A 56,732-nucleotide genomic window follows, 5' to 3' on the forward strand; every position below is an offset into this window, starting at 1 on the left:
GGTCCGCCGGGACCGTGCGCCCGTCGGAGAGTTCCAGCGCGCCGACCGTCCCGTCCGGGCCGGGGGACAGCGCGCTGGTGGCCACCCCGAGGTACGTGGTGACGCCCAGTTCCTCGACGTAGCGCCGGAGCATCGCCCCGCCCGCCTCGTCCACCTGCACCGGCATGAGCCGGGGCGCGAACTCGACCACGCTGGTGTCCAGGCCGAGCAGGCGCAGCGCGTTCGCCGCCTCCAGGCCGAGCAGCCCGCCCCCGATCACCGCCCCGGTGCGCCGGCCCTCGGCGTGCGCCCGGATCGCCGCCAGGTCGTCCAGCGTCCGGTAGACGAACACCCCCGGCAGGTCCGTGCCGCCGATCGGGGGCACGAACGCCGACGAGCCGGTGGCCAGCACCAGCGCGTCGTACGGGTGCTCGCCGGTCGCGGTCCGCACCACCCGCCGCGCCCGGTCGACGGCCAGCGCCGGCTCGCCCAGCCGCAGCTCCACCCCGTCGTCGGGGGTGTGCAGGTTCAGCTCCCCGGCGCTCACCCCGTCGAAGAAGGCCGAGAGCCGCACCCGGTCGTACGCCGGCCGCCGCTCCTCGGCGAGCACCGTGACCCGCCAGCATCCCTCCTGGTCGCGGGCCCGCAACGCCTCGACGAAGCGCTGCCCCACCATGCCGTTGCCGACGACCACCAGCCTGCCGCTCATCCCGCCACCTCCAGACGGTCCATCCCCGCACTCCGTTCCTGCTGCCCCGCCACCGGATCCACCTCGGCGAGCCAGCCGGCGATCCCGGCCACCGCGTCCCGGCAGCCGCCACAGCCGGTGGCGGCCCGGGTCGCCGCGGACAGGTCCGCGACGGTCCGGGCGCCGGCGCGCCAGCACGCCACCAGCGCGCCCTTGCTCACGTCGTTGCACTGGCACACCGTGGCCGCGTCCGGCATCAGCGCCGGGGACGCGGCGGGGGTGGCCGGTGCGGCGCCGAACGCCCGCCCGAGCAGCAGCGAGCGCCGGTCCGCCGGCACCGGTGCACCCCGGTCGAAGAGCTGCACCACGGTGCCGACCGCCGGGTTGTCGCCGAGCAGGATCGCCCCGGTCAGCCGCTCGTCGCGGATCCGCAGCCGGGCGTACGTGCCGCGGGCCGGGTCGGCGAAGGTCAGCTCCTCGACCGGCCCGCCCCCGTCCGGGGCGCCCGCGGCGTCACCCATCGCGGCCAGGTCGATCCCGGCCGCCTTGAGCCGCGTCACCACCGGCCGCGGCCGGTACCGGACCAGCGGGTCGTCGCCGGTCAGCACGTCGGCCACCACCCGGGCCTGCGCCCAGGCCGGGGCGACCAGCCCGGTCAGGGTCCCGTCGTGCTGGGCGCAGTCGCCGATGGCGGAGATCCGCCGGTCGCTGGTGCGCAGCCGGTCGTCCACCACCACGCCACGGTCGACGGCCAGCCCGGCGGCGGCGGCCAGCGCGGTGTCCGGGCGTACGCCGCAGGACAGGACCAGCAGGTCGGCCGCGAGCGGGTCGCCGTCGCCGAGGTCGAGGCGGACCCCGTGGGCGTCGGCGGCCACCCCGGTCGCCGTGACCCCCAGCCGGGTGCGTACGCCGAGCTCCGCGAGGGTGCCGGCGAGGACCGCGCCGGCCGGCTCGTCGAGCTGCCGTTCCATCAGGTGCCCGACCGGGTGGACCACGGTCACGTCGAGGCCCCGGGCGGCGAGCCCGCGGGCCGCCTCCAGCCCGAGCAGCCCGCCGCCGAGCACCAGCGCGCGGCGGGCGCCCCGGGCGGCGGCGAGGATCCGCCGGCAGTCGTCCAGGGTGCGGAACGGAACCACCCGGTCGGGGAGCGGGTCGAGCCCGGGCAGCGGCGGCACGAGGGCCCGGCTGCCGGTGGCGAGCACCAGGTGGTCGTAGCCGTGCCGGTCGCCGTCGGCGGTGCGTACTTCGCGGGCGGCCCGGTCGACGGCGGTGACCGCGGCACCGGTGCGCACGTCCGCGCCGTGCCCGGCGACCTCGACCAGCTCCAGGTCCGGCTCGTCGATCTTCCCGGCGAGCAGGGTGGAGAGCAGGATCCGGTTGTACGCCCGGTGCGGCTCCGCCCCGAGCACGGTGACCTTCCGATCCCCGCCCCGTGCGTGCAGTTCGGCGGCGAGGCGGGCGCCCGCCATGCCGTATCCCACGATCACGATGCGCTCGGTCATGCCTTCTCCACCCGGACGGCGCAGATCTTGAACTCGGGCATCCCGGAGACCGGGTCGACGGCGTCGTTGGTCACCGAGTTGGCCCGCGCCGCGCCGGGCCAGTGGAACGGCGCGAAGACGGTGTCGGGCCGGATGGCCGCGCTGAGCCGGGCCGGCGCGCGCAGCTCGCCCCGGCGGGAGACCACCCGGACCTCCTCGCCGTCGGCCACGCCGAGCCGGCCGGCCAGGTCGGGGTGCAGCTCCACGAAGCCGCCGGGGGCGGCCCGGCGCAGCGCGGCGACCCGCCGGGTCTGCGCGCCGGACTGGTAGTGGGCGAGTACCCGGCCGGTGGTGAGGTGCAGCGGGTAGTCGGCGCAGACCGGCTCGGCGGCCGGCCGGTGGGTCACCGCGCGGAACCGGGCCCGGCCGTCCGGGGTGGGGAACCGGTCGGCGAAGAGGCGGGGGGTGTCCGGCCCGTCCTCGTCCGGGCAGGGCCAGAAGACGCCGGTGTCGGCGTCGATCCGGTCCCAGCTGACCCCGGCGTAGTCGGCCGGCCCGCCGGCCGAGGCGCGGCGCAGCTCGGCGAAGACCGCCGAGGGGTCGGTGGGGAACCCGCCGGGCGCGCCGAGCCGGGCCGCCAGCCCGGCGAGGACGGCCAGGTCGGTGCGGACGCCGGGCGGGGGCTCGCGCAGCGCGCGGCGGCGCAGCACCCGGCCCTCCAGGTTGGTCATGGTGCCGTCCTCCTCGGCCCACTGGGCGACGGGCAGCACCACGTCGGCCAGCTCGGCGGTCTCCGAGCGGAGGAAATCGGCCACCACCAGCAGGTCCAGGTCGCGCAGCCGGGACTCGACCCGGGCCGCGCGGGGCGCCGACACCACCGGGTTGGAACCGAAGACCAGCAGCGCCCGGGGGCCGTGCGTGGTGCCGAGCGAGTCGAGGAGCTGATAGGCCGGTACGCCCGGCCCGGGTAGCGCCGCGGGGTCGACGCCCCACACCCCGGCCACGTGCTCCCGGGCCGCCGGGTCGTCGATCCGCCGGTAGCCGGGGAGCTGGTCGGCCTTCTGTCCGTGCTCCCGGCCGCCCTGCCCGTTGCCCTGCCCGGTGAGGCAGCCGTACCCGGAGCCGGGGCGGCCGGGCAGGCCCAGGGCGAGCGCCAGGTTGATGAACGCGGTGACCGTGTCGACGCCCTTGGCGTGCTGCTCGGCGCCCCGGGCGGTGAGGATGACCGCACGGTCCACGGTGGCCAGGGCCCGGGCGGTCGCCTCCAGGTCGGCCACCGGCACCCCGGAGAGGCGCTCCGCCTCGGCCGGCCAGCAGCCCGCCACGGTCCGCCGGACCTCGTCGAAGCCGGTGGTCCGGTCGGCCACGTACGCCCGGTCGAGCCAGCCCTCGGTGAGCGCGACGTGCAGCAGCGCGTTGGCCACGGCCAGGTCGGTGCCGGGCAGCGGTTGCAGGTGCAGGTCGGCCTGGCGGGCGGTGGCGGTGTGCCGGGGGTCGACCACGATGAGCCGGCCGCCCCGCTCGCGCTGGTCGGCGAGGTGGCGCATGAGCGGCGGCATGGTCTCGGCCGGGTTGGCGCCGACCAGCAGCAGGGTGTCCGCACGGGCCAGGTCGGCGAGGGGGAAGGGGAGCCCCCGGTCGACGCCGAAGGCGCGCAGGCCGGCCGCCGCGGCCGAGGACATGCACCAGCGTCCGTTGTAGTCGATGTGCCGGGTGCCCAGCGCCACCCGGGCGAACTTGCCGAGCGCGTACGCCTTCTCGTTGGTCAGCCCGCCGCCGCCGAACACCGCGACGGCGTCCCGCCCGTGCCGCTCCTGGATCGCCCGCAGCCCGCCCGCGACGCGGTCGAGCGCCTCGTCCCAGCTCGCCGGGCGCAGCTCAGCGCCGGGCCGGTCGCGCAGCAGCGGGGTGGTCAGCCGGTCCGGATGGTCGAGCAGCTCGGCGGCGGTCCAGCCCTTCTGGCACAGGCCGCCGCGGTTGGTGGGGAAGTCGCGGGGCACGACCTCGACGCGTCCGGCGGTCTCGCGCAGCAGCATGCCGCACTGGAGCGCGCAGTAGGGGCAGTGCGTGGCGGCCTCCCGAGGCCGTACCCCCGGTTGCGTCGCCAGGCGTGCACCGTCTGTCATGTCGGGAAAGCGTGCCGGCGAGCGGTTTCCGCTCCGGGTCCCTTCTGTTTCGGTCCTGTCAAGAGCACCTCACACCGCACGGGAGTGACGGGCCGGTCGGCAGGACCTACAATGTGGGACAGATATCTCGAATAATGGGAGACGCGATGAGTGTGGCGGACGCGTTCGACGCGGTGGCGGGCAGCTACGACGCGGCCCGGCGCCGCCTGGTCCCGTGCTTCGATTCCTTCTACGGCACCGCCGTCGAGGTGGCCGCGCCGCCGCTGCGGGCGGCGCTCGCCGCGGGACGTACCCCCGAGGTGCTGGACCTGGGCGCGGGCACCGGCCTGCTCTCGCTGCTGCTGACCGCGGCGGTCCCGGGCGTCCGGCTGACCCTGGTCGACGCGGCGCCCGGCATGCTCGCGGTGGCCACCGGCCACCTGGCCGCCCGCGGGGTGCCGCACCGCACGGTGCTCGCCGACCTGGCCGACCCGCTGCCCGCCGGCCGCTACGACGCGGTGGTCTCCGCGCTGGCCATCCACCACCTGGACGACGACGGCAAGCGCGCGCTCTACCGCCGGGCGGCCGAGGCGCTGGCGCCGGGCGGCGTCTTCGTCAACGCCGAGCAGGTGGCCGGCCCGACCCCGGGCCTGGACCGGCGCTACGACGAGGTGTGGACGGCCCGGATCACCGAGTTGGGCTCGGACGCCGCGGAGATCGCCGGGGCCCGGGAGCGGATGCGGCACGACCGGCCGGCGCCGGTGGCCGACCAGTGCCGCTGGCTCGCCGAGGCCGGCCTGGTCGACGTGGACTGCTTCTTCAAGGAGTGGCGGTTCGCGGTGTTCGGCGGCCGCCGTCCCTGAGCGTGGCCGGCTGTCCGGTTCCCCGACGGGTGCGAGCGGGGATGACTGGCGGTCATACCGCTGGGTAATCTTTCCGGCATGACCGCCAAGGTGACACTGTCCTTCTCCGACGAGACGATCGAGGAGGCGCGCCGGTTCGCCAAGCGGGAAGGGCTCTCCCTCTCCGCCTGGATGGACCAGGCCGCCCGGGAGAAGGCGCTGCGCGAGGTCTTCACCGCGCACGCCGAGGCGGTCGCCCGTGCCGGCCTCGACCTGGAGTCCGCCGCCCTGGCCGACGCCCAGGAGGTCGCGCTGGTCGACGACGCGCTGTTCGGGGGCGGGCACCCGCGTGTTGCGTAGGGGAGAGATCTGGCGCATCTCCGGCGCCCGGGAACGGCTCGGCCTCGTCATCAGCTCCGACGTCTACAACTCCACCGCCGTGCCGATCGTCATCGTGGTCGAGGTGGTCGACGAGTCACTGCTGCGCGACTCGCCCCTGGCGGTGCGGATGGGTGGCTACGTGGTGATGCCCGACCGGCTCTCCTCGCCCATGAAGAAGTGGTTCACCGAGTGCGTGGACGTGGCCGACACCGAGACCATGCAGCGGGTCGGTCGCGCGCTGCGCATCCTCCAGGAGATCTGAGCCGCTTCACCGCCGCCCTCCGGCCGACGTGCGATCTCCGTTTCCGGACCGACCCGCGACGGGCACGGCCGGGAAACCGCGCGTTCCTAGCGTCCCCCTCGTCACCGACGAGGAGGAGTCGCCGTGAGCACGCTCGCTTCCCCCACCGCCCTGGCCCCGGCCGCCGCCGGCCGCCCGGGACCGATCACCGAATGGCGCCCGGAGGATCCGCGGTTCTGGGCCACGACCGGCGCGCCCGTCGCCCGCCGCAACCTGTACGTCTCGATCTTCGCCGAGCACGTCGGCTTCTCCGTGTGGAGTCTCTGGTCGGTGATGGTGCTCTTCCTGGGCCCCGGGTACGGCATCGACCCGGCCGGGAAGTTCCTGCTCACCGCCGTGCCGGCCGCGCTGGGGGCGGTGCTGCGGCTGCCGTACACCCTGGCGGTGGCCCGGTTCGGCGGCCGGAACTGGACCGTCGTGAGCGCGCTGCTGCTGCTCGTGCCGGCGGCGCCCATGGCGGTGCTGATCGAGCCCGGCGTGTCGTACGCCACCCTCATGGTGCTGGCCTGCCTGACCGGCGTCGGCGGCGGCAACTTCGCCTCCTCCATGGCGAACATCAACCTGTTCTTCCCGGAGCGGCTCAAGGGCCGGGCGCTCGGGCTCAACGCCGGTGGCGGGAACCTGGGCGTACCGGCCGTGCAGCTCGTCGGCCTGGCGGTGCTGGCCACGGCCGGCGCCGCGTACCCCCGGCTGGTGACGGCGGTCTACCTGCCGCTGATCGTGCTCGCGGCGCTGCTCGCCGCGCGCCGGCTGGACAACCTCCCCGGGGCGCGCAACGAGCCCGGCGCGCTGCGCGCCGCGGCCCGCGACCCGCACACCTGGGTGATGTCCCTGCTCTACATCGGCACCTTCGGCTCGTTCATCGGCTTCGGTTTCGCCTTCGGTCAGGTCCTCCAGCTCCAGTTCCACGACCGGTTCCCGACCCCGGTCGACGCCGCCTGGCTGACCTTCCTCGGGCCGCTGATCGGCTCGCTGGTCCGGCCGTTCGGCGGCCAGCTCGCCGACCGGCTCGGCGGGGCCCGCGTCACCTTCGGCAACTTCGTGGCCATGGCCGCCGGCGCCGGCCTGGTGCTGTACGCCGCCCGGGACCGGTCCTTCCCGCTCTACCTGGCCGGGTTCCTGGCGCTCTTCGTCTTCTCCGGCATCGGCAACGGGTCGACGTACAAGATGATCCCGGCGATCTTCCGGGCCCGGGCCGCCGCCGAGGCGGAGCTGACCGGGGACCGGGAGGCGGCCGACCGGCGGGCCCGGCGGCTCTCCGGGGCGCTGATCGGCATCGCCGGGGCGGTCGGCGCCTCGGGCGGGGTGCTGGTGAACGTGGCGTTCCGGCAGTCGTTCCTGGCCTCCGGCACCGCCGACGCCGCCTACCTGGCCTTCCTCGGCTGGTACGCCCTCTGCTTCCTGGTGACCTGGGCGGTGTACCTGCGGCCGGGGCCGCGTAAACTGTCCGGCGTGTGACCTCCGCCATGGGGAAAGGCGCAGGCCACGCGGGGCGACACCCCGTTTTGACCTGCCGCCGCACGGCCGGGTATCGTTGCCTGCTGTTGTACGACATTCTTAGGCGTGCCGCATCAGGTACGCTTGGTCGTTCGTGCGCGCTGGTCCGGCCGGGAAGCCCTGGTCACCTCGGCGCGCGACCCCAGACCGACGACGAGACAAGGTAGACCTGTGCGTACGTACAGCCCGAAGCCGGGTGAGATCGAGCGTCAGTGGCACGTCATCGACGCCTCTGATGTCGTGCTGGGCCGCCTCGCGACCCACGCCGCCACGCTGCTGCGTGGCAAGCACAAGCCGACTTTCGCGCCGCACGTCGACACGGGCGACTTCGTCGTCATCGTGAACGCGGGCAAGGTCGCGCTGACCGGCAACAAGCGGCAGACCAAGATCGCTTACCGCCACTCCGGCTACCCGGGTGGTCTGAAGCAGGTCGGCTACGACGAGCTGCTGACCAAGCGGCCCGAGCGGGCCATCGAGCTGGCCGTCAAGGGCATGCTTCCGCACAACAAGCTGGGCCGCCAGATTCTCAAGAAGCTGAAGGTCTACGCCGGTGCCGAGCACCCGCACGGCGCGCAGCAGCCGATGCCGTTCGAGATCAAGCAGATCGCGCAGTGAGCGCGGGCGAAGGAAGCAGCATGACCGACATCACCGCCACCGAGGTCGCCCCCGAGGCCACCGAGGCGCCGGCGCCCGTCGCGCGCGCGCCTCGTGGCGACCGCCCGATCCAGACCGTGGGTCGGCGCAAGGAAGCCATCGTCCGGGTCCGCATCGTTCCGGGCAGCGGCAAGATCACCTGCAACGGCCGCGACCTCGAGGCCTACTTCCCGAGCAAGGTGCACCAGCAGCTCATCAAGGACCCGCTGGTCACCGCCGAGAAGCCCGAGGCGTTCGACGTGATCGCCAACCTGCGGGGCGGCGGCACCACCGGCCAGGCCGGCGCGCTGCGGCTCGCCATCGCCCGGGCGCTGATCGTCAGCGAGCCCGACGACCGCCCGGCCCTCAAGAAGGCCGGCTTCCTGACCCGTGACGCCCGGGTCAAGGAGAGCAAGAAGTACGGCCTCAAGAAGGCCCGTAAGGCTCCCCAGTACTCGAAGCGCTGATCACCAACAGCGCCTTGTACTTCTGACGGACGGCCGGGTCCGCCTCCCACTCCGGGAGGTGGCCCGGCCGTTCCGCTTTCTCCTCTCATCGGCAGTTCCATCGGAGGTTGGCGGGTATGGGCCGGTTGTTCGGCACGGACGGCGTACGCGGGCGGGCGAACGCGGATCTCACCCCGGAGTTGGCGCTGGCGGTGGCGGTGGCCGCCGCCCACACGCTGGCCGAGACCGACAAGAGCCATCCGCCGCTCGCCGTGGTGGGCCGGGACACCCGGGCCAGCGGCGAGATGCTGGAGGCCGCCGTGGTCGCCGGGCTGACCAGCGCCGGCGCCAACGTGGTCCGGGTCGGCGTGCTGCCCACCCCCGCGGTGGCGTTCCTGACCGCCGAGGCCAAGGCCGACCTGGGCGTCATGCTCTCCGCCTCGCACAACCCCATGCCGGACAACGGCATCAAGCTCTTCGCCGCCGGCGGGCACAAGCTGCCCGACGAGATCGAGATGCGGATCGAGGCCGCCGTCGAGGCGAACGCCACCACCGCCTGGGAACGCCCGATCGGCGCCGGGGTCGGCCGGGTGCACGACCTGCTCGACGGCGCCGACCACTACGTCCAGCACCTGGTCGGCACCGTGCCGCACCGGCTGGACGGGATCAAGGTCGTGGTCGACTGCGCCAACGGCGCGGCCGCCGAGGTCGCCCCGGTGGCGTACCAGGAGGCCGGCGCCGAGGTGATCGCCATCTACGCCGAGCCGGACGGCCTGAACATCAACGACGAGTGCGGCTCCAACCACATCGAGGCGCTGCGCGCCGCCGTGGTCGAACACGGCGCGAACCTCGGCATCGCCCACGATGGCGACGCCGACCGCTGCGTCGCGGTCACCGCCGACGGCGAGGAGGTCGACGGCGACCAGCTCATGGCGATCCTCGCGCTGGCCATGCGGGAGGCCGGCGAGCTGACCCAGGACACCCTGGTCGCCACCGTGATGAGCAACCTCGGCCTGCGGCTGGCCATGTCCGCGCAGGGCATCCGGCTGGTCGAGACCAAGGTCGGCGACCGGTACGTGCTGGAGGAGCTGCGCGCCTCCGGCCTGGCGCTCGGCGGCGAGCAGAGTGGACACATCGTGATGCCGGCGTACGCGACCACCGGCGACGGCGTGCTCACCGGCCTGCACCTCATGTCGCGGATGGCCGCCACCGGCAGGTCCCTCGCGGACCTGGCCGGCGTGGTCACCAAGCTGCCCCAGGTGCTGATCAACGTGCCGGTCGGCGACCGCACCGTCGGCGCCGCCGCGCCGGCCGTCCGCGCCGAGGTGGACCGGGCCGAGGCCGAGCTGGGCGAGACCGGCCGCGTGCTGCTCCGCCCGTCGGGCACCGAGCCGCTGGTCCGCGTCATGGTCGAGGCGGCCACCGAGTCGACCGCCCGATCGGTGGCCGAGCGCATCGCCGAGCAGGTCCGCACCGCCAGCCCGGTCGCCTGAGCCGGCTACCCCGCAGGCGCGTACTGCTGCTCGTCGTCGGGTCGATGCTCACTCCTCGGCCAGCAGCCGCGCGGTAGGCAGGCGGCGCAGCAGCGCGGCCGGGACGAGTGCCGCCAGACAGGTGACAAGCACTCCGGCCAGCGCCACGGCGGCGGCCACCGCCACCAGCGCCGCCGGCAGGTCGCCGACCAGCCAGGCCGCTCCGCCGAGCCCGAGGCCGGCGCCGGTGACCGCGCCGAGCGCGCCGAGCGCGAAGCCCTCGTAGCCGACCAGGCGGCCGAGCATCCCGTCGGTCCAGCCGGTGGCCTGGAGGGTGGCCAGCTCGGCGGCGCGGTCGCGGATGTTCAGGTAGAGCACGTCGGCCACGGCGGCGGACCCGAGCAGGACGGTGGCCACCGCGGCGAGGACGTCCGCACCGCGCACGCTCAGCGACACCGTGTCGCCGAGCAGGCTGCCGACGACGGCACCGCGGAAGGCGTGGGCGACGGCGGCGACCAGGGTCAGCGCGGCCACCCCGATGGCCAGTGCGCCGGCACCGAGCAACGTGCGCCCGGGAGTGCGAGCCAGGTTGACGAGGGCCAGCCCGGCGATCGTCCGGGCCCGACGGGAGCGCAGGGCGTGGGCCACGGGCGGGCGCAACGCGGCGGCGGGGTGGGCGCGCGCGGCCCGCAGCGCGGGTGCCAGCCCCGCCGCCAACGCGAGCAGCAGGGCCACCGGTACGGCGACCAGGGCGCGCCGCCAGTCGACGTCGATGCCGAGGGCGGTGCCGAGCGGGATCGCGAGGCCGACGGCGAGCAACCCGGCGCCGACGCCCAGGGCGGCGACCTCACCGAGGACGAGTGCGCCGATGCGGCGGGCGGGCCAGCCGAGGCAGGCCAGCACGGCAAGCTCGGGGCGGCGGTCCCGGACCGCGGCCGAGACGGCGTTGCCGAGGAAGAGTACGCAGACCACCAGCACCAGCAGGAAGAGGACGGCGCTCTTCCGATCCACCGCTCTGGTGATCACCGTGGCGACGCCGAGGGCCGACCAGTTCTCGGTCAGCCGCAGGTCAGGGCGGCCGACGGCACCCGCGGGCAGCTCCACGGTCTGCGGCGCCGGGGAGGAGCCGAGGGTGATGTCCACGTCGAGGCCGGTGGTGGTGGCGATCCGTTCGGCGATCAGCCGGACCTGCTCGGCGGAGCGTTCGCTGTATCCGTCGACGTCGGCCACCCGGACCCGAATCGCGCTGATCGGCGCGGTGAGCTGTGGACTGCTGCCGCCCTTGAGCAGCTCCGGCACCGCGGCGAGGGTGGTCAGCAGCAGCGGCGGGGCGGAGAGGTAGCCGGCGGGATTGCCGCTCGGCTCCAGCGGCGACCCGCCCAGCGCGGCACGGCTGCGGTCGTCGGCGCCGGTGGCCCGGGGCGGCTCGTACGTCTCCAGCGGCACCTTGCCCACATCGCTGAACCCGGTCAGCTTCTCCGGGTCGAAGAGGCCCACGGACCGCCAGTCGCGCGCGGTGGTCAGGGACCGCCCGGACGGCGGCAGACCGAGCGCGCCCAGCGGCCGGAACGGGGTGTCCTCGGTGAGCCAGGGACGCGGTGTCGCGATCGCCAGGTCGGTCCCGACGTACACCTTGGAGTTCGGGGCCGCCGGCCGGGCGCGGAGGCTGCCGTCCGGCATCTGGTCGTAACTCGTCTGGCCGGGCTGGACCACGCGGGCGAGCTGACCCGCGCAGCATTCCTCGGCGACGGTGAGCTGGGCCCGGTAGGCGCCCGCCACCTCCTGCTTCGACCCGCCCGCGGGGACGGTCGGCGCGCCGCGCAACACCCGGGCCAGGTCGTACGGCTCGACGTCGCCGATGCTGCCGGGCGGGACGATGCGGTGCCAGGTGCTGCGTACCGTGCCGTCCAGGTAGGGCCGGGCGCTGACCAGCACGGGCAGGGTGTGCCATGTCGTGCCCGACGTTCGCCTCGTCCGGAGGGTGTCGGCGGCGGTGAGTGGCCGGCCCCCCACGACCGCGCTGGACAGGCCGACCAACCGCTGCTCGGCGTCCGGGTCGACGGCCGCGAGCAGGAACGGCACCGTGACCCTCGGCCGGACGATGAGCCGATCCGACTCTCGGGCCGGCGGCGAACCGGGAGCGCGGCTCTCGAATCGCCCGTCGGGCAGCAGCCGGAACGCCTCGATCGACCAGGTCTGCCGGTCGGTGAGGGTGTTCATCGACGGAGCGAGATACCAGCGCGCGTCGCAGATGGGCGCGCTCCGTCCGCGTGACAGGACCTCCCGGGGCACGTCGCCACAGAGTAGGGAGTCGTAGCGCCGGCCGTCGCTGTACGGGATGGCGTCGGCCCGGAACCCGACGTCGTTGCGCGGATAGAGGAGCGGATGTGTGGTGACGTACACGTAGATCGGCTCCGCGACGACGTGGCTCAAGCCGCGTTCGGCGAGGAACGTGCGGTCGACCCGGATCACCTGGCGGTCCAGCGAGCGGTCGACGGCGTCGGTGAGGTCGAGCGGCAGCTCGACCTGGGTGGTGGAGTGCCCGAGCATGGCGATCGGAGCGGCGACGTCCACCCCCTCGACGGCCTTGACCTGGTCGTACTGGGCGGTGGTGATGCCGCCGTAGCTGCCGGAGAGGTAGTTGGGCCGGACCAGGCCGCGCTCCGCCTCCAGCGGGGTGCGCGTCCCCTTCGGACGGACCAGGATGTCGTAGGCGGCGCGGGTGTTCCGTTCGACGGTGCCGGTTACGGCGAGCCGGGAGGTGGTGGTGGCGCCGGTGAGGACGACGAAGCCGGTGGTGGCCACCAGTACGCCGACCAGCAGCGCCACCGACCGTCCCGCACGGCCACGAAGCTGCCCCCAGATGACGTGGAACATGTCGCGCCTCCCCCTGTGCTCACTCACACCGGCTGACCTCAGCGCGGTCCGCCTCACCGCGTCCGGCGCCGCCCGACGGCGGCGCGGTCAGAGCCGCAGCCGGGTGGCGCGGTCGAAGGTGTCGGCCGGGTCCTCCCCGTCGGTGAGGTCGATGTCCTCCACGACCTGCCCGTCGCCGAGGCGGACCAGGCGGTCGCACCGGGCGGCCACGGCCTGTTCGTGAGTGGCGAGCAGGATCGTCATGCCGTGCCGGTCGCGCAGGTCGAGCAGCAGGTCGAGGATCTGGGCGCCGGTGGTCGAGTCGAGGTTGCCGGTCGGCTCGTCGGCCAGCAGCAGCCGGGGCGCGCCCATCAGCGCCCGGGCGATCGCCACCCGCTGCTGCTGGCCGCCGGAGAGCTGGGCCGGCAGCGCCCGTTCCCGGCCGGCGAGCCCCACCGCGTCCAGCAGCTCCCGGGCGCGGACCGCGTGGTCGGCGCGGCCCCGGCGGGGCAGCACCGGCGCGATCACGTTGTCCAGCACGGTCAGCGCCGGCAGCAGGTGGTAGCGCTGGAAGACGAAACCGACCCGCTGGCGGTACCGGGCCAGCGCGGCCCGGCGCAGCCCGGTGACCTCCACGTCGTCCACCGTCACCGTGCCCCGGTCCGCCTGCTCGATCGCACCGATGAGGTGCAGCAGCGTGGACTTGCCGGAACCGCTCGGCCCGGTCAGCGCCACCACCGATCCCGGCGCGATCTCCAGCGACACGTCGTCGACGGCGGTGAGCCGCTCGGTGCCGCTGCGGAACTGCCGGACCAGCCCGGCGGTGCGTACCGTACTGCCCGTCGTCGCATCCATGGTCACTCCTCTGCCAGCAATCGTGCGGTGGGAAGGCGGCGCAGCAGCGCGGCCGGGACGAGCGCCGCCAGGCAGGTGGCCAGCACTCCGGCCAGCGCCACGGCGGCGGCCACCGCCACCAGCGCCGCCGGCAGGTCGCCGACCAGCCAGGCCGCCCCGCCGAGCCCGAGGGCGGCCCCGGTGACCGCGCCGAGCGCGCCGAGCGCGAAGCCCTCGTAACCGATCAGGCGACCCAACGCGGCGTCGGTCCAGCCGGTGGCGCGCAAGGTGGCCAGCTCGGCGGCGCGGTCCCGGATGTTCAGGTAGAGGACGTCGGCGACCGCCGCCGCACCGAGCAGGACCGTGGCCACGGCCGCCAGGGTGTCCGCGCCGCGTACGCCGAGCGACACGGTGTCGCCGAGCAGGCTGCCCACGATGGCGCCGCGGAAGGCGTACGCGGCCGCGGCCACCAGCGTCAGAGCGGCCACACCGATGGCCAGCGCACCCGCGCCGAGCACTGTGCGACCGGGGGTGCGGACCAGGTTCACCAGGGCCAGGCCGGGCAGGGTGCGCGGTCGGCGTACCCACCGCGCGGTGGCCACGGGCGGGCGGAGCGCGGCGGCCGGGTGGGCGCGCGCCGCCCGCAGCGCCGGCGCCAGGCCGGCGGCCAGCGCGAGCAGCAGCGCCACCGGTACGGCGAGCGACGCCCGCCGCCAGTCGACGCCGATGCCCAGGGCGGCCCCGAGCGGAACGGCGAGCCCGAGCGACAGCAGCCCGGCGGCGAGGCCGAGCAGGGCGACCTCGCCGAGGATGAGTGCCCCGATCCGGCGGGCCGGCCACCCGAGGCAGGCCAGCACCGCCAGTTCGGCGCGGCGGTCCCGGACGGCGGCGGAGACGGCGTTGCCGAGGAAGAGCACACAGACCACCAGCACCAGCAGGAAGAGCACGGCGCTCTTGCGGTCCACCGCCTGGACGATGGTCGAGGCGACACCCAGCGCCGACCAGTTCTCGGTCAGCCGCAGGTCGGGGCGGCCGAACGCGCCGCCCGGCAGCTCCACGGTCTGCGGGGCGGCGGACGAGCCCAGCGTGATGTCGACGTCCAGGCCGGTCGCCCGGTTGATCTGCTCGGCGATCAACCGGACCCGCTCCGCGGCCTGCTCGCTGTATCCGTCCACACCGGCGACCCGCACCCGGATCGCGCTGATCGGCGCGCTGCGTTGCGGGCTGTTGCCGCCCTCCAGCAGCTTCGGCACGCTGGCGAGGTTGACCAGCACCAGCGGCGGCACCGACAGGTAGCCGGCCGGATTGCCGCTCGGTTCGAGGGGCCGCCGGCCGAGCGCGGTGCGGCTGGGGTCGTCCGCGCCCTCGGCGCGCGGCGCCTCGTACGTCTCCAGGGGGACCGCGCCCAGGTCGCTGAAGCCGGTCAGTTTCTCCGGGTCGAACACCCCGACGGCCTGCCACTGGTGGTACTGGGTGGCCGCGCCACCCTCCTTGCCGGCGACGGCCCGGACCGGCCGGAAGCCGGTGTCCTCGGCCAGCCAGGGCCGGGGCAGGAAGTTGAAGGTGAACTGATTGCCGTACACCTCGGGGTTCGCGGGCGGCACCGGGTCCGCGCGCAGGGTGCCGTCAGGCAGCTCGCGGTATGTCACCGGCCCCGCCTGGATGACCCGCTGGAGCTGGCCATGGCAGCAGGCGTCCTCGGCGACCCCCTTCGTGAGCTGGGCGCGGTAGGCGGTGTCCGCGTCGACCTCGGCGGAGCCGGCCGGGATCCCGGTGGCGCGGCCCAGGGTCTGCTCGAGTTCGATCGCCGGCACGGTGGCCGGCCGGGCCGTGGGCAGCCGGGTGAACCGGGCACGCACCGTGCTGTCGAAGAAGAGACGGTTGGTGACGAGCGCCGGTGCGGTACGGGTGAGCAGGGTGCCGCCACGGCGCTCGGCCACCGGCTCGCCGGCCCGGACCGGCCGTCCGCTGACCACCGCGGCGTCCAGTCCGACGAGCTGGTTCTCGGCGACCGGGTCGATGGCGGCGACCAGCAACGGCACGGTCAGCTGGTAGGTGAGCACCAGGCGGTCGGTGGTGGTGGGGGCGCTGCTCGGTGTGAGCAGGCCGTTGGCCGCTTCGAACCGGCCGTCCGGCAGCAGCCGCACCGAGTCCAGGCTCCACACCTCCCGCTCGGAGAGGGTGGCCGGACTGGCCTGCAGCCCGCCGAACATCGGATCGCAGATCGGGCGGCTCGCTCCGCCCGGGAGCACCTCCCGCGGGACGGGCCCGCACACGCTGTCCCACGCGTACGACCGGCCGTCGGTGTACGGCGTCGCCTGCTCGGCCAGGTCGCTGTCGAAGCGGGGGTAGATGAGGCGGTGCTTCGTCACGTACACGTAGCGCGGCTTGGCCGGCGCGGTGGAGAGGCCGCGTTCGGCGACGAAGGCGGGGTCGATGCGGATCACCTGCCGGTCCAGGCTCCGGTCGACGGCGTCGGTGAGGTCGAACGACATGGGCACCGGTGCGGTGGAGTGGCCCAGCATCGCGATGGGCGCCGCCACGTCGACGCCGCTCACCGCCTTGACCTGCGCGTACTGGGCCGTGGTGATGCCACCGAAGAGGCCGGAGAGGTAGTTGGGGCGGACCAGCCGCCGCTCGACCTCCAGCGGGGTGCGCGTCCCCTTCGGGCGGACCAGGATCTGGTACGCCGCCCCGGTGTTCCGCTCGACGGTGCCGGTGACGTCCAGTCGGGAGGTCGTGGTGGCCCCGGTCAGGACGGTGAAGCCGGTGGTCGCCACCAGCACGCCGGCGAGCAGCGCCACCGACCGTCCCGCACGGCCACGAAGCTGCCCCCAGATGACGTGGAACATTCGCGCCTCCCCGTGTGCTGACTCACACTGTGCGCGATACATTGTGACAATGCAAGGCCCCTCCGGGGTGCCTGTCCGGAACCGGATCGGAGGAGACGGTGGCGATCCAGCACGCGGTCCTGGCCCTGCTCGCCCGCGGCCCCAGCTACGGCTACGAGCTCAAGGGCGCCTTCGAGGGGGCGGTCGGCCCGCAGTGGGGCCCGCTCAACATCGGGCACCTCTACCAGATCCTCGACCGGCTGTCGCGGGACGGCCTGGTGGTCGCCGAGCGGCACGCCCAGCCGGTGAAGCCCGACCGGGTGGTCTACGAGATAACCCAGGCCGGCCGGACCGAGCTGGACCGCTGGCTCGCCGAACCCAGCCCGCGCAGCGGCGGCTTCCGGGACGACTTCTTCCTGAAGGTCACCGCCGCCGCCCGGTCCGGCGAGGCCACCACCGTCCGCACCGTGCTGACCAACCAGCGCGGTCACCTCATGCGGGAGCTGCGCAACCTCGACGGGTTGCGCCGCAGTTCCGAGGACCCGGTGGTCCGGCTGCTGCTCTCCGCCGCCGCCCGGCACGTCGAGGCGGACCTCGCCTTCGTCGACGACGCCGAGTCGGCGCTGCTCGCCGACGGGGGTGCCGTGCTCCGGGCGCTGGCGGCCGGCCGGCCGGCCCCGGCGGCGCCGGCAGCGGAAGACGGCCCGGCACGGTCCGCCGGCTGACCCTTCGAGGTCAGCGGGAGGCGACCCGGCGGAGGAACCGGTCGGCCAGGTCGAGGATCCGGTCGGGGCCCAGCTCCAGCGCCGGGCCGGCCACGGTCACCTCGGTCAGCGCCAGGCCGGGCACCTCGGTGTCCCGCCAGCCGCCGGCGAACCACGCCTTCTCCTCCTCGGCCAGCGCGAGGTTGGCGGCGTCCAGCGCTTCGGCCGGATGCGGCAGCCAGAGCCGGAACTGGTGGGTGTGCGGCGGGGCCGGGTGGACCCGCGCGCCCGGCAGGGTGGCCAGTGCCTCGGCCACCACCTTCGCGTGCGCCACGTAGCCGGCCAGCCGCGGCAGCTCCCCCTCCAGCCCGGCGAGCGCGGCGAGGGCCGCCGGCCACTGCTGGAACAGGGTGCCGCCGTAACGGTGCCGCCAGACACGGGCGTACCGGACCAGCTCGGCGTCGCCGGCCAGCGCCGCGCCGGAGTGGCCACCCAGGGACTTGTAGAACGAGACGTACGTGCTGTCCGCCAGGCCCGCGACCTCGGCCGCCGGATGCCCGAGGTGGACGGTGGACTCCCAGAGCCGGGCCCCGTCCAGGTGCACCCGGGCGCCCCGCTCCCGGGCCGCGCCGATCACCGCCATCAGCTCGTCCCAGCTCGGCAGCACGAACCCGGCGTCCCGCAGCGGAAGCTCCAGGAAGAGCGTGCCGATCGGCTCGTCGAGCGCGGCCACCTCCTCGGCCGTCGGGTTGCGCGGCGCCGCCGTGGTCCGCACCGCCCGCAGGCCACCGAGCACCGCGTACGCGTCGCGCTCGTGCACCAGCGGGTGGCTGAGCGGGTGCAGGCCGACGGCGTCCCGGCCGGTCAGCTCGGCGCCGTAGCGCATCGCCACCTGCTGGGCCATCGTGCCGGTGGGGAAGAAGGCCGCCGCCTCCACGCCCAGCAGCTCGGCGACCCGCCGTTCGAGCTGCTCCACCGCCCCGCCCTCGCCGTAGAAGTCGGGCAGCAGGTCGTCGGGGACCGCCGCCCCGAGGACCGCGAGCTGCTCCCGCACCGAGGCCGGCCGGACACCGGACAGCACGGTGTCGCAGTCGCGCTGGGCGGCGAGGCGGCGCATCCGCTCGGCGTACGCGTCGGTCATGTGTCCTCCTTGAGCCGGCGCAGCCGGGTGACCGCCTCGGTGAGCACCTCGGGCCGCTTGCAGAACGCGAACCGGACCAGCCGCCGGCCGGCCTCCGCGTCGTCGTAGAAGACCTGGGTCGGCACCGCCACCACGCTGCAGCGTTCCGGCAGCGAGCGGCAGAACTCCACCCCGTCCCACCCGCCGAGCGGGGTGACGTCGGCCGTGACGAAGTACGTCCCCTCCGGCGCGAGCACCCCGAACCCGGCGTCGGTGAGCCCGGCGACGAGCTGGTCCCGCCGCCGCTGCATCCCGTCCCGGAAGTCGGCGAAGTACGCGTCCGGCAGGCCGAGCGCGACCGCCACGGCCGGCTGCAGCGGCCCGGCGTTGACGAAGGTGAGGAACTGCTTCACCCGCAGCACGGCGGCGACCAGCGGCGCCGGGCCGTTCACCCAGCCGACCTTCCAGCCGGTGCACGAGAACGTCTTGCCCGCCGACGAGATGCGCAACGTCCGCTCGCGCATGCCGGGGAGCGTCGCCAGCGGCACGTGCGGGGCGGCGGCGTCGGTGAAGACCAGATGCTCGTAGACCTCGTCGGTGACGGCGTACGCGCCGTGCTCCTGGCACAGCTCGGCGACCAGGGCCAGCTCGTCGGCGGTGAACACCTTGCCGGTCGGGTTGTGCGGGGTGTTCAGCAGCACCAGCCGGGTGCGCGGCCCGAACGCGGCGCGCAGCTCCGCCGGGTCGAACGCGTACCGGCCGTCGGCGGCGGGACGCAGCGTCACCGGGCGGCGGACCGCGCCGGCCAGGGCGATCGAGGCCGCGTACGAGTCGTAGTAGGGCTCGAAGCAGACCACCTCGTCACCCGGCTCGCAGAGGGCGAGGATGCTCGCCGCGATCGCCTCGGTGGCGCCCGCCGTCACCACGATCTCGCCGTCCGGGTCGTACTCCAGGCCCCAGAAGCGGCGCTGGTGGGCCGCGACGGCCGCGCGCAGCGCCGGAATGCCCGGGCCGGGCGGGTACTGGTTGTGGCCGGAGCGCAGCGCCTCGGCGGCCGCGGCGAGCATCTCCGGCGGGCCGTCGGTGTCGGGGAAGCCCTGCCCGAGGTTGACCGCGCCGGTGCGCACGGCCAGCGCGGACATCTCGGCGAAGATGGTGGTGCCGAACGGCCGCATCCGGGCCACCAGCGGATCGGTCGTCGTCACGCCGGCCAGCCTACGGGCCGGCGCCGACGCCGCAAGACCGCCCGCGCCCGGCCGCGTCACCAGCCGAAGCAGGTCGCGCCGTACTCGCCGGAGTCCTGCGAGACGACCTTCCCGTCGATGGTGATCCGGCAGCTCGCCTCGCCCGAGTCGGTGGGCGACGCGATGATCTGCACCCGTTCCCGGTCGTTCGCGGTGAACGCCAGCCGCCACGGCGACCGCACCCCGTCGACCTGGAGGAAGGCGGCGTTGGCGTCGTAGAACTGCACGTCGACGGTGCCGGCGCCGGTCGCCTCGTACACCACGGTGAACCGCCCGCGCCCGCCGGACGGGGTGGTGGCGGGGATCGGCGGCGCGCCCTCCGTGGGGTCCCCGGCGAGGCCGCCGTCCGGCTCGTCGAACTCCGGGTCGTAGGGCTGGCCGGAGGTGGCCGAGTCGTCGACGAAGCTGCCGAGCACGCCGAGACCGACGCAGCCGCAGAAGGCGAGCACCAGGGCGACGACCACGGTCACCACGACGGCGACGACCCACCCGCCCGTCGACCGGCGCGGCACCGACGCGGGGTACGCGTACGGCGGCGGGTAGCCGGCCGGCGGCCATCCCGGTCCGGGAGCGCCGCCGGGCCAGGGCGGCGCGGGCGGGCCGGCCGGGTACCCCGGCGGGGTGGCCGGGCGCGGCGTGCCACCCGGGACGCTCTGAGCGGAGTGCGGTGCCGCTCCCGGGGCGGCCCATCCCGCCGGGCCTGGCGGCGCGCCCGGGCTCGTCCAACCGGTCGGACCGGGTGCTGCCGCCGGGTCCGTGCCCGGGCCGGGCGGCGGGGGCGTGCCGGGGGCGCCCGGGGTGGCGGATCCGTGCTGCGGCCACGGGCCCGGCGGAGCGGATCCGGGCGGGGCCCACGGGCTGGGGGTCCAGGGCGTGGGGGTCCAGGGGGCGGGTGGCGCCCAGGGCTGCGGGGCGGCGAGCGGGTCCGGCGGGGTCCAGGTGGTGGGTTCCGGAGCGGTCGGGTCGCTGGGGCCGCCGTTCCCCGGGTCCGGGGTGGGGGTCGTCTCGGACATCGTTCAGCTCGCAGGGGACGGCGCGGACGACCGCGGGACGGGCGGGTCGGAGGCGTCGCCCCGACCGGGGCCCTCAATGTACGGCCCGCCGACCAGCCGGCGCGTCCCCCCGTGCGCGCCGGTCCCGCCGGAACCCGTCCTCCGTCGATGGGTCGCCCCGCCCCGGCGTGGCCACACCCGGATGCGAGGTTTGTCCGATCCTCGCCATCCGCACACCTGTTCGCTCAAATTCAGTGATCGTTTACCCGACTTCCGAGCACACGTGGTGAGCGAAACTGGGTTAGGCTGCGGACCATGTGTGGAATCGTGGGTTACGCCGGTGCGCGCCCGGCGCTCGGCATCGTGCTGGACGGACTGCGGCGGCTGGAGTACCGCGGCTACGACTCGGCGGGCGTCGCCGTCGTCTGCGACGACGAGCTGCTGATCGAGAAGAAGGCCGGCAAGCTGGCGAACCTGGAGAAGGTTCTCGCCGAGCGCGCCGCCTCCGACCCCGAGTCCTGCGCCGCCAGCCCGATCGGCATCGGCGACGGCACGACCAGCATCGGCCACACCCGGTGGGCCACCCACGGCGGCCCGACCGACCGCAACGCCCACCCGCACCTCTCCCCGGACAGCCGGGTCGCCGTGATCCACAACGGCATCATCGAGAACTTCGCGAAGCTCCGCGCCGAGCTGGAGGCTGACGGCGTCGAGTTCACCAGCGACACCGACACCGAGTGCGCCGCGCACCTGCTCGCCCGTTCCCTGGCCGACCTGCGGTCGGCCGGCGAGGTCGACAGCCCCCAGCTGCTCGCCTCCGCCATGCGGCTGGTCTGCCAGCGGCTGGAGGGCGCCTTCACGCTGCTCGCGGTCGACGCCGGGATCCCCGGCGCGGTGGTCGGCGCCCGGCGCAACTCGCCCCTCGTGGTCGGCCGCGGTGACGGCGAGAACTACCTGGCCAGCGACGTGGCCGCGTTCATCGAGCACACCCGCGACGCGGTCGAGCTGGGCCAGGACCAGATCGTCCTGATCACGCCCGAGAGCATCGAGATCACCGACTTCGCCGGCCAGCCCGCCACCGGCAAGGACTTCCACATCGACTGGGACTCGTCGGCCGCCGAGAAGGGTGGCTACGACTGGTTCATGCTCAAGGAGATCGAGGAGCAGCCGCAGGCGATCGCCGACACGCTGCTCGGCCGGCTCACCGAGAGCGGCGAGATCGCCCTCGACGAGGTCCGCCTCAGCGAGCAGGACCTGCGCGACGTCGACAAGATCTTCATCGTGGCCTGCGGCACCGCCTACCACGCCGGTCTCGTCGCCAAGTACGCCATCGAGCACTGGACCCGGATCCCCTGCGAGGTGGAGCTGGCCAGCGAGTTCCGCTACCGCGACCCGGTGCTGGACCGGTCCACCCTGATCGTGGTGATCTCGCAGTCCGGCGAGACCATGGACACCCTCATGGCGCTGCGCCACGCCAAGGATCAGAAGGCCCGGGTGCTGGCCATCTGCAACACCAACGGCTCGACCATCCCGCGCGAGTCCGACGCCGTGCTCTACACGCACGGCGGCCCGGAGATCGCGGTCGCCTCCACCAAGGCCTTCCTCACCCAGGTCGTCGCCTGCTACCTGATCGGCCTGCACCTGGCCCAGGTGCGCGGGATCAAGTTCGCCGACGAGGTGGGCGCGGTGGTGGCCCAGCTCCAGGAGATGCCGGGCAAGCTGCGCGAGCTGCTCGACCGCATCGAGCCGGTCCGCGAGCTGGCCCGCGACCTGAAGTCGGAGCCGACCGTGCTGTTCATCGGCCGGCACGTCGGCTACCCGGTGGCCCTCGAAGGGGCGTTGAAGCTCAAGGAGCTGGCGTACATGCACGCCGAGGGCTTCGCCGCCGGCGAGCTGAAGCACGGCCCGATCGCGCTCATCGACAAGGGCACTCCGGTCATCTGCATCGTGCCGTCGCCGGTCGGCCGGGGCATGCTGCACGACAAGGTCGTCTCCAACATCCAGGAGGTGCGCGCCCGCGGCGCCCGCACCATCGTGATCGCCGAGGAGGGCGACGAGGCGGTGGTCCGCTACGCCGACCACCTGATCTACGTGCCGCGCACGCCGACGCTGCTGGCGCCGCTGGTGACCACGGTGCCGCTCCAGGTGCTCGCCGCCGAGATCGCCGCCGCCCGCGGGCACGACGTCGACCAGCCCCGGAACCTGGCCAAGTCGGTCACCGTCGAGTAGTCGACCCGGTCGCGGCCCCGGTGCGGTCACCGGCCCAGCACGATCCGGGCCATCCCGTCCAGCGCGGGGTTGCCGGGATCCCAGTAGCCGGCGTGCCCGTGGGGCCCGCTCGGGAAGCGCCGGCCCCCGAAGCCGGGAGAGCTCGGGTCCGCGCCGAACCAGAGCCGGTCGTCGTGCGGATCGAGCAGCGCGGCCGCCGGGCCGAGCGGCGTGCCGGCCAGCACCGCCCGGCGGGCCAGCTCGTCGGGCGGCCGGGCCAGCCGGATCACGTCGTCCGGCGCGGTGGCGGCCCAGACCTGGCCGGGCGGCATCCGCAGCTCGGCCGCCCGGTCGACGCCCACCCCGGGAGAGCCCACGAAGACCAGGGCGTCGGCGCTCAGCCCGTGGTCCCGGGCCGCGGTGCCGACCACCACCGAGCCGTAGCTGTGCCCCAGCACGGTCTGCCGGGCCGGCGGCCCCTCGTGCGAGGCGCGCAGCCCCTCCTGGAACCGGTGCAGGGCCGGCCCGGCGTCCTCGGCCTGCCGCCCGCGCGCCGCCTCGGGCAGGAAATCCGGCGCGTCGTAGTCCAGCCAGAGCACGGCCGCCGCCTCCGTGCCCGGCTCGACCGCCGCGCACCGGTCCAGCACCCGGGCGGCCCGGCCCAGCTCGCCCGGTGCGTCGGCGAGGTCCGCGGTCATCCCCGGCACGTAGGTCAGCACGGCGCCGGCCCGGTCCGGGTTGCCGAGCGCCACCACCGCCCGCCCGTCGCCGGCCGGGTCCAACCCCAGGAGGTACGCCCGCGGCGCCCCGGGCGCGGCCAGCCGCTCGCCGAGCCCGTCGAGGCCGCGCAGCGCCGCCTCCACGGCGGCGAGCCGGGCCAACCGGGCCAGTTCGAGGGGCCCGGCCGGCCGCGGACGCAGCAGCCCGGCGCGCCGCCGCGCCAGCTCGGCCCGGACGCCGGGCCAGCAGCAGCCGGTTGGCCTGGTCGCGGGCCGCCCCGGGCACCCCGTCGAGCCGGCCGACCCGGTCCGGCTCGCGGCTGACCAGCCACCGGCGCTCCGCCGGGGTGAGGCCGGCCCACCACCGGCCCACCTCGACCGGCCCGGCCCCGGGCGGTGGTCGCCAGGCCGGCGGGACGCTCACCCAGCCGGTCACCGCCGCCGTCGCCAGCTCCGCCAGGCGGCCTGCGGCCTCCCGGTCCGCCGCACCGGCCAGCGCCAGCGCGGCCCGGATCTCGGCGCCCACCTGCGCCACCGCCGGGCCGGCCAGCCAGGCGGGCCGGGCGCGCGCCGGGTCCGGCCGCACCGCACCGGCCCGGTCCACCAGCAGGTTGCCGGCGTCGGCGTGCGCCACGGCGGCGCCGAGCCGGGCCTTGGCCGCGGCCACCCGGGCGGCGAACTCGGCGAGCACCTGGTCGACCTCGACGAGCGCGGGCAGCACGTCGGTCAGCGCCGTGCGCAGCTCGCCGATCCGCCCCTGCGCGGTGGCCGAGGCCGCGCCCGACCAGCCCGGACGCAGTGCGCCGATCCGGGCGTCCAGCCCCTCGGCGCGGCGCCCGACCGGGCCGGTGAGCCCCCGCCAGGCCGCTCCGGCGGCGGCCCAGGCTCCCGGGTCGGCCCGCCAGAGCTGCGCGTAGCCGACCGGCGGCACGTCGGCCGCCCGCTCGCCCAGCCGGTCCGGTGGATGCCCTCGTCGGGCCGGGCGGAAGCCGGCGGCCGCGCTCACCGGGGGAGCCCGGCCAGACGGCGGGCGGCCCGCTCGTCCACCGCCTCGTAGCCCTCGGCGGCGGCCCGGACCGCCTCGGCGGTGGCCGCCACCCGCGCGGCGAGCGACCCGCACCAGCGCTGCACCGCCGCCTCCAGCTCGGCCAGCGTCGCCCCGGCCCGCCAGCCGTCGGCCGGCACCACGAGCCCCGGCTCGGTGGCCGGACCGCGGGCCAGCCGGTAGGCGTCGTCGGCCAGCTCCCGGGCCACCCCGCGCAACAGCTCCGGCTCGACGCTGAACGGCTCATCGCCCATCGGTGACCTCCCTGCGACCCGGCGGACGGACAGCGGGGACGCTACGGCCCGGCGGACCACCCACGCCGGCCCTGTGGACAACGGGCGGTGGGGCGTACGCCGGGTTTTCCACAGGGGTCGTCCACGGCGGATCCGCGGCCCGGAGCGCCGGTAGGGTGAGGTCCGTGATCGTGGCAGTCGGCATCGACGTCGTGCTGGTGGACCGGTTCGCCCGGTCCCTGGCGCGCACGCCGTCGCTCGGCGACCGGCTCTTCACCGAGGCCGAGCGCCACACCGGCTCCGGCGCCCCGCGCTCGCCGGAGTCCTTGGCCGCCCGGTTCGCGGCCAAGGAGGCGGTGGCCAAGGCGCTCGGCGCGCCGGCCGGGCTCAACTGGCACGACTGTGAGGTCGCCTCCGACCCGGACGGCCGCCCCTGGCTGACCGTGTCCGGCACGGTGGCCGCCGCCGCGGCCGAACGTGGGATCAACCGCTGGCACCTGTCGCTGTCGCACGACGGCGGGATCGCGTCGGCCATGGTGGTGGCGGAACAGTGAGCCGACCCGGCGGGCCGGTCGGCCGGTCCGGGACGAACGGGACGAACGGACGGGACGGGGTGGCATGAGACCGGTGTGGCGGGTCGCGGACGTACGCGCGGCGGAGGCGGGCCTGATGGCCACCCTGCCGCCCGGGGCGCTCATGCAGCGGGCCGCCGCCGGGCTGGCCCGCCGCTGCGCGCTGCTGCTCGGCGAGCGGGGCGGTGTCTACGGCGCCCGGGTGCTGCTGCTGGTCGGCTCCGGCGACAACGGTGGCGACGCCCTCTACGCGGGCGCGCACCTGGCCCGCCGGGGCGCCGCGGTCGCCGCCCTGCTGCTCACCCCCGGCCGGGCGCACGGGGAGGGGCTGGCCGCGCTGCGGGCCGCCGGCGGGAACGTCGTCGACCGGCCGCCGGCCGTGGTGGACCTGGTGCTCGACGGGATCGTCGGGATCGGCGGCACCGGCGGGCTCCGGGAGACCGCCGACCAGCTGGCCGCGAGCCTCGCGGAGCGGATCGGGCGGGACGGCACGCGGGCCACGGTGGTCGCGGTGGACGTGCCGAGCGGCGTCGCGGTGGACACCGGGCATGTGCCGCCGACGGCCTCCGGCCGGCCCTGCGCGGTGCGTGCCGACGTGACGGTCACCTTCGGCGCGCTCAAGCCGGCCCTGGTGGTCGGCCCGGCCGCGCCGCTCGCCGGGCACGTCGAGCTGGTCGACATCGGGCTGACGCCCTGGCTGCGCGGCACCCCGGCGCTGCGCGTCACCGAGTGGTCCGACCTGGTCGACTGGTGGCCCCGGCTCGGCCCGTCCTCGGAGAAGTACAGCCGGGGCGTGGTCGGGGTGGCGACCGGCTCGGCCACCTACCCCGGCGCCGCGGTGCTCTCGGTGAGCGGCGCCCTCTCCGGCCCCACCGGCATGGTCCGCTACGCGGGCGGCGCCCGCGCGGAGGTGCTGCACCAGCACCCGTCGGTGATCGCCACCGAGCGGGTCGCCGACGCCGGCCGGGTGCAGGCCTGGATCTGCGGCTCGGGGCTGGGCACCGGCGAGGCGTCCGCCGCCGAGCTGCGCGCGGTGCTCGCCGCGCCGGTGCCGGTGGTGCTCGACGCCGACGCGCTCACCCTGCTGGTCGACGGCAAGCTGGCGGACCGGCTGCGCGGGCGGGACGCGCCGATCGTGGTGACCCCGCACGACCGCGAGTACGCCCGGCTGTGCGGCGAGACCCCGGGAGCGGACCGGGTCGGGGCGGCGCTCCGGCTGGCCGCCTGGATGAACGCGGTGGTGCTGCTCAAGGGCGACCGCACGATCATCGGCACCCCCGACGGCCGGGCCTACGTCAACCCGACCGGCACCCCGGTGCTCGCCACCGGGGGCACCGGCGACGTGCTGGCCGGGCTGCTCGGCTCGCTGCTCGCCACCGGGCTGGCCCCGGAGCGGGCGGCCGCCGCGGCGGCGTACCTGCACGGGCTGGCCGGCCGGGAGGCGGCGCGCGGCGGCCCGGTGACCGCACCCGACGTGGCGACCGCGCTGCGCCCGGTGCTGGCCCGCCTGCCCTGACACGGCGGCGGCCGACAGGCCGGCCGCGCGGCTCGCGGCCACGGTGATCACCCGCGGAAGTAGGCTGGGGGCATGTGGCAGTCGGAGGTGCGCGTCGACCTGGACGCGATCCGGGAGAACGTGGCCCGGCTCAAGTCGGGCACCAGCGCCGAGCTGATGGCGGTGGTCAAGGGCGACGGCTACGGCCACGGCATGGTGCCGGCGGCCCGCGCGTCGCTCGACGCCGGGGCGGACTGGCTCGGCGTGTGCACCCTCGACGAGGCGCTCCTGCTGCGCCAGGAGGGGATCACCGCGCCCGTGCTGGCCTGGCTGCTCGACCCGGGGCTGCCGCTGCACGACGGGGTCGCGGTCGGTGTCGACCTGGGCTGCGCCAGCCTCACCCAGCTCGACGAGATGATCGAGGCGGGCCGGCGGGCGGGCCGCCCGGCCCGGCTGCACCTCAAGATCGACACGGGGCTCGCCCGGGGCGGCGCCACCGTGGCCGACTGGCCGGCGCTGCTGGAGGCCGCCGCGAAGGCCCAGGCCGACGGCCTGGTCGAGGTGGTCGGGGTGTGGAGCCACTTCGTGTACGCGGACTCGCCCGGCCACCCCACCACGGACCGGCAGTTGGCGGTGTTCCACGAGGGGCTGGAGATGGTGGAGCGGGCCGGGTTGCGCCCCCGCTACCGGCACCTGGCCAACTCGGCGGCCACCCTGACCCGCCCGGACACCCACTTCGATCTGGTCCGTCCCGGCCTGGCCGTCTACGGTCTCTCCCCGATCGAGGGCGAGCGGTTCGGCCTGCGCCCGGCGATGACCGCCCGGGCCCGGGTGATGCTGACCAAGCGGGTCCCGGCCGGCACCGGCGTCTCGTACGGCCACATCTACCGGACCGAGCAGGAGGCGAACCTGGCGGTCGTCCCGCTCGGCTACGCCGACGGGGTGCCCCGGCACGCCTCGAACACCGGGCCGGTGCAGCTCGGCGGCAAGCGGCGGACCATCTCCGGGCGGGTCTGCATGGACCAGTTCGTCGTCGACTGCGGCGAGGACGAGGTGGCCGCCGGGGACGTGGCGACCCTCTTCGGCAGCGGCGCGGACGGCGAGCCCACCGCCGACGACTGGGCCGAGGCGGTCGGCACCATCAACTACGAGATCGTGACCCGGTTCGGGGGCGTCCGGGTGCCCCGCGTCTACGACGGCGAGCGCCCGTGAGCGCGAGGAGTGAGCCGGGGTTGCGAGCCCCGCAGTCGCGAGCCGAGGTGGCACGGTGAGCCAGCGGTTCCGGATTCCCCGGCCGCGTTCCGCTGCCGGCCGGGTCGCCGGGGTGGTCGGCGCGGCGCTCGGGGTGGCCGCCGCCGGGCTCGCCGCCGGGGTGGTGAGCGAGCGGGTCCTGATCCGCCGCCTCAAGTCCGACCCCGCGGATCCCTACGCCGACGAGGTCTTCGGCGACCTGCGCCACGACGCGGCGTACGCGCTGGAGATGCCGGACGGCACCGACATCCACGTGGAGGTGGTCGAGCCGACCCGCCCGGTCGCCGGGCACCCGACCGTGGTGCTCGTGCACGGTTTCTGCCTGGACATGGGCACGTTCCACTTCCAGCGCAAGCTGCTCGCCGCGCGCGGCGACTACCGGGTCGTCGCCTACGACCAGCCCGGGCACGGCCGCTCCGGGAAGCTGGAGGGCGGCGACTACGACCTGGCCGCGCTGGGCCACACCCTGCGCCGGGTGATCGACGAGGTGGCCCCGGAGGGGCCGCTGGTGCTGATCGGCCACTCGATGGGCGGCATGACGATCATGGCGCTGGCCGAGCTCTACCCGGAGCTGTTCGGCGACCGGGTGGTCGGCACGGTGCTGATGGCCACCTCGGGCGGGCTGCTCGCGGAGACCAAGCTGGTGGCGCCCGCGCTGCTCGGCCGGGTCGGTGCACCGGTGATCTACATGATGAGCAACGCCACCCGGTACGGCGCACCGGTGATCGACAAGGCCCGCAAGTCGACCTCCAACGTCGCCTGGCTGCTCACCCGCAGGTACGGCTTCGGCACGGCGAAGCCCAGCCCGGCCCTGGTGTCGTACGTCGAGACGATGAACTCCCGCACGTCGGCCGACACGGTCACCCGCTACCTGCGCACCCTGGCCACCCACTCCCGGTTCCCGGCGCTGGCCGCGCTGGCCGGCACGCCGGTGCTGGTGATCGTGGGGGACAAGGACATGATCACGCCGGTGACCCACTCCGAGGAGATCGTGCGGCGGCTGCCGCACGCCGAGTTCGTGAAGATCCATGACAGCGGGCACGTGGTGATGCTGGAGCACGCCGACCAGGTGAACGCGGCGCTGGAAAGGTTCCTGGAGTCGCTGTGAGCGCGAGGAGTGAGCCGGGGTTGCGAGCCCCGCAGTCGCGAGCCGAGGTGGCGTTGTGAGCGCGAGGAGTGAGCCGGGGTTGCGAGCCCCGCAGTCGCGAGCCGAGGTGCCACGGTGAGCGTGGTGCTGGAGTTGAAGACGGTCGACGACACCCACGAGTTCGGCCGCCGGCTGGCCGGTGTGCTGCGCGCCGGTGACCTGCTGCTGCTCAGCGGGCCGCTGGGCGCCGGCAAGACGGCGCTGACCCAGGGCATCGGCGCCGGCCTCGGGGTGCGCGGTGACATCACCTCGCCGACCTTCGTGATCGCCCGGGTGCACCGGCCGGATCCGGCCCGGGGCGGCCGGGTGAGCCTGGTGCACGCCGACGCGTACCGGCTGGGGGAGTCGGCCGACCCGCGCGCCGAGATCGACGACCTGGACCTGGACGCCTCGGTGGACGAGGCGGTCACCGTGGTGGAGTGGGGCGAGGGGATGGTCGAGCAGCTGGTCGACGCCCACCTGCGGGTGCGCATCGACCGCCGGGACGACGACACCCGGGTGGTGACGCTGGAGCCGGTCGGTGGCGACTGGGCGCGGCGCCTGGCCACCCTGGACTGACCCCCTGTCGTACCCGCTGCCTACAGTGCCGGGGACCGATCCGACGCGGTGAAAGGCTGCCGATGCCCGACGACGCTCCTACCCTCGATCTGCTGGCGCTCCTCCCGGACGCCTGGCGGGCGGCGCTCACCCCGCACCTCGACCCGGCCCGCACCGCCGCGCTGGCCGAGTTCGTCGGCGGGGAATACGCGACCCGCACGGTCTTCCCGCCGGTCGAGGACCTGTTCTCCGCCTACCGGCTGTGCGGGCCGGCGGAGACCCGGGTGCTGATCCTGGGGCAGGACCCCTACCACAAGGCGGGGCAGGCGCACGGGCTGAGCTTCAGCGTGCGCGAGGGGGTGGCGGTGCCGCCGTCGCTGCGCAACGTCTTCAAGGAGCTGGGCGAGGACCTGGGTGTGCCGAAGCCGGCCGGCGGCAACCTGAGCGGCTGGGCGGCGCAGGGCGTGCTGCTGCTCAACGCGGTGCTCACCGTCCGGCAGGCCACCCCGGGCTCGCACGCCAACCGGGGCTGGGAGGAGTTCACCGACGCCACCATCCGGGCCCTCGACGCGCTCGACCGCCGGGTGGTCTTCCTGCTCTGGGGCAGCTACGCGCGCAAGAAGGCCGCCCTGGTCACCAACCCGCACCACGTGGTGCTGGAGGCCGGCCACCCGAGCCCGATGAACCCGCGCGGCTTCCTGGGCAGCCGCCCGTTCAGCGCCGCCAACAAGGCGCTCGCCGACGCCGGCCTGCCCACCGTCGACTGGGAGCGCACCGCCGGCTGACCCCGTGCTCAGCGGCCGGTTGCCGCGTCGCCGGTCCGCGCCCGGAGCGCCTCGGGAGCGGGGTCGCGAGGCGGGAGGGGCGTCACCGCCGGTAACCGGGGCGGCGACTAGGCTGGCATACCGTGCTCGTACTCGTGGTGGACTCCTCGACGCCCGCGGTGACCGCGGCGCTGGTCGAGGTCTCGGCGGACGGCGTCGCGGCCCGCGCGCAGCGGTGCACGGTCGACGCCCGGGCGCACGGCGAGCTGCTCGCCCCGCAGGTCGACGCGGTGCTGGCGGACGTCGACGCCCGCCCCGCCGACCTGGCCGCGATCGTCGCCGGGCTCGGTCCGGGGCCGTTCACCGGCCTGCGGGTCGGCCTGGTCACCGCCGCCACGATGGGCCAGGTGCTCGGCATCCCCACGTACGGGGTGTGCTCGCTGGACGGGATCGGCCACCCGGCGGCGGCCGGCGAGCCGGTCCTGGCGGCCAGCGACGCCCGCCGCCGGGAGGTCTACTGGGCCGTCTACGACGGCGCCGGCCAGCGCATCGCCGGGCCGAACGTGGACACCCCGGCGGTCGCCGCGGAGCGGGCCCGGGGTCTGGCCGTCACGGTGGCCGTCGGTGACGGCGCCCACCGGTACGCCGACGTCCTCGGCCTGCCGGTCCGGGAGGAGCCGCGCTACCCGGACGCCCTGGCGCTGGCCCGCCTGGCCGCCGAGCGGATCCGCGCGGGCGCACCCGGCGAGCCGCTCACCCCGCTCTACCTGCGCCGCCCGGACGCGGTGGCGGCCACCGGCCACAAGCCGGTCCTGCAATGAGCCAGGTGCGTCTGGGCCGGTTCCGCTGGTGGCACGTCGAGGAGGTGCTGCCCCTGGAGGCGGACCTGTTCGGCGCCGAGCGGTGGTCCCCGGCGATGTTCTGGAACGAGCTGGCCAGCGGCCATCACTACCTGGTCGCCACCGACGACGACGGCACGGTGCTCGGCTACGCCGGGCTGATGGTGGCTCCGCCCGACGAGGCCTGGGTGCAGAACATCGCGGTCCGCCGGGACGCGCAGCGCCGGGGGATCGGCCGGCTGCTGCTGGAGGCGTTGCTCGCCGAGGCGGCCCGGCGCGGGGTGCGCAGCACGCTGCTGGAGGTCGCCGCCGACAACGCCCCCGCCCAGCGGCTCTACGCGATGTACGGCTTCGAGCCGATCGGCGTGCGCCGCGGCTACTACCAACCGAGCAACACCGACGCGCTGGTCATGCAGCGCAACGAGGACTGACGCGCATGGCAGACGAACCACTGATCCTCGGCATCGAGACGTCCTGCGACGAGACCGGGGTGGGCATCGTCCGCGGGCACACCCTGCTCGCGGACGCGCTCGCCTCCAGCGTCGAGGAGCACGCCCGGTTCGGCGGCGTGGTGCCCGAGGTGGCCAGCCGCGCCCACCTGGAGGCCATCGTGCCGACCATGGACCGGGCGTTGCGCGAGGCCGGGGTGACGATCGCCGACATCGACGCGATCGCCGTGACCTCCGGGCCGGGCCTGGCCGGCGCGCTGCTCGTCGGGGTCGCCGCCGCCAAGGGGTACGCGGTGGCTGCCGAGAAGCCGGTGTACGGGGTGAACCACCTGGCCGCGCACGTGGCCGTGGACACCCTGGAGCACGGCCCGCTGCCCGAGCCGGCCATCGCCCTGCTGGTCTCCGGCGGGCACTCCTCGCTGCTGCGCGTCGACGACCTGGCCCGCGAGGTCACCCCGCTCGGCGCGACCATCGACGACGCGGCCGGCGAGGCGTTCGACAAGGTGGCCCGGCTGCTCGGGCTGCCCTTCCCCGGCGGCCCGTTCATCGACCGGGAGGCGCGGGCCGGCGATCCGGCGGCGATCGCCTTCCCGCGCGGGCTGACCGCGCCCAAGGACCTGGCCGGGCACCGCTTCGACTTCTCCTTCTCGGGCCTGAAGACGGCGGTGGCCCGCTGGGTGGAGGCCCGGCAGCGGGCCGGCGAGCCGGTGCCGGTGGCCGACGTGGCCGCGTCCTTCCAGGAGGCGGTGTGCGACGTGCTGGTCGGCAAGGCGCTGGATGCCTGCCGGAGCAGCGGCATCGACACGCTGGTGATCGGCGGCGGGGTGGCCGCCAACTCGCGGCTGCGGGCGATGGCCGAGCACCGGGCGGCGAAGCACGGCGTCCGGGTGCGTACGCCCCGGCCGAAGCTCTGCACCGACAACGGCGCCATGGTGGCCGCGCTCGGCTCGCACCTGGTCGCCGCGGGCGTCGCCCCGAGCCGGCTGGACCTGCCCGCCGACTCCGCCATGCCGCTGACCGTGGTCAGTGTCTGAGGCCGGGGAGGGGACCGACGTGATCGTCCGGATGTGGGAGGCGAAGGCCGAGCCGTACGGGTTCGCCGACCTGATCACCTGGGTGTGCGAGACCGCGCTGCCCGAGTTCGAGCACGAACCGCTGCACCTGTCGAGCGAGGTGTTCTCCTCGACCGACCACCGCGTGGTGGTGATCTCGAAGTGGCGGAGCAGCCCGCGGGAGCTGCCCGAGCCACCCATGCGGTTGGTCGCCCGGCCGCCGCACAGCTGGGACTTCACGCAGGTCGATCGCTGACCCGGAGCCGGCACGGCCGGCGGAAACTGGTTGGCGTCCGCCCCGGTCCGGCACCTAGCGTCGGGTGGTCATGCGCTTCTCACCGGCCGGCGATCCCGGCACTCCCGACGCCCGGTCCGCCACCCGTTACCTGGTCTGGCTCGCCGGTCGGCACCCCGTGTACTTCGGCGCCGCCATCACCCTCGGTGTCGTCTGGATGCTCGCCCAGGCGCTGATGCCGGCCGCCGTCGGCCGGGCCGTCGACGCGGGCCTCGCCCACCGCGACCCGGACGCCCTGCTCCGCTGGGGCCTGGTCCTCCTCGGGCTGGGCGTCGTCCAGGCGACCGCCGGCATCCTGCGGCACCGCTGCGCCGTGCACAACTGGCTCGGCGCCGCGTACCGGACCGTGCAGGTCACCGTGGACGCCACCAACCGGCTCGGCGCCGCGCTGCCCCGCCGGGTCGCCGCGGGCGAGGTGGTGAGCATCGGCACGGCCGACATCGAGCACATCGGCAGCGCCATCGACATCACTGCCCGGGGCACCGGCGCGGTGGTCGCCATCGCCACCGTGGCGGTGATCCTGCTCACCGCCTCCCTGCCGCTCGGCCTCGTGGTGGTGCTCGGCGTGCCGCTGCTCATGGCGCTGGTGGCGCTGCTCATCCGGCCGCTGCACCGGCAGCAGGCGGCGTACCGGGAGTCAACCGGTGAGCTGACCGCGCGGGCCGGCGACATCGTGTCCGGGCTGCGGGTGCTGCGCGGGGTGGGCGGTGAGCCGGTGCTGGGCGCCCGCTACCGGGAGCAGTCCCAGACGCTGCGGGCCGACGGCCTGCGGGTGGCCCGGGTGGAGTCGCTCATCCAGGCCGCGCAGATCCTGCTGCCCGGCGTCTTCGTGGTGCTGGTGACCTGGCTCGGGGCCCGGTTCGCGCTGCGCGGCGAGATCAGCGCCGGCCAGCTGGTCTCCTTCTACGGCTACACGGCGTTCCTGGTCAGCCCGCTGCGCAACCTCACCGAGGCGGCCGACAAGCTGACCCGAGGGCACGTCGCGGCCCGCCGGGTGGTGCGGCTGCTCCGCCTCGCACCGGAGTTCACCGACCCGGCCCGCCCGGTGCCGGTGCCCGAGGGGCCGGGCGAGCTGGTGGACGTGCGCTCCGGGCTGGTGCTGCGGCCGGGCCGGCTCACCGCGCTGGCCGGCACCGCGCCCGAGGACGCGGCCGAGATCGCCGACCGGCTGGGCCGGTACGCCGACGGAGACGTGACGCTGCACGGCGTACCGCTGCGGGACGTGGCGCTGGCGACGGTGCGTGAGCGGATCCTGGTGGCCGACAACGACGCGCAGCTGTTCAGCGGCGCCCTCCGCGCGGAGCTGGACCCGCACGACCGGGCGGATCGCCCCGCCATCGAGGCGGCGCTGGTCGCGGCGAGCGCCACCGACATCGTCGAGGCGCTGCCCGGCGGCCTGGACAGCCCGGTCGCCGAGCGCGGCCGGGAATTCTCCGGCGGGCAGCGGCAGCGGCTGCGGCTGGCCCGGGCACTGGTCGCCGACCCGGAGACGCTGGTGCTGGTCGAGCCGACCAGCGCGGTGGACGCGCACACCGAGGCGCGGATCGCCGACCGGCTGGCCGCCGCCCGGCGCGGGCGGACGACGCTGGTCTGCACGACCAGCCCGCTGGTGCTCGGCCGCGCCGAGCACGTGGTGTTCGTGGAGGACGGCAAGGTGGTCGCCGAGGGTCGCCACGACGAGCTGCTCGCCGCCGAGCCCCGGTACCGGGCCGCGGTGAGCCGGGAGGAGGACCGGTGAGCAACGCCCTGCCCGTCGCCGACGCGCAGCAGGTCCGCCGGTACGCGCGGGAGCTGGTCCGCCGGCACCCGCGCGGCCTGGCCACCGCGCTCGGCCTGCACGCGCTCGCCGCGGCCGCCGGCCTGGTCGCGCCCCGGCTCCTCGGCGACCTGGTCGAGGGGATCTCGCGCGGGGTCGGGGCGGTCACCGTGGACCGGGTGGCCCTGGCCATCGCCGGCTTCGTGGTCGCCCAGTCGGTGCTGGTCCGCTTCGCCCACCTGGCCTCGGCCCGGCTCGGGGAGCGGGTCCTCGCCGAGCTGCGCGAGGAGTTCGTCGACCGGGTGCTCGCCCTGCCGCTGTCCACCGTGGAGCGGGCCGGCACGGGCGACCTGCTCACCCGCACCTCCCGGGATGTCGCCGCGCTCTCCCGGACGGTCCGGTTCGCCGCGCCGGAGACACTGATCTCGGCGCTCACCGTGCTGCTGATCCTCGGCGCGCTGGTGCTGACCGGCCCGCTGCTGGTGCTGCCCTGCCTGCTCGCCGTGCCGATGCTGGTCGCCGGCACCCGCTGGTACCTGCGCCGGGCACCGGCCGGCTACCTGCGGGAGAACGCCGCGTACTCCGACATCACCGACGGGATCAGCGAGACGGTCGAGGGGGCGCGGACCACCGAGGCGCTGCGCCAGCAGGCCCGCCGTCGCGCCCGGTCCGACGCCGACATCCGCCGGTCGTACGCGGCCGAGTACTACACGCTGCGCCTGCGGACGGTCTTCTTCCCGGTCGCCGAGATCGGCTACCTGCTGCCGGTGGTCGGCACCCTGCTGCTCGGCGGCTGGTTCTACCTGGAGGGCTGGGCCAGCCTCGGCCAGGTCACCGCGGCCACCCTCTACGCCCAGCAGCTGGTGGACCCGGTCGACCGGCTGCTGTCGTGGCTGGACGAGTTCCAGGTCGGCGGCGCCTCGCTGGCCCGGCTGCTCGGCGTGGCCGGCGAGCCGGCGGACGCCGCCGCCCCGGGGCCCGACCGGCGGCCGGTCTCCGACGACGGGCGGCTCGCCGCCCACGACGTCCGGTACGCGTACCGCGCCGGCCACGACGTGCTGCACGGGGTGACCCTGGTGCCCCGGCCGGGGGAGAAGCTGGCCATGGTCGGCCCGTCCGGCGCGGGGAAGTCCACGCTGGGCCGGCTGCTGGCCGGGGTGCACGAGCCGCGCGCCGGCAGCGTGACCGTGGACGGCCGGCCACTGTCCGGGCTGCCCCTGGCCGAGCTGCGCACCCACGTCGCGCTGGTCAGCCAGGAGCACCACGTCTTCATCGGCACCCTCGCCGACAACGTGGCGATGGTCCGCCCGGACGCCGGCCTCGCCGAGGTGCGCGCGGCGCTCGCCGCGGTCGACGCGCGGGACTGGGCGGAGGCGCTGCCGGACGGGCTCGACACCCGGGTCGGCGCGGGCGGGCATCCGCTCTCGCCGGCGCAGGCGCAGCAGGTCGCGCTGGCGCGGCTGGTGCTCGCCGACCCGCACACCCTGGTGTTGGACGAGGCCACCTCGCTGATCGACCCGCGGGCGGCCCGGGCGCTGGAACGTTCGCTGGCCGCCGTGCTCCAGGGCCGGACCGTCATCGCCATCGCGCACCGGCTCTTCTCCGCCCACGACGCGGACCGGGTGGCGGTGGTCGAGGACGGCCGGATCACCGAGCTGGGTTCGCACGACGAGCTGGTCGCGGCCGGTGGCTCGTACGCCGCCCTGTGGCGGTCCTGGCACGGCTGAGCGAAAGGCCCCACCGGGCACACCGGTGGGGCCTTGAGCGTGCCGCGCGGTCAGGAGCGGCGGAGCAGCCGCCAGGTCGCGTACCCGCCGGTGGCCAGGGCCAGCAGGAAGACGGCCCACACCACGGTGGTGCTGACCTGGATCCCGCCGCCGCTGCCGACGTTGGCGCCGGCCGCGGCGATCAGCGAGTCGCTCTGCGCCGGGGGCATCGCGGGCGGCGGGAGCTGCTGCCAGCGGACCAGCCCGGTGCTCTCCAGCATCAGCATGTGGTTGGTGACGAAGGTGTTCGTCTGGTCGGCGAGCTTGCGCACGATCGGGTCCCGGGTGCTGGCCCGGACCGCCCCGATCACCGGGAAGATGTTGCCGTGCGCGACCCGCAGCCGGGTCACGAAGATCTGGTCGAACTGGGCGCCGGTGGCGTTCTGCATCTCGGTCAGCCAGCCCTGCTGCTGGGTGGTCGGGGTGGTCGGCAGGGTGGCGCCCAGCTTGTTCGCGGCCTCGACCACGAGCTGGTCGAGGACGCCGTGCTGGCGTGCGATCTCCGCGCCGATCTCCCGTACCCGCTTCGACTGGCCCTTCTCGGCGGCCATCTGCCCGGCCGGCATCTCCCAGAGCCCGGCCAGCCGTACCCCGTTGAGCAGCGTCATGTCGGCGGCGTTGAGCTGTACGACAGGGTTGGGCGCGGCCTGTGCCGCGCCGGGAAGAACGCCGATCCCCGCGGTGAGCGCGACGAGCAGCAGGATCACCCGGTGCGCCAGCCGGCGGCGTGCGGATTCCAGCGGTGCCATGGTGGGGGTGCCTCCTCGGTCCGGACCGGTACGCGGATGTCGCGGGCGGGCCGCACCCGCCGGCCGCCCGTCCGCACACTGGTACGGATCACGAGCCCGATCAGTTCAGCCGACGTCGAGCGGGTCGGCGAGGAGGCGTTCGAAGGCCAGCTCGGCGGCGCCGATCAGCGCCGCGTCGTCACCGAGCTTCGGGGTGCGCAGCCGCACGTGTTCCAGGCAGGCGGGCAGCCCGTTGGAGTTGAGCCGGCTGCGCACCTGGGCGGCGGCGGCCAGGTAGAGGTCGCGCATGGTGCCGCCGAAGATGACCATCTCCGGGTTGAAGATGTTGACCAGGTTGGCCACGCCGAAGCCGAGCCAGTCGCCGGCCTGCCGCACGGCGGTCTGGGCCCGCGCGTCGCCCCGGTCGGCGGCGTCGAAGACCGCCAGCAGCGCCTCCCGGCCCCGGGCGTCGGAGCGGCCGGCGGCGCGGAGCAGCCCGTGCTCGCCGATCTCGGTCTCCCAGCAGCCGCGCCGCCCGCAGTCGCACCGCATCCCGTCGCGGACCACCACCATGTGGCCGACCTCGCCGCTGTAGCCGCCGTGCCCGGTGAGCCGCCGGCCGCCGGCGATGATGCCGGCGCCGACGCCGACGTCCCCGTAGAGGTAGATGACGTTGTCGCAGCCGGCGGCAACGCCGCGGGCGTGCTCGGCGAAGGCGGCCACGTCGGCCACGTTGCCCACCGTGATGGGCACGTCGACACCCAGCTCGGCGGCGAGCGCCGCGCCGAGCGGCTCGTCCACCCAGCCGGTGGTCGGGCTGAGCCGGACCAGCCCGTCCTCGCGGCGGACCATGCCGCAGACCGCCACGCCGGCCCCGACGCAGATGGAGTCGGGCGGCACCGCCCGGTGCATCTCCCGGACCGCGTCGGCCAGCAGCGGCGCGGCGTCCCCGGCGACCAGGTTCCGCGGCCGGTCGAGTTCCCGGCGGTCGAGCACCTCACCGCCGAGCCCGACCCGCGCGACGCGCAGCCGGTCCACCTCGACGCTGTACGCGTACGCGTAGACCCGGGCCGACTCGGGCCGGACGACCAGCGAGGGTCGTCCGGCCCGGCCGGTCTCCTTCGGCGTCCCCTCGCTGACCAGACCGGCGCCGGCCAGGTCGGCGGTCAGCGCGCCGATGGTGCTGCGGTTGAGGCCGAGCGCGGTGGTCAGCTCCGCGCGGCTGGTGGCGCCCCGGACGTGCACGTACCGGAGCAGTGCGCCCAGGTTCTGCCGACGGATCTCGTCCTGGCTCGGTCCCGCACGCATCGCCACCGTCATGTTCCGTGCCGGGTTCAGCGGGTGCCGGTCGCGGCGGCCCGCCGGCGGGACAGCGCGTCGATGGTGGCGGCGGCGAGCAGGACCACGCCGGTGACCACGTACTTCACGCCCGAGCTGTAGCCCATCAGTCCCATACCGTTGTCGATGACCGCGACCACCGCGCCGCCGAGCACGGCGTCGAGGATGCGGCCCTTGCCGCCGAAGAGGCTGGTGCCGCCGATCACCGCCGCGCCGACGGCGTAGAGCAGTACGTTACTGCCACCGGTGTTGGGGTCCACCGAGTTGGCCCGGCTGGCCGCCACGATGCCGCCGATCGCCGCCATCGTCGAGCAGATGACGAAGACGGAGGTGCGGATCCGGTCGACGTTGATGCCGGCCCGGCGGGCGGCCTCGGCGTTGCCGCCGACCGCGTAGACGTGCCGGCCGTAGCTGGTGCGCTGGAGCACGAAGGTCCAGAGGACCAGCAGCAGCGCGATGATCGGTACCACGATCGGCACGCCCTTGAGCGAGACGACCAGGACGTTGCGGCTGCGCTCCAGGTTCAGCACGTAGACCGCGGCGCCGAGGATGACCGCGAGGCCGGCGATCCGGGCGGCCACCACCGCGATCGGGTCGGTGAGCAGGCCACGGGCGGCCCGGTTGCGGTGCCGCAGCAGCTGCACGGCCGCGTACCCGGCGAGGGCCACCGCGGCCAGCGCCCAGCCGATCGCGGGGCTGAGATTGCGGTTCGCGATGGCGAGGATGGTGTCGTCCCGCACCGAGATGTTGGAGCCCTCCTTCATGAGCATCAGCACGATGCCCTGGAAGGCCAGGAAGCCGGCCAGAGTGACCACGAAGGACGGGATGCCGACCTTCGCCACCAGCAGGCCGAGCACGGTACCGATCACCACGCCGGTGACGACGGCGGCGAGCATCGCCACGTACCACGGATAGCCGCGCTCGGTGACGGCGTTGGCCAGGATGGCCGCGCAGACGCCGCTGGCGAAGCCGGCGGAGAGGTCGATCTCGCCGAGCAGCAGGACGAAGATCAGGCCCATCGCGATCAGGGTGGTCGCCGCGCCCTGGGTGAACAGGTTGGCGAAGTTGCCGGCCGTGAAGAACGACGGGCGGGCGATCGAGAAGCCGACCGCGAGCGCGAGCAGCATGAACACCGCGGGCAGCGCGCCGATGTCGCCACCGCGTACCCGGCGCCAGTAGTTGCTGAGGTGGGTGCCGAGGGTGGGCGCCGGCGTGACCGCGGCGGGGCCTTCCCTCTTGACGGCGGTGGTGGTCATCGGACGGCTCCTGGAGTCGTGTCGGCGGGCGCGGCGCCGGTGCCGTTGCTGCCCGAATCGGCGAGGCCGAGGTTGCCGGAGCGACCGGCGGTGATCAGCTCGACCACCTGGGCGTGCGTGATGTCGCTGGTCTTCACCTGGGCGACCATCTGGCCGAGGTAGAGCGCGGCGATGCGGTCGGAGACCGCGAAGACGTCGTTCATGTTGTGCGAGATGAGCACCACGGCCAGGCCGTTGTCGGCGAGCCGGCGGACCAGCTCCAGCACCTGCGCGGTCTGGGCGACGCCGAGGGCGGCGGTGGGCTCGTCCAGGATGACCAGCTTGCTGTTCCAGAGCACGGCCTTGGCGATGGCAACGGTCTGCCGCTGCCCGCCGGAGAGGCTGGACACGTGCTGGCGCAGCGACTTGACGGTCCGCACGCTCAGCCCGGCCAGGGTCTCGGCGGCCATCTGCTCCATGGTCGGCTCGTCGAGCACGATGCCGCTGCGCTTCTCGCGGCCGAGGAACATGTTCTGCACGATGTCGAGGTTGTCGCAGAGCGCGAGGTCCTGGTAGACGACCTCGATGCCCAGCGCTGCGGCGTCGCGCGGGCTGTTGATGCTCACCGGCCGGCCGTCGAAGCGGAACTCCCCGCCGTCGGTGGGGTAGATGCCGCTGATGCACTTGACCAGGGTCGACTTGCCGGCGCCGTTGTCGCCGACCAGCGCGGTCACCTCGCCTGGGTACGCGGTGAAGGCCACATCGCGCAGCACCTGGACGGGACCGAAGCTCTTGTCGATCCCGCGTAGCTCCAGCAGGGGGGTTGCGGACACGGGGTTCTCCTTCGGAGGCGGAGGGGAGGTCTCGGATCCCGTCCGGCGCCGCCTGGTGCGGGGGTTGAGGTCAGCTGATGCCGGCGTCGGTGCAGAGCTTGGCGAAGGTGCCGGTGCAGAGCTCGTCCTTGGTGACGTAGCCGTCCGCCACGACGTCCTTCACGTTGTCCTTGTAGATCGCCTTGGGCTCCAGCAGCACGGACGGGACGTCCCGTCCGCCCTCCGGGTCCTTGACCGTCTGGCCGGTGTCCTTCTTCTGGCCCTTGGCCAGCCCGATGGCCAGCTCGGCGGCGGCGTCCGCCTCCTTCTTGACCGCCTTGTAGACCGTCATGCACTGGTCGCCCACGAGGATGTTCTGCAGGCCCTCCTTGGTGGCGTCCTGACCGGTCACCGGGACCTTGCCGTTGAGCTTGTTCTTCTTCAGCACCGAGATGGCCGCGTTGCCGAGGCCGTCGTTGGCGGCCAGCACCCCGTCGATCTTGCCGCGGGCCTTGGTGAACTGCTGCTCGAAGATCGTCGCGGCCTGCGCGTTGTCCCAGGCGGGCACGGAGTCATCGGCGACCTTGGTGTATTCCTTCGAGTCGAACTTCGGCTTGAGCACCGAGTCGTACCCGTTCTTGAACAGGGTCGCGTTGTTGTCGGTCGGCGAGCCGTTGAGGTAGGCGATCGACGGGTTCTTGACGCCCTTGTCGGTCAGGCACTTGCTCAGGCCCTCGCCCTGGAGCTTGCCGACCGCCTCGTTGTCGAAGCTGACGTAGTACTGGGCCGAGCCGCCCAGGGTCAGCCGGTCGTAGTCGATGGTGGCGACGCCCTGCGACTTGGCCTTGTCGAGCACGGCCTTGCCGGTGCCGGAGTCCAGGTTGACGATCATCAGCACGTTGACGCCGTTGGTGATCATCTGGTCGGCGATGGTCTGGAAGGCGTTCTTGTCGTTCTGGGCGTTCTGGATGTCCGACTCGACACCGGCCGCGTCGAACGCTTCCTTGAGGTACTTGCGGTCGGCGCCCTCCCAGCGGGCGGAGGACTTGCTGTCGGGGAGGATCACGCCGATCTTCGGCTTCTTGTCGGTCGAGCCGCCGGCCTGGTCGGAACCGCCGTTGTCACCGCAGGCGGCCATGCTGCCGGTCGCGAGAAGACCGACGGCCGCGAAGGTGAGGAAGCCCTTGCGCATATGCATGGGTCCTTTCGGGGGTTGGGGGAGTTGTGTCGGTGTTTTGTTGTGCCCGGCAACGTATTCCTCCCCTGAGGAGGCGCGCAAGGGAGCCGAGGTCAGAAGTTTGTTGGCGGCAGTAACAATTCAGCAACGCCAGTGACACCCCGCCGTCACCCGCCGAGAGCGCTCCCTCGGGGTGGCGTGCGGAAACGCTCCCAGGACGGCGCTCAGCGGGCGGCGATCGGCGCCGTGACGGCGCCGGTCAGCGCGACCAGGTCGGCCGGGGCGAGCTGGAGCTGCAGGCCGCGGCGCCCCGCCGAGACGTAGACCGTCGGATGCTCCAGCGCCGAGGCGTCGACGACAGTGGGCAGCCGCTTGCGCTGGCCGAGCGGGCTGATCCCGCCGCGGACGTATCCGGTGGCGCGCTCGGCCACCGTCCGGTCCGCCATGGCCGCCCGCTTCCCGCCGGCCGCGGCGGCGAGGGCCTTGAGGTCCAGCTCGCCGGTGACCGGCACGACCGCCACGGTCAGCCTGCCGTCGACCTCGGTGACCAGCGACTTGAACACCCGGGCCGGGGGCACCCCGAGGGCCGCCGCGACCAGGGCGCCGTAGTTCGGCGCGTCCGGCGAGACGTCGTACGGGTGGGCGCTGTGTGCGATCTTCCGCCTGGTCAGCAGTGCCGTCGCCGGAGTGCCCTGTCCCGCCATGAGCGACAAGCTAACCCGGCTCCCGCCCGGTGGGCGAGCCGGAATCACCGGCCGGGAGGAGGGCGACCGGTTGCTCCGGCCGTGCGCCGCGCCGCAGGGGCGCTCGTCAGGCCGACGCGGCCGACCGCCCGCTGCGGTCGCCGGGCCTCGTGTCGTGCCCGGGTCGGCGGGTCAGCACCCGGGGGCCGGCCTCGGTGATCGCGACGGTGTGCTCGGAGTGGGCCGTGCGCGAGCCGTCGGCGGACCGGATCGTCCAGCCGTCCCCGTCGAACCTGATCTTGTCGGTGCCCCGGCAGAACCACGGCTCGATCGCGATGGTCAGGCCGGGCCTGAGCCGCATGCCCCGGCCCGGGCGGCCGCTGTTGGGCACGTGCGGGGCCTCGTGCATGGTGCGGCCGATGCCGTGCCCGCCGAACTCGTTGTTCACCCGGTAGCCGTAGCGGCGGGCCACCTCGCCGATGGCGGCGGAGACGTCGCCGAGCTGACTGCCCACCCGCGCGGCGTCGATCCCGGCCTCCAGCGCGACCTCGGTGGCCTCGATCAGCTTCAGGTCCTCCGGTGCGGGGGTGCCGACGACGACGGACAGTGCGGAGTCGGCGACCCAGCCGTCGATCCCGACCGCCATGTCGATGCTCAGCAGGTCACCGTCGCGCAGGACGTAGGGGTGCGGCAGGCCGTGCAGCACGGCGTCGTTGACCGAGAGGCACAGGACGTTGCGGAACGGGCCGCGGCCGAACGACGGTGTGTAGTCCCAGTAGCAGGACTCCGCGCCACGTTCCCTGATCCGGCGGCGGGCGTGGTGTTCGAGGTCCATCAGGTTGACCCCGACGGCGGCGGCCGCACGCAACTCCGCCAGCAGCTCGCCGACGAACTGGCCGGTCTCGGCCATCCGGTCGATCTCCTCGGCCGACTTCAGTTCGATCACGATCAACCCTTCCCTCCGGTGCGGTATATTTATACCAGGCCGGCCGGGGCGCCCGCCGGGTCGGCTTCGCCGATCCGCGAAGGCGGATATCCTGCTGACATGGTTCGCCCACCGCTCACGCCGGAACAGATCGCCGCGGGGCAACGTCTCGGGGCGGCGCTCCGGGTCGCGCGAGGTGGCCGCAGCCTCGTCGAGGTGGCCCTGGCTGCCGGCATCTCGCCGGAGACGCTGCGCAAGATCGAGGTGGGTCGCCTTCCGGCACCCGCGTTCGGCACCGTGGTCTGCCTCAGCGAGGTCCTCGACATCGCGCTCAGCGACCTGGCCGAGGTGTGGCTGGCCGACCTGCGCGTCCGCGAAGCGTCCTGACCCCGCAGCGAGTTCCGCTCAGCCGAGCGCCGGGCGGCAGAGCAGCACGGTCGGCGCGCCGGCCACCCGGGTCAGCACCAGGCTCGCCGCCGCGTCGCCGGCCAGCTTCAGATCCCGGCGCAGCTTCTCCGGCTCCAGCGCGGAGCCGCGCTTGAGGATCTCCACCCGGCCGACCCGGCGCTCCCGGAGCAGGGCGCGCAGCCGCTTCAGCGAGAACGGCAGGACGTCGGTGACCTCCAGGCAGCGGGCGAACGGCGTCGGCCGGGCCTCGTCGCCGTACAGGTAGGCGATGCTCGGGTCGGCCAGCGTCGCGTCGAGGTCGCCGGCCAGCTCGGCGACCAGGTGCGCGCGCACCACCGCCGGGTCCGGGTCGTAGAGGAAGCGGCGGGGCCTGTCCACCGGCGCCTCGGCGTCGCCGCTGCCGGTGAGCTGGTGGGCGTCGAGGTGTCCCGGCCTCTCCCGGAGCACGGTGGCGCGGCGGGGCACCCCGGCCAGCGCGCCGCACCAGAGCGCCGCCTCGACCAGGTCGCCGTCGACGCTCACCCATTCCGCCTCGGCGCCCGCCGGGATCAGCGCGTGGTCCAACCCCGGGGCCACCTTCACCACCGTGCGCGGGACCCGCTCGGCCAGGCCCGTGACGAAGTCCCAGGGCGGCGAGTAGGCGTTCGGGTCGAAGATCCGCCGGCCGGTGCCGGCCTTCCGGCGGGCCGGGTCGCAGAAGACCCCGTCGACCCGGCTCACGTCGAACGCGGTGGCGTCCCCACACTCCACGGTGAACCGGTCGGCCAGCCCGGCCGCCTCGGCGTTCGCGGCGGCCATCGCGGCGGTCACCGGGTCGGCCTCCACGCCGTACACTCGGATGCCGGCGCGGGCCGCGGCGAGTGCGTCCGCGCCGAGGCCGCACCCCAGGTCGGCAAGCGTGGCCACGCCCGCGGTGCGCAGGCGTTCCGCCCGGCGCCGCGCCACGACACCCCGGGTGGCCTGCTCCAGGCCCGCGCGGGTGAGGAACATGCCGCGTGCCGCCGGGCCGAACTTGCCCACCGCGCGCCGGCGCAGCTCGGCCTGGGTCAGCGCCGCCGCCGCGAGCCCGGCCGGCACCCCGGCGGTGCGGAGCGCCGCCGCCGCCGTCAGCGGGTCGCCGCCGGCCACCCGCGCCGCCGCGTCGAGCGCGGCCGACCCCTCGGGGGTACGCAGGGCGGCGAACTGTTCCAGGTCCACCCGGGCATTCTCCCGGCCAGGTCCGGACGGCCGACCCGGACCCCTGGCGCGCCCCGTCGTCGGCCCCGGTTCGCCCGGGGGCCGGCGACACGAGGCGCGGCTCGTTGGCACTCTCCTTGACGGAGTGCTAGCCGAGGAATAACCTGCGATTAGCACTCTCACCCTGAGGGTGCCAACGCCCGGGCCCTGGTGTCCGGGGGTTGAGCGCCAGGCGGACCGGCACCCGCGACGACGGCCCCGCCCGGTGGCATGTGGCAGATTGACGCTGGTCGGCGTGCCGACCGGCAACGACACCAAGTACCCCAGGAGGGTATGCCCGTGACTACCGCGACCAAGGTTGCGATCAAGCCGCTCGAGGACCGCATCGTGGTCCAGGCGAACGAGGCCGAGACCACCACCGCCTCGGGCATCGTGATCCCCGACACCGCCAAGGAGAAGCCGCAGGAGGGCACCGTCCTCGCTGTCGGCCCGGGCCGGATCGACGACAAGGGCAACCGCGTGCCGATCGACGTCAAGGTCGGCGACACCGTCCTCTACTCGAAGTACGGCGGCACCGAGGTCAAGTACGCCGGCGAGGAGTACCTGGTGCTCTCCGCCCGCGACGTCCTCGCGGTCATCGAGAAGTAAGCAACCGATCAGTGTCGTTGCCCCGGTCCGGCTCGCCGGGCCGGGGCAGCGTCGCTTCGAAGGGATACAGATGGCGAAGATCCTGAGCTTCTCGGACGACGCCCGGCACCTGCTGGAGCACGGTGTCAACGCCCTCGCGGACGCGGTCAAGGTCACTCTCGGCCCGCGCGGGCGCAACGTCGTCCTGGACAAGAAGTTTGGTGCCCCCACGATCACCAACGACGGCGTGACCATCGCCAAGGAGATCGAGCTCACCAACCCCTACGAGAACCTCGGCGCGCAGCTGGTCAAGGAGGTGGCGACCAAGACCAACGACGTCGCCGGCGACGGGACCACCACCGCGACCGTGCTGGCCCAGGCCATGGTCCGCGAGGGCCTGCGCAACGTGGCCGCCGGCACCAACCCGATCGGCATCAAGCGGGGCATCGACGCGGCGGCCGCCAAGGTCTCCGAGGCGCTGCTCGGCCGGGCCGTCGAGGTGGCCGACAAGGAGTCGATCGCGCACGTCGCGACCATCTCCGCGCAGGACTCCACCATCGGCGAGCTGATCGCCGAGGCGATGGAGCGGGTCGGCCGCGACGGTGTCATCACCGTCGAGGAGGGCTCCGCCCTCAGCACGGAGCTGGAGGTCACCGAGGGTCTCCAGTTCGACAAGGGCTTCATCTCGCCGAACTTCGTCACCGACGTGGAGGGACAGGAGGCGGTCCTCGAGGATCCGTACATCCTGATCACCACGCAGAAGATCTCGGCGATCGAGGAGCTGCTGCCGCTGCTGGAGAAGGTCCTCCAGAACAACAAGCCGCTGCTCATCATCGCCGAGGACGTCGAGGGCCAGGCCCTGTCCACGCTGGTGGTCAACGCGATCCGCAAGACCATCAAGGTCTGCGCCGTGAAGGCCCCCGGCTTCGGCGACCGCCGCAAGGCGATGCTCCAGGACATGGCGATCCTGACCGGCGCCGAGCTGGTCGCCCCGGAGCTGGGCTACAAGCTCGACCAGGTCGGCCTGGAGGTGCTCGGCACCGCCCGCCGCGTCGTGGTCGACAAGGAGAACACCACGGTCGTCGACGGTGGCGGCCAGACCGCCGAGGTCGCCGACCGGGTCGCCCAGATCCGCAAGGAGATCGAGGCCTCGGACTCCGAGTGGGACCGGGAGAAGCTTGCCGAGCGGCTGGCGAAGCTCTCCGGCGGCATCGCGGTGATCAAGGTCGGCGCGGCCACCGAGGTCGAGATGAAGGAGCGCAAGCACCGCATCGAGGACGCCATCGCCGCGACCAAGGCCGCGGTCGAGGAGGGCACGGTCCCGGGTGGCGGCGCCGCCCTGGCCCAGATCCTGCCGGTGCTCGACGACGACCTGGGCTTCACCGGCGACGAGAAGGTCGGCGTCTCGGTCGTGCGCAAGGCGCTGGTCGAGCCGCTGCGCTGGATCGCCCAGAACGCCGGCCAAGACGGCTACGTGGTGGTGCAGAAGGTTGCCGCCAAGGAGTGGGGCAACGGCCTCGACGCCGCCACCGGCGAGTACGTCGACCTGGTCAAGTCCGGCATCCTCGACCCGGTGAAGGTGACCCGCAACGCGGTCACCAACGCCGCGTCGATCGCCGGCCTGCTGCTCACCACCGAGAGCCTCGTGGTGGAGAAGCCGGAGAAGGCCGAGCCGGCCGACGCCGGTCACGGCCACGGCCACGGGCACGGCCACCAGCACGGCCCGGGCTTCTGATCCCGAGCCGTACGGCCTGACGTCAGGGCACACCGCCACCCGGCGGTGTGCCCTGACCCGTATCTGCTTACGGAATGCTGACGAGGTTGGCGGTCGGCCGCTCCGACCGACGACACTGGTCGCCGTGAGCAACATGTCGCGCGGTCAGGCCGCGCTGGCCGGGGTCACCGCCGCGGCCGTCGCGATCGGCGTGGCCGAACCTGTGGCCGTCCTCACCGGCCCCCGGTCCGCCCCGATCATCGCGGTCGGCGGGCTGGTCGTCGACGTGGTGCCGGAGCCGCTCAAGCAGTTCGCCATCGCGGTCTTCGGCCGGTACGACAAGATCGCTCTTCTGGTCGGCACGGCGGTGCTGCTGGCCGCGATCGCGGCGCTGATCGGCGTACTGGCGGCCCGGCGGCTCCGGATCGGCCTGGCCGGCATCGCGGCGTTCGCCGCCCTCGGGGTGGCCGCCGCGCTGACCCGGGCCGGCGCGGACGCCTTCGACGCGCTGCCCTCCCTGGTCGGCGGACTGCTGGGGGCGGTGACGCTCTGGGCCTTCGTGGCAGGTCCGCTGGGAGCGGGCGCCGGGCCACGGACGGCGCCGGCCACGCCGGAGCCAGGGCCGGCCGGAGCCACGCCGTCCACGTTCATGCCGTCCGCGCCCACCCCGCCGCCGGCCGTGGCCGCGCTCGCGCGGGACGAGACTCCGGCCGGGTGGGAACCGCTCGACGGCGGCGACCACGAGTCGCGCCGCCGGTTCCTGCGCGGCGTCGGACTGCTGGCCGGCACGGCGGCGGTCGCCGGGCTCGGCGGGCACTGGCTGGCCGGGCGGCGGGGCGTCTCGGCGGCCCGCGAGGCGGTGCGGCTGCCCGCCCCGGCGGCGCCCGCCCCGCCGGTGCCGGCCGGCGCCGAGCTGTCGGTGAGCCGGCTCGCCCCCTTCGTCACCCCGAACCGGGAGTTCTACCGGATCGACACCGCCCTGGTGGTGCCGCAGGTCGACCCGGCCACCTGGCGGCTGCGCATCCACGGCCGGGTGCGGAAACCGATCGAGCTGAGTTTCGACGACCTGCTCGCCCGCCCGATGGTCGAGCGCTTCGTCACCCTGGCCTGCGTCTCCAACGAGGTGGGCGGCGACCTCATCGGCAACGCCCGCTGGCTGGGCGTGCCGATCAAGGAGCTGCTGGACGAGGTCGAGCCGGAGGAGGGGGCGGACCAGGTGGTCGGCCGCTCGGTCGACGGCTGGACCTGCGGCACCCCCACGGCGGTCCTGCGGGACGGGCGGGACGCGCTGCTCGCGGTCGGGATGAACGGCGAGCCGTTGCCGGTCGAGCACGGCTTCCCGGTGCGGATGGTGGTGCCCGGCCTCTACGGGTACGTCTCGGCCTGCAAGTGGGTGACCGAGCTGGAGCTGACCAGCTTCGCGGACTTCGACGCGTACTGGGTGCCGCGTGGGTGGTCGGCGCAGGGGCCGATCAGGACGCAGTCCCGGATCGACACGCCGCGCCCGCGCAACCGGCTCACCGCCGGCCCCGTCACGGTGGCCGGCGTGGCCTGGGCGCAGCACCGGGGCATCCGTACGGTCGAGGTACGCGTCGACGGCGGTCCCTGGCAGGAGGCGACCTTGGCCCCGACGGTCTCGGTGGACACCTGGGTGCAGTGGTCGTGGCGCTGGGACGCCACCCCGGGGGACCACACCCTCCAGGTCCGCGCCACGGACTCCACCGGGGAGACGCAGCCCGAGCAGCGGCGCCCGGTCGCGCTCGACGGCGCCACCGGCTGGCACACCGTGAAGGTCACCGTCGGCTGACCCGGACGCCATGCCGGCAATCCGGACATCATGGACTGATCCCCGCTAATCTCGTTCGGTGGAGTCGGGGCAGGGGCGCAGGCGCTCACTGATCCACGGCTATGGCGCGGCCCGGCGGGCGAGCTGGCTGGAACTCTTCTTCGACCTGGTCTTCGTGGTCGCGGTGTTCCGGCTCGGCCAGCTTCTGGTGAACGACCCGTCGGCGCGCGGAGTGCTGGTCTTCGCCGGTCTGCTCGGCGCGATCTGGTGGCTGTGGTTCAGCTACTCCTATTTCGCCGACCTCTTCGACGACGACCGCCCACCGAGCCGGCTGGTGCAGATGACCGCCATGCTGGGGGTGCTGGCGCTGTCCGCCTCCCTTCCCGGCGCGAGCGCCGCGGACGCGGACCGCTTCGCGGTCACCTACGGGCTGCTACTGGTGCTGCTCGCCGCCTCGTACGGCGTCGTGGGGTGGATCGACGTCGAGGCCCGGGACTTCTGCGGGTGGAACGCCGGCGGCTTCCTGGTGGCCGCCGCGCTCTGGTCCGGCTCGCTGCTGGCGCCCGCACCGGCTCGTTACGGGATCTGGGGCGTCGCGCTGGCCCTCAACGCCGCGATGTCCGGGCCTCTGGCGTACGCCCTCGCGAGCCGGGCGCCCACTCAGAAGTCACACATGCCGGAACGCTTCGGCCTGTTCACCATCGTCGTGCTCGGGGAGGCGGTCCTGGCGGTCGCGAACGGCATCGACGCCAGCGGCTGGCGACCGGTGTCGGTGGCGATCGGGGTCGCCGGGTTCGTCATCGCGTGCGGGGTGTGGTGGGTGTACTTCCTCGCCACCTACGACCGCGAGGCGGGCAACCGGGTGCTGCGCGCCGGACGGCAGGCGATCGTGCGCAGCTACCTCTACGCCTACGGGCACCTCGTGGTCTACGCGGCCATCGTGACCGCGGGGGTCGCCGTCGAACTGGCCGCGGAGGCGGCGGCCGGTCACGGCCCCGGAGCGGTGGTGGCCGGTCGGCTGCTGGGCGGCAGTCAGGTCGCGATGATGGCCGGTTGCGTCGTCATCTACCGCGGTATCAGCCTGTCGGTCAGCCGTCCGGTGGGGCTGGTGCAGGGCGGGCTGGCCCTGGTGGCGCTGGTGGTCGCGCTGGCGGGGCTGCCGCCGCTGGTGGCGGTCCTCCTCGGCGCGGCGGCCTGGGTGGTGCTGGCGGTCGTCGAGCAGTGGTCCGCGTCGGGCCGGCGGCGGTGACCGCCGGGTGGGGTGGTGCGCGTCGGGTGGACGGGCCGCGGCCCGCTCTCCCGCGAGTGCGGGGGAGCGGACCGCGGCACGGCGACCGGACGGGCTCAGACGGCGATACGGCCACCGTCGACCGGCAGGACCGCGCCGTGCACGAAGCTGGCCCGGTCGCCGGCCAGGAAGGCGACCGCCTCGGCGATCTCCTCGGCCGAGCCGGGACGCCCGGCGGGGGACATGGTCGCCAGCTGGTCGAGGTCCTCGCCCATGCCGGCGGTGCCCTCGGTCCGGGTCGGGCCGGGGCTGACCGCGTTCACCCGGACCCCCTGCGGTCCGTACTCCGCCGCCCAGGACTTGGTGAGCAGCACGAGGGCGGCCTTGCTCGCCCCGTACAGGCTCATCCCCGCCATGCCGAACTCGGCGACCATGGTCGTCAGGTTGATGACGGCCCCGTGGCCCCGCTTCGCCATCTCCGGCGCCAGTTCGGCGACCAGGAAGTACGGCACCTTCACGTTCAGCGCGAACACCGCGTCGAAGGTCTGCTCGGTCGTCTGCTCGGTGGGCCCGAACGGGTAGATGCCCGCGTTGTTGACGAGGATGTCGACCTGACCGGCCAGCTCCCGGGCCCGGGCGGCGAGTTCCCGGGCCGACGCCTCGTCACGCAGGTCGACCGCCACGAAGTCCGCCCGTCCGCCGCTCGCCCGGATTTCCCGGACCACCTGGTCGCCGCGCTCGGCGTCCCGACCGGAGATCACCACGTGCGCGCCGAGCCTGGCCAGCGCCCGGGCGGCCGCCCGGCCGATACCGCTGTTGCCGCCGGTCACCAGCGCCGACCTGCCCTGCAGTTCCGTGCTCATGCTTCACCCACTCCTGTTCCGCAACTCTGCGGCTCTGGTCGGGCCTGTCCCGACCAGTGGGTGCAAGTCGGTGGGCGGCGGGGATTTTCCCCAGCGGCTGATCGAGGAACTTATGGCCGCCATAAGCGGCCGCGGGCTACTCCGGCCCGCGCAGCTCCAGGGCGGCGACCAGTTGGCCGAGGTCGCGGCGGTGGGAACTGGCCGGCCACACCGCCCAGGTGCGCCGGACCAGGGGATGCCCGACCAGCGGCGCCCAGGTGACCGAGTCCGGAAGCGGCTGTGGCCAGCGGGGCGGCGCGAGCGCGAAGGCCGTACCGGCGGCCACGGCGGCGAGCTTGACCTCGGCGATCAGTTCCTGTCCCTCCGGTGCGGCGGGCCCGAGATCCAGGCCGTGGCTGCGCAGGATCGCGGTGAGCTCGTCGTACCAGGCGGGGCTCCCGGAGCGGGGGAAGCCGATCCAGTCCAGTCCGGCGAGCGCGTCCAGCCGGATCCCGTCCGGCCCGGCGATCGCGGCGGCCTGAGCGGTGGCCAGCAGGACGCCCAGCCGTTCCTCGACGACCGGCACGGCGTCCAGGTCGGGGCCGATCGGGTGTTCCCGCACCAGCCCCACGTCGAGCTCGCCGGCGCGCAGCGCGGCGAACTGTGCCGCGGTGGACAGGTGGCGGACCTGGACGCGGGTGTCCGGACAGGCCACGGCCAGCTCGGCGAGCGGTCGGGTCAGCAGGTCGGCGGGGAGTTCCAGCGGGATACCGAGCCGGAGCGCGCCGCCGCCGGTCGCGCCGTGCCGGTTGACCGCGGCCACGGCCTGGTCGTACCGCGCGAGCACCGCCCGAGCCTCGGTCAGCAACGTCATGCCGGCCTCGGTGGCCCGCACGCCGGTGCTGCCGCGGACCAGCAGCGGCACCCCGAGCTGCCGCTCCAGCCCGTTCATGGTCTGGGTCAGCGCCGGCTGGCTCAGGTGCAGCCGGCGAGCGGCCGCCGACAGGCTGCCCTCCTCGACGACCATCACGAACGCCCGCATCTCCCGCAGTTCCACCGGCCCATCCCACCACGCGCACCGGTGCCCTCGGCCGGGGAAGCCGGTCGTCGCGCGGTCTCGGCGGACCGGGTACGAACGCCGACGCCGCGCCCGGGGCGGGCGCGGCGTCGGATGGTCTCTGCGGATCCGGTCAGGCGACCTTGCGCTGGTCCGGGACGGCGGACTTGTGCGGCCGGCCGAGGCGGGCCTCCAGCCGGGCGACGTCCACCCGGGACTGCCGGCGGTCGGCCAGGTCCTCCCAGCCGAGGGCCAGCAGCCGCAGCCGCTCCGACTCGCTGAAGCCGCCCCACACGCCGTAGGGCTCGCGGACCGAGAGGGCGTGCGCGGCGCATTCGGCCCGGACCGGGCAGGCGCGGCAGACGGCCTTGGCGCCGGACTCGCGGCGCAGCCGCGACGAGCCGCGCTCGCCGTCCGGGTGGAAGAACTGCGCGCTGTCCCGCCCACGGCAGGCACCGAGCCGCTGCCAGTCCCAGAGGTCGACAATGGGTCCGGGCAGCCTGCGTACGTTCGACATCAGCACCCCTCCTCCCGCGCGGCACCGCGGAGAATCATCGTGGCCAGCTCCCACCGGTGCGGTGGTCCGCGCGGGACACCGTTTCCGGAGTGACCCCTCGGTACCCGGGCTTTCCCGCCCTCACACATCTGTGATCGAAAACCTCGGACACTTGGCGGCATATGCCCCATCTGCCGGAAAAGTTCGGATGATTGCCCGGAACCTCCTCCCGAGCACACCCCGTCGTGGTCTGCTCTGAGGCGGAGAGGAGACCACTGTGCGTAGCGTTCTTGTGTGCGTTCGGACACCACTCGCAGCCCAGCACCTGACCTCCGCGGCGGCGCGGCTCGGGCTGTCGGGCGTGCTCCGCACGGCCGTCTCCGACCCCGAGGTGATGCTGCGGCTCGCCGAGCGTCAGGTCGACGTGGTGCTGGCCGACACCGCCCTCACCCGGCCGGACAGCGCCGGCTTCGTCCGCCGGGTGCTGGCCCGCGCCCCGCAGGCCGCCGTGCTGCTGCTCGGCGCCGAGGAGTCGGAGGCCGCGGCGGCCACCATCAGCGCCGGGGCGCGGGGCCTCATCCAGAACGCCGACCACGACCTGACCAGCGCGGTAGCCAAGGCATTGCTGCTGCTCTCCGCGCCCGGGCGCACGAACCGGCACCGGGTCAGCGACCCGGCCCGGGACGCCGCGGCGGTCGGTGGGCCGGCCCGGTCGGCCGCGCCGGGGCGTACCCCCGCCGGGGCCGCGTGGCCGGCGGGATCGGCGGAGGGTCCCGGCGGGGGGCCCACGGTGGTCCCGGTGCAGCGCGGCGAGGACCCGGCCGACCCGGCGGCGGCCGAGGCGGAGGCCGCGCCGGCGGGCGGCCCGCAGCGGACGGCCCGCACCCCGCGCAGCGCGATCGGCCTCACGGAGCGTGAGCTTCAGGTGCTGCTCGGCATGGCCGAGGGCAAGAGCAACGCGGAGATCGGGCGGGAGCTGTTCGTCTCGGAGGACACCGTCAAGACGCACGCCCGCCGGCTGTTCCGCAAGCTCGGCGCGCGGGACCGGGCGCACGCCGTGGCCGCCGGCTTCCGCGCCGGCCTGGTCGCCTGAGCCGGCCGCTCACTCCTCGGCGGAGTCGTCCGTGCCCTCGGTGAGGGTGTCGTGCACGCCGTCGGCGTAGCCGCGGGCGTAGTCCCAGCTCACGTAGTGGTCCGGATCCGGGTCGTAGGCCGGCTCGTGCACCCGGGGCCGCCCCGAGTCGAGCAGGTGGCGCAGGTTGCCGCGGAGGAGATCCCAGTCGAAGTAGTGCGGCTCGCGGCAGTCCTCGCACTCGATGACCAGGCCGCGGACGCCGATCGGCTGGAGCAGGGCCTGGTAGATCTCCAGGTCGGCAAGATCCTCGAGGACGTCCTGCCGCTCGATCTCGGTCAGCGGGTCGAGCGGGTCGTCCTCGCGCGGGTCGTGCAGACCGGCAGCCGGATCGGCCGGGTCGCCGTTGAACGGGTCGATGGGCTCGTCGTGCACCCCCTCACCGTAGTCCCCGTCGCGCCGGAAAGTCCGCCCCGGCGACTCCCTGTGGCGCCGCCGACCCGGGCCCGCCGCTGCCGGGGGCCGCCCAGGTCAATGGGTACGATGAAGCGACGCGCCGTCTTGCCGGCGTGCGCCGGTGCCCGCGCGGCGCCGCCTCGCTGCAGCCCGTCCGACCAGCTCAGGGGAGCAATCGTGGAGAATTCGCCCAGCACCGAGATCCCGGCCGGCCGCGACGGCGGTGAGCTGGGCGGCCATCTGCCCGAGCTGCCCGCCGGCTCGGCCCGGGTGGTGCCGCTCGGGCTGACCTTCGACGACGTGCTTCTCCAGCCGGGCGAGTCGGACGTGGTGCCGAGCCGGGTGAACACCCGCACCCAGCTCACGCGCAACGTCGAGCTGACCATCCCGCTGCTGTCCAGCGCGATGGACACCGTCACCGAGGCGCGGATGGCGATCGCCATGGCCCGCCAGGGCGGCATCGGCGTGCTGCACCGCAACCTCTCCGTCGAGGACCAGGCCCTCCAGGTCGACCTGGTCAAGCGCTCCGAGTCCGGCATGATCACCAACCCGGTGACCGCCAGCCCGGACGACACCCTCCGCGAGGTCGACGCGCTGTGCGGGCGCTACCGCATCTCGGGCGTCCCGGTGGTCGACGGGCAGGGCCAGCTGGTCGGCATCGTCACCAACCGGGACATGCGCTTCGTCTCCGACCCGGCCACCCCGGTCCGCGAGATCATGACCCGGACCCCGCTGATCACCGCCCGCGTCGGCGTCGGCAAGGACGAGGCGCTGGCCCTGTTGCGCCAACACAAGGTCGAGAAGCTGCCGATCGTCGACGAGTCCGGGAAGCTGCGCGGGCTGATCACGGTCAAGGACTTCACCAAGAGCGAGCAGTACCCGGAGGCCACCAAGGACGAGGCCGGCCGGCTCCGGGTGGCCGCCGCCATCGGTGTGGGCGAGGACGCGTACAAGCGGGCCCGCACCCTGGTCGACGCGGGCGTCGACGTGGTGATCGTGGACACCGCGCACGGCCACCAGCGGGCCGTGCTGGAGATGGTCGCCCGGCTCAAGAAGGACGTCGCCATCGACATCGTCGGCGGCAACGTCGCCACCTACGCGGGCGCCAAGGCCCTTGTCGACGCGGGGGCGGACGGCGTGAAGGTGGGCGTCGGCCCGGGTGCCATCTGCACCACCCGGATCGTCGCCGGGGTCGGCGTACCGCAGATCACCGCGATCATGGAGGCCGCCCGGGCCGCCCGTCCGGCCGGGGTGCCGGTGATCGGCGACGGCGGCATCCAGTACTCCGGGGACATCGCCAAGGCCCTGGTGGCCGGCGCCGACACGGTGATGCTGGGCGGCCTGCTCGCCGGCTGCGAGGAGAGCCCGGGCGAGCTGCTCTTCATCAACGGCAAGCAGTACAAGGCCTACCGGGGGATGGGCTCGCTCGGCGCCATGCAGTCCCGCGGCCAGGCCAAGTCGTACTCCAAGGACCGCTACTTCCAGCAGGACGTGACCAGCGACGAGAAGCTGGTCCCCGAGGGCGTCGAGGGCCAGGTGCCGTACCGGGGGCCGCTCGCCCAGGTCGCCCACCAGCTCGTCGGCGGGTTGCGGCTGGCGATGGGGTACTCCGGCGCCGAGAGCATCCCCGAGCTCCACCGGCGCGGCCAGCTCATCCGGATCACCGCGGCGGGCCTCAAGGAGAGCCACCCGCACGACATCCAGATGACCGTCGAGGCGCCCAACTACCACACCCGCTGACCCACCACCCCCAACCACCTGGAGTCCCCATGCGTGACGTGGTCGAGATCGGGCTGGGCAAGACCGCGCAGCGCGGCTACCACCTTGACGAGATCGCCATCGTGCCGAGCCGCCGCACCCGGGACGTCGACGACGTCTCCACGGCGTGGCAGCTCGACGCCTACCAGTTCGGCATCCCCTGCGTCGGGCACCCCTCCGACGCGACCATGAGCCCGGCCTCGGCGGTGCGGCTCGGCCAGCTCGGCGGCCTCGGCGTGCTCAACGTCGAGGGCCTCTGGACCCGCTACGAGAACCCGGCCAAGGTGCTGGAGGAGCTGTCCGGCCTGGGCGAGGACGCCCGGGCCACCAAGCGGCTCCAGGAGGTCTACGCGGAGCCGATCCGCCCCGACCTGATCGCCGAGCGAGTCCGCGAGCTGCGCGACGGCGGCGGCACGGTGGCCGTCCGGGTCTCCCCGCAGCACACCCTGGCGCTCGCCCCGGTGATCCTCGACGCCGGCGTGGACATCCTGGTCATCCAGGGCACCATCGTCTCCGCCGAGCACGTCTCCACCACCGACGAGCCGCTGAACCTCAAGGAGTTCATCGCCGACCTCGACCTGCCGGTCATCGTCGGCGGTTGCACCGACTACAAGACGGCGCTGCACCTGATGCGCACCGGCGCGGCCGGCGTGATCGTCGGCATCGGCGGCGACGACTGG

Annotated in this window: 53 protein-coding genes (2 of these 53 running past the window's edge); 30 read left to right on the forward strand and 23 right to left on the reverse strand. The window is 74.6% G+C overall.

Translation table 11 applies throughout. From position 1 onward, the window contains the following. The 3 genes in view from nirB to NFX44_RS09290 are tightly spaced (each overlapping or abutting the next) and all read right to left on the reverse strand, a layout consistent with a single transcriptional unit that may run on beyond the window. Positions 1–688, reverse strand: the beginning of a protein-coding gene (nirB, locus tag NFX44_RS09280; RefSeq protein ID WP_262283069.1) for a nitrite reductase large subunit NirB. It extends 1,835 nt beyond the left edge of the window; 688 of the gene's 2,523 nt are visible here — the first part of the coding sequence; the start codon lies at positions 686–688; its stop codon lies off the left edge, out of view. After that, positions 685–2,169: an FAD-dependent oxidoreductase gene (locus NFX44_RS09285; RefSeq protein WP_262283070.1), complete on the reverse strand. Its 1,485-nt coding sequence runs from the start codon at positions 2,167–2,169 to the stop codon at positions 685–687. Before NFX44_RS09285 ends, nirB begins: the two co-directional genes overlap by 4 nt. Then, complete coding sequence (locus NFX44_RS09290; RefSeq protein ID WP_262283071.1) at positions 2,166–4,274, reverse strand: molybdopterin oxidoreductase family protein; 2,109 nt, start codon at positions 4,272–4,274, stop codon at positions 2,166–2,168. Before NFX44_RS09290 ends, NFX44_RS09285 begins: the two co-directional genes overlap by 4 nt. A 146-nt stretch (positions 4,275–4,420) precedes the next feature. On the opposite strand from NFX44_RS09290, the gene NFX44_RS09295 reads away from it, so the two are divergent. The 7 genes from NFX44_RS09295 to glmM all read left to right on the forward strand — a co-directional run bounded on the left by NFX44_RS09295 (position 4,421) and on the right by glmM (position 9,846). Then, the gene (locus NFX44_RS09295) at positions 4,421–5,116 is read left to right on the forward strand and encodes a class I SAM-dependent methyltransferase (RefSeq protein ID WP_262283072.1); all 696 of its coding nucleotides are present in this window, start codon (positions 4,421–4,423) and stop codon (positions 5,114–5,116) included. Positions 5,117–5,194: 78 nt separating this feature from the next. Continuing rightward, positions 5,195–5,455 (forward strand): DUF6364 family protein, encoded by a 261-nt coding sequence (locus tag NFX44_RS09300; protein WP_262283073.1) that lies wholly within the window; start codon positions 5,195–5,197, stop codon positions 5,453–5,455. Then, positions 5,445–5,738, forward strand: coding sequence for a type II toxin-antitoxin system PemK/MazF family toxin (locus NFX44_RS09305; RefSeq protein ID WP_262283074.1), 294 nt, complete (start codon positions 5,445–5,447; stop codon positions 5,736–5,738). The genes NFX44_RS09300 and NFX44_RS09305 overlap by 11 nt, the downstream gene beginning before the upstream one ends. A gap of 123 nt (positions 5,739–5,861) precedes the next feature. Then, on the forward strand, positions 5,862–7,235 hold the full coding sequence (locus NFX44_RS09310; RefSeq protein ID WP_262283075.1) for an MFS transporter: 1,374 nt from the start codon (positions 5,862–5,864) through the stop codon (positions 7,233–7,235). 210 nt (positions 7,236–7,445) lie between these two features. Next, positions 7,446–7,889, forward strand: coding sequence for a 50S ribosomal protein L13 (rplM, locus tag NFX44_RS09315; protein ID WP_262283076.1), 444 nt, complete (start codon positions 7,446–7,448; stop codon positions 7,887–7,889). Between the two features lie 20 nt (positions 7,890–7,909). Continuing rightward, the gene (gene rpsI, locus NFX44_RS09320; protein ID WP_088991922.1) at positions 7,910–8,374 is read left to right on the forward strand and encodes a 30S ribosomal protein S9; all 465 of its coding nucleotides are present in this window, start codon (positions 7,910–7,912) and stop codon (positions 8,372–8,374) included. A gap of 116 nt (positions 8,375–8,490) precedes the next feature. Beyond that, a complete protein-coding gene (glmM, locus tag NFX44_RS09325; protein ID WP_262283077.1) occupies positions 8,491–9,846 on the forward strand; it encodes a phosphoglucosamine mutase in 1,356 nt (451 codons plus the stop codon). A 48-nt stretch (positions 9,847–9,894) separates the two neighbouring features. Here the strand turns inward: glmM and NFX44_RS09330 are convergent, their stop codons facing one another. The 3 genes from NFX44_RS09330 to NFX44_RS09340 all read right to left on the reverse strand — a co-directional run bounded on the left by NFX44_RS09330 (position 9,895) and on the right by NFX44_RS09340 (position 16,367). Then, a complete protein-coding gene (locus NFX44_RS09330) occupies positions 9,895–12,702 on the reverse strand; it encodes an FtsX-like permease family protein (protein ID WP_262283078.1) in 2,808 nt (935 codons plus the stop codon). A gap of 87 nt (positions 12,703–12,789) precedes the next feature. Next, positions 12,790–13,536, reverse strand: a complete 747-nt coding sequence (locus NFX44_RS09335) for an ABC transporter ATP-binding protein (RefSeq protein WP_262283079.1) — start codon at positions 13,534–13,536, stop codon at positions 12,790–12,792. 2 nt (positions 13,537–13,538) lie between these two features. Beyond that, positions 13,539–16,367, reverse strand: a complete 2,829-nt coding sequence (locus tag NFX44_RS09340) for an FtsX-like permease family protein (protein ID WP_262283080.1) — start codon at positions 16,365–16,367, stop codon at positions 13,539–13,541. Between the two features lie 98 nt (positions 16,368–16,465). Between NFX44_RS09340 and NFX44_RS09345 the strand changes: the two genes are divergently transcribed. After that, positions 16,466–17,071 carry a PadR family transcriptional regulator gene (locus NFX44_RS09345; RefSeq protein WP_262283081.1) on the forward strand — a complete coding sequence of 202 codons (606 nt, stop codon included), beginning with the start codon at positions 16,466–16,468 and terminating at the stop codon, positions 17,069–17,071. Between the two features lie 10 nt (positions 17,072–17,081). On the opposite strand, the gene NFX44_RS09350 is transcribed toward NFX44_RS09345, so the two are convergent. The 3 genes from NFX44_RS09350 to NFX44_RS09360 are packed head-to-tail and all read right to left on the reverse strand — an operon-like array spanning position 17,082 to position 19,926. Then, positions 17,082–18,191 (reverse strand): low specificity L-threonine aldolase, encoded by a 1,110-nt coding sequence (locus NFX44_RS09350; RefSeq protein WP_262283082.1) that lies wholly within the window; start codon positions 18,189–18,191, stop codon positions 17,082–17,084. Further along, positions 18,188–19,375 (reverse strand): pyridoxal phosphate-dependent aminotransferase, encoded by a 1,188-nt coding sequence (locus NFX44_RS09355; RefSeq protein ID WP_262283083.1) that lies wholly within the window; start codon positions 19,373–19,375, stop codon positions 18,188–18,190. The genes NFX44_RS09350 and NFX44_RS09355 overlap by 4 nt, the downstream gene beginning before the upstream one ends. 56 nt (positions 19,376–19,431) lie before the next feature. Beyond that, positions 19,432–19,926: an MmpS family protein gene (locus NFX44_RS09360; RefSeq protein WP_262283084.1), complete on the reverse strand. Its 495-nt coding sequence runs from the start codon at positions 19,924–19,926 to the stop codon at positions 19,432–19,434. A gap of 795 nt (positions 19,927–20,721) precedes the next feature. Between NFX44_RS09360 and glmS the strand changes: the two genes are divergently transcribed. Continuing rightward, positions 20,722–22,635, forward strand: a complete 1,914-nt coding sequence (gene glmS / locus NFX44_RS09365; protein ID WP_262283085.1) for a glutamine--fructose-6-phosphate transaminase (isomerizing) — start codon at positions 20,722–20,724, stop codon at positions 22,633–22,635. A gap of 26 nt (positions 22,636–22,661) precedes the next feature. Here glmS and NFX44_RS09370 read toward each other — a convergent pair whose 3' ends face one another. Continuing rightward, positions 22,662–23,495, reverse strand: coding sequence for an alpha/beta hydrolase family protein (locus tag NFX44_RS09370; protein WP_262283086.1), 834 nt, complete (start codon positions 23,493–23,495; stop codon positions 22,662–22,664). Positions 23,496–23,590: 95 nt separating this feature from the next. Between NFX44_RS09370 and NFX44_RS09375 the strand changes: the two genes are divergently transcribed. Next, complete coding sequence (locus NFX44_RS09375; RefSeq protein WP_262283087.1) at positions 23,591–24,250, forward strand: hypothetical protein; 660 nt, start codon at positions 23,591–23,593, stop codon at positions 24,248–24,250. 85 nt (positions 24,251–24,335) lie between these two features. Here the strand turns inward: NFX44_RS09375 and NFX44_RS09380 are convergent, their stop codons facing one another. Next, positions 24,336–24,632: a type VII secretion target gene (locus NFX44_RS09380; RefSeq protein ID WP_262283088.1), complete on the reverse strand. Its 297-nt coding sequence runs from the start codon at positions 24,630–24,632 to the stop codon at positions 24,336–24,338. 164 nt (positions 24,633–24,796) lie between these two features. Between NFX44_RS09380 and NFX44_RS09385 the strand changes: the two genes are divergently transcribed. The 12 genes from NFX44_RS09385 to NFX44_RS09440 all read left to right on the forward strand — a co-directional run bounded on the left by NFX44_RS09385 (position 24,797) and on the right by NFX44_RS09440 (position 36,495). Further along, positions 24,797–25,165 (forward strand): holo-ACP synthase, encoded by a 369-nt coding sequence (locus tag NFX44_RS09385; protein WP_262283089.1) that lies wholly within the window; start codon positions 24,797–24,799, stop codon positions 25,163–25,165. Between the two features lie 64 nt (positions 25,166–25,229). Beyond that, positions 25,230–26,699 (forward strand): NAD(P)H-hydrate dehydratase, encoded by a 1,470-nt coding sequence (locus NFX44_RS09390; protein ID WP_262283090.1) that lies wholly within the window; start codon positions 25,230–25,232, stop codon positions 26,697–26,699. A gap of 72 nt (positions 26,700–26,771) precedes the next feature. After that, on the forward strand, positions 26,772–27,890 hold the full coding sequence (gene alr / locus NFX44_RS09395) for an alanine racemase (protein ID WP_262283091.1): 1,119 nt from the start codon (positions 26,772–26,774) through the stop codon (positions 27,888–27,890). Positions 27,891–27,945: 55 nt separating this feature from the next. Continuing rightward, positions 27,946–29,037 carry an alpha/beta fold hydrolase gene (locus tag NFX44_RS09400; RefSeq protein ID WP_262283092.1) on the forward strand — a complete coding sequence of 364 codons (1,092 nt, stop codon included), beginning with the start codon at positions 27,946–27,948 and terminating at the stop codon, positions 29,035–29,037. A 114-nt stretch (positions 29,038–29,151) separates the two neighbouring features. After that, positions 29,152–29,634 (forward strand): tRNA (adenosine(37)-N6)-threonylcarbamoyltransferase complex ATPase subunit type 1 TsaE, encoded by a 483-nt coding sequence (gene tsaE / locus NFX44_RS09405; RefSeq protein ID WP_262283093.1) that lies wholly within the window; start codon positions 29,152–29,154, stop codon positions 29,632–29,634. Between the two features lie 62 nt (positions 29,635–29,696). Further along, positions 29,697–30,398 (forward strand): uracil-DNA glycosylase, encoded by a 702-nt coding sequence (gene ung / locus NFX44_RS09410; protein WP_262283094.1) that lies wholly within the window; start codon positions 29,697–29,699, stop codon positions 30,396–30,398. Positions 30,399–30,520: 122 nt separating this feature from the next. Continuing rightward, a complete protein-coding gene (tsaB, locus tag NFX44_RS09415; RefSeq protein ID WP_262283095.1) occupies positions 30,521–31,198 on the forward strand; it encodes a tRNA (adenosine(37)-N6)-threonylcarbamoyltransferase complex dimerization subunit type 1 TsaB in 678 nt (225 codons plus the stop codon). Next, entirely contained in the window at positions 31,195–31,647 is a 453-nt protein-coding gene (gene rimI, locus NFX44_RS09420; RefSeq protein WP_262283096.1) for a ribosomal protein S18-alanine N-acetyltransferase, read from the forward strand. The genes tsaB and rimI overlap by 4 nt, the downstream gene beginning before the upstream one ends. A 5-nt stretch (positions 31,648–31,652) precedes the next feature. Further along, on the forward strand, positions 31,653–32,699 hold the full coding sequence (gene tsaD, locus NFX44_RS09425; protein ID WP_262283097.1) for a tRNA (adenosine(37)-N6)-threonylcarbamoyltransferase complex transferase subunit TsaD: 1,047 nt from the start codon (positions 31,653–31,655) through the stop codon (positions 32,697–32,699). A gap of 19 nt (positions 32,700–32,718) precedes the next feature. Then, the gene (locus tag NFX44_RS09430; protein WP_151464624.1) at positions 32,719–32,973 is read left to right on the forward strand and encodes a hypothetical protein; all 255 of its coding nucleotides are present in this window, start codon (positions 32,719–32,721) and stop codon (positions 32,971–32,973) included. A 70-nt stretch (positions 32,974–33,043) separates the two neighbouring features. Next, on the forward strand, positions 33,044–34,750 hold the full coding sequence (locus NFX44_RS09435; protein WP_262283098.1) for an ABC transporter ATP-binding protein: 1,707 nt from the start codon (positions 33,044–33,046) through the stop codon (positions 34,748–34,750). After that, a complete protein-coding gene (locus NFX44_RS09440; protein ID WP_262283099.1) occupies positions 34,747–36,495 on the forward strand; it encodes an ABC transporter ATP-binding protein in 1,749 nt (582 codons plus the stop codon). The genes NFX44_RS09435 and NFX44_RS09440 overlap by 4 nt, the downstream gene beginning before the upstream one ends. 50 nt (positions 36,496–36,545) lie before the next feature. Here NFX44_RS09440 and NFX44_RS09445 read toward each other — a convergent pair whose 3' ends face one another. The 7 genes from NFX44_RS09445 to map all read right to left on the reverse strand — a co-directional run bounded on the left by NFX44_RS09445 (position 36,546) and on the right by map (position 43,453). Beyond that, positions 36,546–37,283, reverse strand: coding sequence for a DUF4142 domain-containing protein (locus NFX44_RS09445; protein WP_262283100.1), 738 nt, complete (start codon positions 37,281–37,283; stop codon positions 36,546–36,548). A 105-nt stretch (positions 37,284–37,388) separates the two neighbouring features. Continuing rightward, positions 37,389–38,570 (reverse strand): ROK family protein, encoded by a 1,182-nt coding sequence (locus tag NFX44_RS09450; RefSeq protein WP_262283101.1) that lies wholly within the window; start codon positions 38,568–38,570, stop codon positions 37,389–37,391. A 26-nt stretch (positions 38,571–38,596) separates the two neighbouring features. Continuing rightward, entirely contained in the window at positions 38,597–39,856 is a 1,260-nt protein-coding gene (locus NFX44_RS09455) for a sugar ABC transporter permease (protein WP_262283102.1), read from the reverse strand. Next, positions 39,853–40,668, reverse strand: a complete 816-nt coding sequence (locus NFX44_RS09460; RefSeq protein WP_262283103.1) for an ATP-binding cassette domain-containing protein — start codon at positions 40,666–40,668, stop codon at positions 39,853–39,855. Before NFX44_RS09460 ends, NFX44_RS09455 begins: the two co-directional genes overlap by 4 nt. Before the next feature lie 70 nt (positions 40,669–40,738). Next, a complete protein-coding gene (locus tag NFX44_RS09465) occupies positions 40,739–41,839 on the reverse strand; it encodes a sugar ABC transporter substrate-binding protein (RefSeq protein ID WP_262283175.1) in 1,101 nt (366 codons plus the stop codon). A 209-nt stretch (positions 41,840–42,048) separates the two neighbouring features. Beyond that, positions 42,049–42,528 (reverse strand): Cys-tRNA(Pro) deacylase, encoded by a 480-nt coding sequence (gene ybaK / locus NFX44_RS09470; RefSeq protein WP_262283104.1) that lies wholly within the window; start codon positions 42,526–42,528, stop codon positions 42,049–42,051. A 106-nt stretch (positions 42,529–42,634) separates the two neighbouring features. Further along, positions 42,635–43,453: a type I methionyl aminopeptidase gene (map, locus tag NFX44_RS09475; RefSeq protein WP_262283105.1), complete on the reverse strand. Its 819-nt coding sequence runs from the start codon at positions 43,451–43,453 to the stop codon at positions 42,635–42,637. 99 nt (positions 43,454–43,552) lie between these two features. Here map and NFX44_RS09480 point away from each other — a divergent pair, with 99 nt between their 5' ends. Next, a complete protein-coding gene (locus tag NFX44_RS09480) occupies positions 43,553–43,819 on the forward strand; it encodes a helix-turn-helix domain-containing protein (protein WP_262283106.1) in 267 nt (88 codons plus the stop codon). 18 nt (positions 43,820–43,837) lie between these two features. On the opposite strand, the gene NFX44_RS09485 is transcribed toward NFX44_RS09480, so the two are convergent. Further along, positions 43,838–45,037: a methyltransferase domain-containing protein gene (locus tag NFX44_RS09485; protein ID WP_262283107.1), complete on the reverse strand. Its 1,200-nt coding sequence runs from the start codon at positions 45,035–45,037 to the stop codon at positions 43,838–43,840. A 312-nt stretch (positions 45,038–45,349) separates the two neighbouring features. On the opposite strand from NFX44_RS09485, the gene groES reads away from it, so the two are divergent. The 4 genes from groES (at position 45,350) to NFX44_RS09505 (ending at position 50,392) form a co-directional block, all read left to right on the forward strand. After that, a complete protein-coding gene (gene groES, locus NFX44_RS09490) occupies positions 45,350–45,664 on the forward strand; it encodes a co-chaperone GroES (RefSeq protein ID WP_018222648.1) in 315 nt (104 codons plus the stop codon). A 70-nt stretch (positions 45,665–45,734) separates the two neighbouring features. Then, positions 45,735–47,378: a chaperonin GroEL gene (groL, locus tag NFX44_RS09495; protein ID WP_262283108.1), complete on the forward strand. Its 1,644-nt coding sequence runs from the start codon at positions 45,735–45,737 to the stop codon at positions 47,376–47,378. A gap of 124 nt (positions 47,379–47,502) precedes the next feature. Beyond that, entirely contained in the window at positions 47,503–49,164 is a 1,662-nt protein-coding gene (locus tag NFX44_RS09500) for a molybdopterin-dependent oxidoreductase (RefSeq protein ID WP_262283109.1), read from the forward strand. Positions 49,165–49,222: 58 nt separating this feature from the next. Then, entirely contained in the window at positions 49,223–50,392 is a 1,170-nt protein-coding gene (locus tag NFX44_RS09505) for a low temperature requirement protein A (protein WP_262283110.1), read from the forward strand. Positions 50,393–50,487: 95 nt separating this feature from the next. Here NFX44_RS09505 and NFX44_RS09510 read toward each other — a convergent pair whose 3' ends face one another. The 3 genes from NFX44_RS09510 to NFX44_RS09520 form a co-directional block, all read right to left on the reverse strand. Next, positions 50,488–51,234, reverse strand: coding sequence for an SDR family NAD(P)-dependent oxidoreductase (locus tag NFX44_RS09510; protein ID WP_262283111.1), 747 nt, complete (start codon positions 51,232–51,234; stop codon positions 50,488–50,490). Between the two features lie 136 nt (positions 51,235–51,370). After that, entirely contained in the window at positions 51,371–52,270 is a 900-nt protein-coding gene (locus NFX44_RS09515; protein ID WP_262283112.1) for a LysR family transcriptional regulator, read from the reverse strand. Between the two features lie 133 nt (positions 52,271–52,403). After that, positions 52,404–52,787: a WhiB family transcriptional regulator gene (locus tag NFX44_RS09520; RefSeq protein WP_107079839.1), complete on the reverse strand. Its 384-nt coding sequence runs from the start codon at positions 52,785–52,787 to the stop codon at positions 52,404–52,406. A 256-nt stretch (positions 52,788–53,043) separates the two neighbouring features. Between NFX44_RS09520 and NFX44_RS09525 the strand changes: the two genes are divergently transcribed. Continuing rightward, entirely contained in the window at positions 53,044–53,859 is an 816-nt protein-coding gene (locus NFX44_RS09525; RefSeq protein ID WP_262283113.1) for a response regulator transcription factor, read from the forward strand. A 9-nt stretch (positions 53,860–53,868) separates the two neighbouring features. Here NFX44_RS09525 and NFX44_RS09530 read toward each other — a convergent pair whose 3' ends face one another. Beyond that, positions 53,869–54,273: a DUF5319 domain-containing protein gene (locus NFX44_RS09530; RefSeq protein ID WP_151465105.1), complete on the reverse strand. Its 405-nt coding sequence runs from the start codon at positions 54,271–54,273 to the stop codon at positions 53,869–53,871. A gap of 198 nt (positions 54,274–54,471) precedes the next feature. Between NFX44_RS09530 and guaB the strand changes: the two genes are divergently transcribed. After that, positions 54,472–56,034: an IMP dehydrogenase gene (gene guaB / locus NFX44_RS09535; RefSeq protein ID WP_262283114.1), complete on the forward strand. Its 1,563-nt coding sequence runs from the start codon at positions 54,472–54,474 to the stop codon at positions 56,032–56,034. 29 nt (positions 56,035–56,063) lie between these two features. Next, positions 56,064–56,732, forward strand: partial view of a GuaB3 family IMP dehydrogenase-related protein gene (locus NFX44_RS09540; RefSeq protein ID WP_262283115.1) — the 5' portion only. 450 nt of this gene lie beyond the right edge of the window; the window shows 669 of its 1,119 coding nt (coding positions 1–669); its start codon is at positions 56,064–56,066; its stop codon lies beyond the right edge, outside the window.

This window comes from Micromonospora sp. MA102 (assembly GCF_025460765.1).
Lineage (GTDB): Bacteria > Actinomycetota > Actinomycetes > Mycobacteriales > Micromonosporaceae > Micromonospora > Micromonospora halotolerans.

Bases quoted from the DNA above. Each gene is read 5' to 3' on its own strand.
- glmM (WP_262283077.1), top strand. From the start codon at position 8,491: ATGGGCCGGTTGTTCGGCACGGACGGCGTACGCGGGCGGGCGAACGCG.
- NFX44_RS09335 (WP_262283079.1), bottom strand. From the start codon at position 13,536: ATGGATGCGACGACGGGCAGTACGGTACGCACCGCCGGGCTGGTCCGG.
- NFX44_RS09455 (WP_262283102.1), bottom strand. From the start codon at position 39,856: ATGACCACCACCGCCGTCAAGAGGGAAGGCCCCGCCGCGGTCACGCCG.
- groES (WP_018222648.1), top strand. From the start codon at position 45,350: ATGCCCGTGACTACCGCGACCAAGGTTGCGATCAAGCCGCTCGAGGAC.
- NFX44_RS09295 (WP_262283072.1), top strand. From the start codon at position 4,421: ATGAGTGTGGCGGACGCGTTCGACGCGGTGGCGGGCAGCTACGACGCG.
- groL (WP_262283108.1), top strand. From the start codon at position 45,735: ATGGCGAAGATCCTGAGCTTCTCGGACGACGCCCGGCACCTGCTGGAG.
- NFX44_RS09300 (WP_262283073.1), top strand. From the start codon at position 5,195: ATGACCGCCAAGGTGACACTGTCCTTCTCCGACGAGACGATCGAGGAG.
- NFX44_RS09330 (WP_262283078.1), bottom strand. From the start codon at position 12,702: ATGTTCCACGTCATCTGGGGGCAGCTTCGTGGCCGTGCGGGACGGTCG.
- NFX44_RS09435 (WP_262283098.1), top strand. From the start codon at position 33,044: ATGCGCTTCTCACCGGCCGGCGATCCCGGCACTCCCGACGCCCGGTCC.
- NFX44_RS09520 (WP_107079839.1), bottom strand. From the start codon at position 52,787: ATGTCGAACGTACGCAGGCTGCCCGGACCCATTGTCGACCTCTGGGAC.
- NFX44_RS09510 (WP_262283111.1), bottom strand. From the start codon at position 51,234: ATGAGCACGGAACTGCAGGGCAGGTCGGCGCTGGTGACCGGCGGCAAC.
- tsaD (WP_262283097.1), top strand. From the start codon at position 31,653: ATGGCAGACGAACCACTGATCCTCGGCATCGAGACGTCCTGCGACGAG.
- NFX44_RS09480 (WP_262283106.1), top strand. From the start codon at position 43,553: ATGGTTCGCCCACCGCTCACGCCGGAACAGATCGCCGCGGGGCAACGT.
- rimI (WP_262283096.1), top strand. From the start codon at position 31,195: ATGAGCCAGGTGCGTCTGGGCCGGTTCCGCTGGTGGCACGTCGAGGAG.
- NFX44_RS09380 (WP_262283088.1), bottom strand. From the start codon at position 24,632: ATGGGCGATGAGCCGTTCAGCGTCGAGCCGGAGCTGTTGCGCGGGGTG.
- ung (WP_262283094.1), top strand. From the start codon at position 29,697: ATGCCCGACGACGCTCCTACCCTCGATCTGCTGGCGCTCCTCCCGGAC.
- glmS (WP_262283085.1), top strand. From the start codon at position 20,722: ATGTGTGGAATCGTGGGTTACGCCGGTGCGCGCCCGGCGCTCGGCATC.
- NFX44_RS09465 (WP_262283175.1), bottom strand. From the start codon at position 41,839: ATGCGCAAGGGCTTCCTCACCTTCGCGGCCGTCGGTCTTCTCGCGACC.
- NFX44_RS09285 (WP_262283070.1), bottom strand. From the start codon at position 2,169: ATGACCGAGCGCATCGTGATCGTGGGATACGGCATGGCGGGCGCCCGC.
- rpsI (WP_088991922.1), top strand. From the start codon at position 7,910: ATGACCGACATCACCGCCACCGAGGTCGCCCCCGAGGCCACCGAGGCG.
- alr (WP_262283091.1), top strand. From the start codon at position 26,772: ATGTGGCAGTCGGAGGTGCGCGTCGACCTGGACGCGATCCGGGAGAAC.
- NFX44_RS09340 (WP_262283080.1), bottom strand. From the start codon at position 16,367: ATGTTCCACGTCATCTGGGGGCAGCTTCGTGGCCGTGCGGGACGGTCG.
- NFX44_RS09450 (WP_262283101.1), bottom strand. From the start codon at position 38,570: ATGCGTGCGGGACCGAGCCAGGACGAGATCCGTCGGCAGAACCTGGGC.
- ybaK (WP_262283104.1), bottom strand. From the start codon at position 42,528: ATGGCGGGACAGGGCACTCCGGCGACGGCACTGCTGACCAGGCGGAAG.
- NFX44_RS09350 (WP_262283082.1), bottom strand. From the start codon at position 18,191: ATGACCGACGCGTACGCCGAGCGGATGCGCCGCCTCGCCGCCCAGCGC.
- NFX44_RS09290 (WP_262283071.1), bottom strand. From the start codon at position 4,274: ATGACAGACGGTGCACGCCTGGCGACGCAACCGGGGGTACGGCCTCGG.
- NFX44_RS09445 (WP_262283100.1), bottom strand. From the start codon at position 37,283: ATGGCACCGCTGGAATCCGCACGCCGCCGGCTGGCGCACCGGGTGATC.
- NFX44_RS09390 (WP_262283090.1), top strand. From the start codon at position 25,230: ATGAGACCGGTGTGGCGGGTCGCGGACGTACGCGCGGCGGAGGCGGGC.